The 57459-nt window shown below is 63.7% G+C and carries 53 protein-coding genes (1 of these 53 only partly in view); 20 read left to right on the forward strand and 33 right to left on the reverse strand.

The features are described from left to right. Positions 1-8: 8 nt before the first annotated feature. The 6 genes from IVB29_RS05895 to IVB29_RS05920 form a co-directional block, all read right to left on the reverse strand. On the reverse strand, positions 9-779 hold the full coding sequence (locus IVB29_RS05895) for an alpha/beta hydrolase (RefSeq protein ID WP_247502460.1): 771 nt from the start codon (positions 777-779) through the stop codon (positions 9-11). A 195-nt stretch (positions 780-974) separates the two neighbouring features. Beyond that, entirely contained in the window at positions 975-2261 is a 1287-nt protein-coding gene (locus IVB29_RS05900) for a DUF445 domain-containing protein (protein WP_247502461.1), read from the reverse strand. A 216-nt stretch (positions 2262-2477) separates the two neighbouring features. Then, on the reverse strand, positions 2478-2933 hold the full coding sequence (locus IVB29_RS05905; RefSeq protein WP_247502462.1) for a phasin: 456 nt from the start codon (positions 2931-2933) through the stop codon (positions 2478-2480). Positions 2934-3136: 203 nt separating this feature from the next. Next, the gene (locus IVB29_RS05910) at positions 3137-3730 is read right to left on the reverse strand and encodes a GNAT family N-acetyltransferase (RefSeq protein WP_247502463.1); all 594 of its coding nucleotides are present in this window, start codon (positions 3728-3730) and stop codon (positions 3137-3139) included. After that, the gene (locus IVB29_RS05915) at positions 3727-4809 is read right to left on the reverse strand and encodes an alpha/beta fold hydrolase (protein WP_247502464.1); all 1083 of its coding nucleotides are present in this window, start codon (positions 4807-4809) and stop codon (positions 3727-3729) included. Before IVB29_RS05915 ends, IVB29_RS05910 begins: the two co-directional genes overlap by 4 nt. Continuing rightward, positions 4806-5189: a hypothetical protein gene (locus IVB29_RS05920; protein ID WP_247502465.1), complete on the reverse strand. Its 384-nt coding sequence runs from the start codon at positions 5187-5189 to the stop codon at positions 4806-4808. Before IVB29_RS05920 ends, IVB29_RS05915 begins: the two co-directional genes overlap by 4 nt. Positions 5190-5353: 164 nt before the next feature. On the opposite strand from IVB29_RS05920, the gene IVB29_RS05925 reads away from it, so the two are divergent. Together IVB29_RS05925 and IVB29_RS05930 are read left to right on the forward strand one after the other, a co-directional pair. Continuing rightward, positions 5354-6268 carry an alpha/beta hydrolase gene (locus IVB29_RS05925; protein ID WP_247502466.1) on the forward strand — a complete coding sequence of 305 codons (915 nt, stop codon included), beginning with the start codon at positions 5354-5356 and terminating at the stop codon, positions 6266-6268. Positions 6269-6391: 123 nt separating this feature from the next. Next, the gene (locus tag IVB29_RS05930) at positions 6392-6856 is read left to right on the forward strand and encodes a nuclear transport factor 2 family protein (RefSeq protein ID WP_247502467.1); all 465 of its coding nucleotides are present in this window, start codon (positions 6392-6394) and stop codon (positions 6854-6856) included. A gap of 90 nt (positions 6857-6946) precedes the next feature. Here IVB29_RS05930 and IVB29_RS05935 read toward each other — a convergent pair whose 3' ends face one another. The 6 genes from IVB29_RS05935 to IVB29_RS05960 are packed head-to-tail and all read right to left on the reverse strand — an operon-like array spanning position 6947 to position 14603. Next, entirely contained in the window at positions 6947-7621 is a 675-nt protein-coding gene (locus IVB29_RS05935; RefSeq protein ID WP_247502468.1) for a spermidine synthase, read from the reverse strand. Positions 7622-7651: 30 nt separating this feature from the next. Further along, complete coding sequence (locus IVB29_RS05940; RefSeq protein ID WP_247502469.1) at positions 7652-10888, reverse strand: cytochrome P450; 3237 nt, start codon at positions 10886-10888, stop codon at positions 7652-7654. Between the two features lie 44 nt (positions 10889-10932). After that, entirely contained in the window at positions 10933-11928 is a 996-nt protein-coding gene (locus IVB29_RS05945; protein ID WP_247502953.1) for an alpha/beta hydrolase, read from the reverse strand. Between the two features lie 22 nt (positions 11929-11950). Beyond that, positions 11951-13501, reverse strand: coding sequence for a wax ester/triacylglycerol synthase family O-acyltransferase (locus IVB29_RS05950; RefSeq protein ID WP_247502470.1), 1551 nt, complete (start codon positions 13499-13501; stop codon positions 11951-11953). 44 nt (positions 13502-13545) lie between these two features. Next, positions 13546-14346: an alpha/beta hydrolase gene (locus IVB29_RS05955; RefSeq protein WP_247502471.1), complete on the reverse strand. Its 801-nt coding sequence runs from the start codon at positions 14344-14346 to the stop codon at positions 13546-13548. Then, on the reverse strand, positions 14346-14603 hold the full coding sequence (locus IVB29_RS05960; protein ID WP_247502472.1) for a DUF6489 family protein: 258 nt from the start codon (positions 14601-14603) through the stop codon (positions 14346-14348). The genes IVB29_RS05955 and IVB29_RS05960 overlap by 1 nt, the downstream gene beginning before the upstream one ends. Positions 14604-14970: 367 nt before the next feature. Here IVB29_RS05960 and IVB29_RS05965 point away from each other — a divergent pair, with 367 nt between their 5' ends. The 12 genes from IVB29_RS05965 (at position 14971) to IVB29_RS06020 (ending at position 28718) form a co-directional block, all read left to right on the forward strand. After that, a complete protein-coding gene (locus tag IVB29_RS05965) occupies positions 14971-16569 on the forward strand; it encodes an ABC transporter substrate-binding protein (RefSeq protein ID WP_247502473.1) in 1599 nt (532 codons plus the stop codon). A 115-nt stretch (positions 16570-16684) separates the two neighbouring features. After that, a complete protein-coding gene (locus IVB29_RS05970; RefSeq protein WP_247502474.1) occupies positions 16685-17665 on the forward strand; it encodes an ABC transporter permease in 981 nt (326 codons plus the stop codon). Position 17666: 1 nt separating this feature from the next. Next, positions 17667-18626: an ABC transporter permease gene (locus IVB29_RS05975; RefSeq protein WP_247502475.1), complete on the forward strand. Its 960-nt coding sequence runs from the start codon at positions 17667-17669 to the stop codon at positions 18624-18626. A gap of 13 nt (positions 18627-18639) precedes the next feature. Beyond that, positions 18640-19626 carry an ABC transporter ATP-binding protein gene (locus tag IVB29_RS05980; RefSeq protein WP_247502476.1) on the forward strand — a complete coding sequence of 329 codons (987 nt, stop codon included), beginning with the start codon at positions 18640-18642 and terminating at the stop codon, positions 19624-19626. Then, complete coding sequence (locus IVB29_RS05985; protein ID WP_247502477.1) at positions 19623-20612, forward strand: oligopeptide/dipeptide ABC transporter ATP-binding protein; 990 nt, start codon at positions 19623-19625, stop codon at positions 20610-20612. The genes IVB29_RS05980 and IVB29_RS05985 overlap by 4 nt, the downstream gene beginning before the upstream one ends. An 82-nt stretch (positions 20613-20694) precedes the next feature. Continuing rightward, the gene (locus IVB29_RS05990; protein ID WP_247502478.1) at positions 20695-22500 is read left to right on the forward strand and encodes a gamma-glutamyltransferase family protein; all 1806 of its coding nucleotides are present in this window, start codon (positions 20695-20697) and stop codon (positions 22498-22500) included. A 9-nt stretch (positions 22501-22509) separates the two neighbouring features. After that, on the forward strand, positions 22510-23220 hold the full coding sequence (locus tag IVB29_RS05995; RefSeq protein ID WP_247502479.1) for a DUF1028 domain-containing protein: 711 nt from the start codon (positions 22510-22512) through the stop codon (positions 23218-23220). Beyond that, positions 23217-24206 carry an ABC transporter ATP-binding protein gene (locus tag IVB29_RS06000; RefSeq protein ID WP_247502480.1) on the forward strand — a complete coding sequence of 330 codons (990 nt, stop codon included), beginning with the start codon at positions 23217-23219 and terminating at the stop codon, positions 24204-24206. Before IVB29_RS05995 ends, IVB29_RS06000 begins: the two co-directional genes overlap by 4 nt. Next, positions 24206-25306 carry a dipeptide ABC transporter ATP-binding protein gene (locus IVB29_RS06005; protein WP_247502481.1) on the forward strand — a complete coding sequence of 367 codons (1101 nt, stop codon included), beginning with the start codon at positions 24206-24208 and terminating at the stop codon, positions 25304-25306. The genes IVB29_RS06000 and IVB29_RS06005 overlap by 1 nt, the downstream gene beginning before the upstream one ends. Positions 25307-25330: 24 nt before the next feature. Further along, the gene (locus tag IVB29_RS06010; protein ID WP_247502482.1) at positions 25331-26854 is read left to right on the forward strand and encodes an ABC transporter substrate-binding protein; all 1524 of its coding nucleotides are present in this window, start codon (positions 25331-25333) and stop codon (positions 26852-26854) included. 31 nt (positions 26855-26885) lie between these two features. Continuing rightward, positions 26886-27827, forward strand: coding sequence for an ABC transporter permease (locus tag IVB29_RS06015; protein WP_247502483.1), 942 nt, complete (start codon positions 26886-26888; stop codon positions 27825-27827). A gap of 3 nt (positions 27828-27830) precedes the next feature. Then, the gene (locus IVB29_RS06020; protein WP_247502484.1) at positions 27831-28718 is read left to right on the forward strand and encodes an ABC transporter permease; all 888 of its coding nucleotides are present in this window, start codon (positions 27831-27833) and stop codon (positions 28716-28718) included. Between the two features lie 118 nt (positions 28719-28836). Here the strand turns inward: IVB29_RS06020 and IVB29_RS06025 are convergent, their stop codons facing one another. The 10 genes from IVB29_RS06025 to IVB29_RS06070 all read right to left on the reverse strand — a co-directional run bounded on the left by IVB29_RS06025 (position 28837) and on the right by IVB29_RS06070 (position 41351). Then, positions 28837-29583: a hypothetical protein gene (locus IVB29_RS06025; RefSeq protein ID WP_247502485.1), complete on the reverse strand. Its 747-nt coding sequence runs from the start codon at positions 29581-29583 to the stop codon at positions 28837-28839. A 9-nt stretch (positions 29584-29592) separates the two neighbouring features. Continuing rightward, positions 29593-30843 carry an adenylate/guanylate cyclase domain-containing protein gene (locus IVB29_RS06030; RefSeq protein WP_247502486.1) on the reverse strand — a complete coding sequence of 417 codons (1251 nt, stop codon included), beginning with the start codon at positions 30841-30843 and terminating at the stop codon, positions 29593-29595. Further along, a complete protein-coding gene (locus tag IVB29_RS06035; RefSeq protein WP_247502487.1) occupies positions 30840-31229 on the reverse strand; it encodes a response regulator in 390 nt (129 codons plus the stop codon). Before IVB29_RS06035 ends, IVB29_RS06030 begins: the two co-directional genes overlap by 4 nt. Then, the gene (locus IVB29_RS06040) at positions 31226-33823 is read right to left on the reverse strand and encodes an ATP-binding protein (protein ID WP_247502488.1); all 2598 of its coding nucleotides are present in this window, start codon (positions 33821-33823) and stop codon (positions 31226-31228) included. The genes IVB29_RS06035 and IVB29_RS06040 overlap by 4 nt, the downstream gene beginning before the upstream one ends. A gap of 52 nt (positions 33824-33875) precedes the next feature. After that, positions 33876-34859 carry an ABC transporter substrate-binding protein gene (locus IVB29_RS06045; protein ID WP_247502489.1) on the reverse strand — a complete coding sequence of 328 codons (984 nt, stop codon included), beginning with the start codon at positions 34857-34859 and terminating at the stop codon, positions 33876-33878. A 146-nt stretch (positions 34860-35005) separates the two neighbouring features. Next, positions 35006-38101, reverse strand: a complete 3096-nt coding sequence (locus tag IVB29_RS06050) for a MexW/MexI family multidrug efflux RND transporter permease subunit (protein WP_247502954.1) — start codon at positions 38099-38101, stop codon at positions 35006-35008. A 76-nt stretch (positions 38102-38177) separates the two neighbouring features. Next, the gene (locus IVB29_RS06055) at positions 38178-39371 is read right to left on the reverse strand and encodes an efflux RND transporter periplasmic adaptor subunit (RefSeq protein ID WP_247502490.1); all 1194 of its coding nucleotides are present in this window, start codon (positions 39369-39371) and stop codon (positions 38178-38180) included. A gap of 1 nt (position 39372) precedes the next feature. Continuing rightward, positions 39373-40074, reverse strand: coding sequence for a TetR/AcrR family transcriptional regulator (locus IVB29_RS06060; protein WP_247502955.1), 702 nt, complete (start codon positions 40072-40074; stop codon positions 39373-39375). Between the two features lie 144 nt (positions 40075-40218). Next, the gene (locus tag IVB29_RS06065; RefSeq protein WP_247502491.1) at positions 40219-40809 is read right to left on the reverse strand and encodes a thiamine pyrophosphate-dependent enzyme; all 591 of its coding nucleotides are present in this window, start codon (positions 40807-40809) and stop codon (positions 40219-40221) included. After that, positions 40806-41351: a thiamine pyrophosphate-binding protein gene (locus tag IVB29_RS06070; protein WP_247502492.1), complete on the reverse strand. Its 546-nt coding sequence runs from the start codon at positions 41349-41351 to the stop codon at positions 40806-40808. The genes IVB29_RS06065 and IVB29_RS06070 overlap by 4 nt, the downstream gene beginning before the upstream one ends. A 106-nt stretch (positions 41352-41457) precedes the next feature. Here IVB29_RS06070 and IVB29_RS06075 point away from each other — a divergent pair, with 106 nt between their 5' ends. After that, positions 41458-42678 (forward strand): cytochrome P450, encoded by a 1221-nt coding sequence (locus IVB29_RS06075; protein WP_247502493.1) that lies wholly within the window; start codon positions 41458-41460, stop codon positions 42676-42678. A 194-nt stretch (positions 42679-42872) separates the two neighbouring features. Beyond that, the gene (rocD, locus tag IVB29_RS06080; protein ID WP_247502494.1) at positions 42873-44087 is read left to right on the forward strand and encodes an ornithine--oxo-acid transaminase; all 1215 of its coding nucleotides are present in this window, start codon (positions 42873-42875) and stop codon (positions 44085-44087) included. A 261-nt stretch (positions 44088-44348) separates the two neighbouring features. On the opposite strand, the gene IVB29_RS06085 is transcribed toward rocD, so the two are convergent. Together IVB29_RS06085 and IVB29_RS38380 are read right to left on the reverse strand one after the other, a co-directional pair. Beyond that, the gene (locus tag IVB29_RS06085) at positions 44349-45506 is read right to left on the reverse strand and encodes a diphosphate--fructose-6-phosphate 1-phosphotransferase (protein WP_247502495.1); all 1158 of its coding nucleotides are present in this window, start codon (positions 45504-45506) and stop codon (positions 44349-44351) included. Positions 45507-45575: 69 nt separating this feature from the next. After that, the gene (locus tag IVB29_RS38380; protein WP_256466873.1) at positions 45576-45698 is read right to left on the reverse strand and encodes a hypothetical protein; all 123 of its coding nucleotides are present in this window, start codon (positions 45696-45698) and stop codon (positions 45576-45578) included. Between the two features lie 62 nt (positions 45699-45760). On the opposite strand from IVB29_RS38380, the gene IVB29_RS06090 reads away from it, so the two are divergent. Further along, positions 45761-46099: a type II toxin-antitoxin system RelE/ParE family toxin gene (locus tag IVB29_RS06090; RefSeq protein ID WP_247502496.1), complete on the forward strand. Its 339-nt coding sequence runs from the start codon at positions 45761-45763 to the stop codon at positions 46097-46099. Further along, positions 46096-46377 (forward strand): XRE family transcriptional regulator, encoded by a 282-nt coding sequence (locus IVB29_RS06095; protein ID WP_247502497.1) that lies wholly within the window; start codon positions 46096-46098, stop codon positions 46375-46377. The genes IVB29_RS06090 and IVB29_RS06095 overlap by 4 nt, the downstream gene beginning before the upstream one ends. 221 nt (positions 46378-46598) lie before the next feature. Here the strand turns inward: IVB29_RS06095 and IVB29_RS06100 are convergent, their stop codons facing one another. From IVB29_RS06100 to IVB29_RS06140, 9 genes are all read right to left on the reverse strand, one after another. Then, entirely contained in the window at positions 46599-47462 is an 864-nt protein-coding gene (locus tag IVB29_RS06100) for a sugar phosphate isomerase/epimerase family protein (RefSeq protein WP_247502498.1), read from the reverse strand. Further along, complete coding sequence (locus tag IVB29_RS06105; protein ID WP_247502499.1) at positions 47462-48652, reverse strand: dihydrodipicolinate synthase family protein; 1191 nt, start codon at positions 48650-48652, stop codon at positions 47462-47464. Before IVB29_RS06105 ends, IVB29_RS06100 begins: the two co-directional genes overlap by 1 nt. Positions 48653-48788: 136 nt before the next feature. Beyond that, positions 48789-49940: a Gfo/Idh/MocA family oxidoreductase gene (locus IVB29_RS06110; protein ID WP_247502500.1), complete on the reverse strand. Its 1152-nt coding sequence runs from the start codon at positions 49938-49940 to the stop codon at positions 48789-48791. 5 nt (positions 49941-49945) lie between these two features. Continuing rightward, a complete protein-coding gene (locus IVB29_RS06115; RefSeq protein ID WP_247502501.1) occupies positions 49946-51334 on the reverse strand; it encodes a hypothetical protein in 1389 nt (462 codons plus the stop codon). 5 nt (positions 51335-51339) lie between these two features. Beyond that, entirely contained in the window at positions 51340-52188 is an 849-nt protein-coding gene (locus IVB29_RS06120) for an ABC transporter ATP-binding protein (RefSeq protein ID WP_247502502.1), read from the reverse strand. Continuing rightward, positions 52185-53177 carry an ABC transporter substrate-binding protein gene (locus IVB29_RS06125; RefSeq protein WP_247502503.1) on the reverse strand — a complete coding sequence of 331 codons (993 nt, stop codon included), beginning with the start codon at positions 53175-53177 and terminating at the stop codon, positions 52185-52187. Before IVB29_RS06125 ends, IVB29_RS06120 begins: the two co-directional genes overlap by 4 nt. A gap of 51 nt (positions 53178-53228) precedes the next feature. Beyond that, positions 53229-54038 (reverse strand): ABC transporter permease, encoded by an 810-nt coding sequence (locus tag IVB29_RS06130; protein WP_247502504.1) that lies wholly within the window; start codon positions 54036-54038, stop codon positions 53229-53231. Positions 54039-54321: 283 nt separating this feature from the next. After that, positions 54322-54981, reverse strand: coding sequence for a TetR/AcrR family transcriptional regulator (locus tag IVB29_RS06135; RefSeq protein ID WP_247502505.1), 660 nt, complete (start codon positions 54979-54981; stop codon positions 54322-54324). Positions 54982-55175: 194 nt separating this feature from the next. Continuing rightward, positions 55176-56024, reverse strand: a complete 849-nt coding sequence (locus tag IVB29_RS06140; protein WP_247502506.1) for a VOC family protein — start codon at positions 56022-56024, stop codon at positions 55176-55178. A gap of 205 nt (positions 56025-56229) precedes the next feature. On the opposite strand from IVB29_RS06140, the gene IVB29_RS06145 reads away from it, so the two are divergent. Beyond that, entirely contained in the window at positions 56230-57123 is an 894-nt protein-coding gene (locus IVB29_RS06145; RefSeq protein WP_247502507.1) for a sugar kinase, read from the forward strand. A 75-nt stretch (positions 57124-57198) separates the two neighbouring features. Next, positions 57199-57459, forward strand: the 5' end (the start) of a protein-coding gene (rbsK, locus tag IVB29_RS06150; RefSeq protein WP_247502508.1) for a ribokinase. Its footprint extends 645 nt past the window's final position; the window shows 261 of its 906 coding nt (coding positions 1-261); the start codon lies at positions 57199-57201; its stop codon lies beyond the right edge, outside the window.

Here is a 57459-nt window from a genome sequence, read left to right on the forward strand (position 1 = left end):
CGAAGAGATCACCGATGCGGATCGGGATAGACCACGCTGCGCCAGCCGCTGCGATCGAACGGCCGCCACTGGCCTTCCTTCTGCGCGAGACGGTCGGCCACGGCATAGACCGCTGCCGGATGGTGGCCCATGCCGCAATGGCTGCTCTCGATCTCGATGCTCTCGGTCTGCGCGCCCGGCTTCTCCATGCAGCTCTGCCAGGCGCAGACGCCGTCGGTACGGCTGAAGATGGCGGTGGTCGGCACCGGCGGCGGGACGGCGAGCTCTCCGCCGAACTGCGGATCGACCTCGTCGGACTTCCGCCCGCTCGCCCATTCATAGACACGCCAGGCGTTGGTCGAATGGGGATCGCCGGCAAAGGGGCTGCCGAGCGTGATCACCTGGCGCACGCGCTCGGGCATCATCTTGGCGAGCTGGCGCGCATAGAGGCCGCCGAGGCTCCAGCCGACCAGGCTGATCTTGCGGTCGTGCTTGTCGCTGAGCTCCTCGACCAGATCGACCATGGCGTGCTGCACGCCTTCGCGCAGGCCGTAATTGCGGCCCTGGCGCCAGCCGCTCACCGCGTAGCCCTTGCTGGTCAGAAAGCTGCGCAGCGCGCGCGTGGACGCGTCCGAGGCCACGAGGCCCGGCAGCACCAGCACCGGTTGCCCGTCGCCGCGCGGCGCGAGGCTCAGCAGCGGCAGCGCGCCGAGGAATGCGCCGAACTCGTGGATCGCGCGCCCTTCCAAAAACATCAGGGTGCGGGACGGCGGACGCAGCGTCTGGGCAGTAGCGGTCATCAATGGTCCCCTCGGGAGAATTGCTGTCACCGGCTGAGATGCCGGCAAATAGGTATCAATTCCAACACGCCAGCTTTTCGAACGTTCCGCAGCGCAACATGAATCAGCTAGGACTCCGGTTCCCGACATTCAAGCGGGTGAAACCCGAGGCGACAATAGGCCCGCGCGTGAATGCCAACGTCCGTGACGCAAAAGTCACAACAATCGGAGCAGGGATTCTACGGAGTAGAGGACGAGACCCGCGAGCCCGCCGATCAGCGAACCGTTGAAGCGGATGTATTGCAGGTCACGCCCGATGTTGATTTCGATCAGCGAAATCAGCTGCGCCATGTCCCACGCCTTGACCTGGTCCGAGATGAAGGTCGAGACGCCGCTCTTCTGGTCGGCGACGAAGCTGCGCAGCACCGCTACCAGGCCCTGGTTGATCTCGCCGCGCAGCTCGGCGTCGCCGGCAAGCGCTTCGCCCGCGGCGACGCACATGCCGGCAAGATGATGCTGGAGCACCTGCGTCTCACCGCTCGCACTGCGCTCGATGAAGGAGCGCGTGTTGGCCCAGACGGTGCGCGCGAGATCAGCAAGCTCGGGCCGTGCGAGCAGATCACGCTTCAATCCGTCGATGCGATCGATATAGGCCTGGTCGGTGCCGAGCCGGTCGACGAAGCTCAGCACCATGCGATCGAATTCGCCACGGAACGGATGCCTGGGATCGCTGCGCACCTCGTTGAAGAAAGCCGTCGCCGACGACACGATCTTGTTCACCAGAAACTTGTCCGCGCGATAGAGCCGCAGCAGGGTCGGCAACTCCGCGCGTACTTTCTCGCGGATCATCGCCATCGTCTCCGTCTGGTTCAGCGTCTCGTGCATCACGCGCAGGAGATCATCGAACAGGATCTGATGCCGCCCCTCCGCCACGAAGCCGCGCAGCGTGCCGGCGGCGAGCGGAGCGAGGTCGATGGCCTGGAGCTGCGAGGACATGCGGCGGATGATGAAGGTCATCAGGCCGGAGGTCTCGGTCGCGGACACGGCCTCCGGCAGCAGGCGGAGTGCGAAGCGTGCGAGATCGTCGCTGCGCTTGCGATCGCGCAGCCAGTCGGCGACGAAGGAGCCGAAATCGATCTCCGTCAGCTTGGCCTCGACGGGACCTGCCTCGAGGAAATGCACCTGGATGAATTCGCCGAGCTTGTCGGCGATGCGGGCCTGGTTGCTCTGGATAATCGCGGTGTGCGGGATCGGCAGACCGAGCGGCCGCTTGAACAGCGCGACCACGGCGTACCAGTCGGCGAGCCCGCCGATGGTCGCGGCTTCCGCGAACGCGGCGATGAAGCCGAACACGGGATGCACGGGCAGAAGCCATTTCGCGACGACGAACAGAGCCAGCGTCGAGACGAGCACCAGCGTCGCCAGCGTCTTCACGCGGCGCAGTTCGGCGGCGCGTTCAGCGTCGCCGGGGCTGTCGAAGGAGAAGGTGGCAGGTGGAGTCATCAAAAGATACTTAGCGCGTCAATCACCGCGTGTCCCGGACGCGGTGCAGCGCGGAGCGATGCGCCGCAGAGCCGGGACCCAGCATGGACCCGGATCAGCAGTGCACCACGCCGCAAGCGCGGCGCGCTGCACAGCATCCGGGGAACGCAAGAGGCAGCAAAACAAAGGCCCGCCGAAGCGGGCCTCAAATTCAGTTTGTCGTCTCAGGGCGCCAGATCAGGCGGTCTTGTTGTAGACCTTGGCAAAGTTGTCCTGAGCGGACTTCGCACCGTTGGCGGCGAGCTTGCCGACATAGTCGGCGGTCGCCTTGGCACGCGAGACGAACACTTCGCCGCGGGCGCGGAGCAGGCTCGACTGGATCTCGACGGCTTCGCTGACCGACTTGGCGGACGCGAGCTTGTCGATACCGGCGAAGAACGCCTGGGCGTCGTCATAGATCGCCTGCTGGATGTTGCGGCTGATCTTGCCGGCTTCGGTGACGGACTCGGTCACCGCGTTTTCGACGGCGGCCGTCACGCGCTCGGAGCCAGCGAACACCTCGGCAGCACGGTCCTTGGCGGTGTTGGCGGACTTCTTCACGAACTCGCGGGCGGCCTCGGGAACTTCCAGGTTCTGGATGTTCTTGAATGCGTCCTTGAAGCCTTCGAAAGCGGTGGTGGTTTCGGTGGTCATTGGGGTCTCTCCATCCTCATTGGGTTGAGCTATGGGCTCACCCCGTCCGGTTGTGGCCCGGGGCACGGCTTATATGGCATAGTTAATTGTGCGATGCAACATTCGTATTGCACTGCGATATCACGAATCCGTGAATAGCCTTAATGGTAGGCAATCTGATGCCTCCCTACTCAGCCGGGCTCCCCGGAAGCCGGGCACTGCCTCTAATGCTGGACGGCGCCTGGCAACCCGTAGGCCTCCATCTGGGCCTGGACTTGCGCGATGTTGTGGCCGAGCACGACAATGTCGTGGGTCTTGCCGTCGACGTCCCGGACATGGTCCCGCAACAGCGCCTCGGCCTTGAAACCAAGGCTCTCGAACAGCGCGATCGCTGCCTGCTGGTCCACCGTCATCTGCACCGAGAGCTTTTCGAGGCCGGCGCCGAGCGCGAGTGCAAAGGTTTCCTGCGACAGCGCCCGCCCCATCCCCTTCCCGCGCACATCGACCGAGACCACCATGCGGATCTCGCCGACATGGGGCGACCAGGAATGCGGATCACGCACCAGCGTGCCGCAGCCGATGACTTTAGCATCCTTCACGGCAAGTAGGCTCGTGATCGCGCCGCGCTCGATCTCCTTGACCCACGCGGAGAGCACTTTCGGCTCGCTGATGTTACGCGGCAGGAAAAGGAGATCGTGAGGCGGCAGGCCCTTGCCGAAGGCGAGCACCGCGGCCTCGTCCGCGGGCGACATCACGCGGATCTCGATATCGCCAGCATCGGTCTTGACCTGACGCGGATAGGAACGCTGCTCACTCATGTCGATCTTGTCCCCAGCCAGGAGTCCAGTTTCGGCCACAGCCGCTTCACCGCGTTGGCGCCGGCGACCAGCGAGACGTGACCGCCTTTCAGCATCACCTCTTCCTTGTCCTCGGAGCCGATCTTTGCGATCAGATGTTTCGCAGCGTCATACGGCACGATGTGATCGTGCTCGGCAACGGCGTGCAGGAACGGCACCTTGATGTCTTCGAGCTTCGCCGCACGGCCGCCGACCGACATGGTGTCGTTGAACAGCTTGTTGTCCCACATCAGGTCCTTGGTGATGGTGCGGAAATATTCGCCCGCAAGCGGCAGCGTGTCGGTCGCCCAGCGGTCGAACATCCGGTACGACTTCACGAACTCGTCGTTCCAGATATTTTCCCAGAGCTGGATCTGGCTGACCGTGCGCGAGGCCGGGCGCAGCATCTCGAACGAGGACAGGATCATTTCCGGGGGCACGTTGCCGACACTGTCGACGAGGCGATCGACGTCGAAATAGCGGCGGTCGGAGAAGTTCGAGAACAGCTTCATCTCGCGGAAGTCGATCGGCGTGGTGAAGCAGATCAGATTCTTCATCGGCCCGTCCTTGTGGATCGAGCCGTAGAGCAACGACAGCACGCCGCCGAAGCAATAGCCGATGATGGAGACGTCCTGCTCACCGGAATCCTGCTGCACGCGGCGGACGCAATCCGGGATGAAGTCGAGGACGTAGTCCTCCATCCGCAAGCTCTTCTCCTCCGGCCGCGGCGCGCTCCAGTCGAGCATGTAGACGTCGTAGCCGCGCTTCAGCAGGAACTCGATGAAGCTCTGGCCGGGCACGAGATCGAGGATGTAACCGCGGTTGGTGGTGGCCATCACGATCAGCACCGGCACGCGGTAGATCTCGTCCGAGATGGCACGGTAGTGATAGAGGCTCATCGTGCCGCGCGAATGCAGCACATCCTTCGGCGTCGAGCCGAGCGTGGGTCCGGAGGTCGAGAAATACTCGACCCCCTTGATGCTGCGCTGGATCGCGCGCTGCACCTCGGACTGGATGCGCTCCGGGATAGATGCGAAATCAAGTCCCGTCGGCGCGTTCATTTTTGCTCTCCGCTTTCGGAGGGCGGACGCTTCGTCCGCGGCGGCTTCGGCGCCCCGTCAAAGCCTTGCGAAATGCCGGAACTTGCCGCCATCTGGCTCAGTATCGACTTCATCTCGCCGATCTGGGATTCGATCGACTGTAGCCGTTCCGCGAGGGCCGTGACTTGCTCCCGGCTCGGCAGGTTCATCGTGACAAGGTATTTCTCCATGAGCTCGCCGAGCTGCTTCTGAGCACCTGCAGCAACTCCTCCCGCGCGGTTCACAGCTTGCGAAAACTCGGGCGAGGACATGGCCTGGCTGGCGAAGGAGTTGAACCCCTTCTCCATGTCCCCCACCATCTTCTGCCACATGGCGACGGGGTCGTTGATCTTGTCGGTCATCGGCGTCCTCCTGATATCGAGAGCTGCGATGCCCTTCTTTTTTCGCCATACCACACCGTTGCGGGGGAGCGGTCAACCGGCAGGTGTTCGGTGCGGCGCACACGGCTTCTTTGCGGCATGAAACCGTGCGATACAGCATGAACCAGCAGCGAGGGAACGCATCCGTGACCGCTCATCAGCCACCCCAGACCGTTCGCGCCAACGGCATCGACATCTGCTACGAGATTTTTGGCGACGACAATGCCGAGCCGTTGCTGCTGATCATGGGGCTCGGGGCGCAGATGATCCATTGGGACGATGCATTCTGCGAGCAGCTCGCCGTGCACGGCTTTCGCGTGATCCGCTTCGACAATCGCGACATCGGCAAGTCGAGCCATCTCACGGGTGGCAAGCGCCTGACGCCGCTCGAGCTGTTGAAGCTGCGCTTCCTCAGGATTCCCGTGGCCGCAACCTACAAGCTGATCGACATGGCGAAAGACACAATCGCCCTGATGGATGCGCTCGGCATCAAGTCGGCGCATCTGGTCGGGGCGTCCATGGGCGGCATGATCGCACAGGAGGCGACGCTGTCGTTCCCCGACCGCGTGCGCTCGCTGACCTCGATCATGTCGACGACGGGCAATCCGCGCGTTCCGCCGCCGACCCGCGAGGCCGCCGCGATGCTGATGGCGCCGCCGCCGCAGAGCAAGGAAGAGTTCATCGTCCGCTTCGGCCAGACCTGGAAAGTGTTGCGCGGCGGGTCGTTTCCGGAAGAGGAAGCGCTCGATCTCGATCGTGCCGAGCGCGTGTTCGCGCGCGGGCTCAATCCGGCCGGCGTCGGGCGGCAGCTCCGCGCCGTGCTCGCCTCAGGCAGCCGCAAGGAGCGGCTGCATGGCGTGACAACGCCGACGCTGGTGATCCACGGCACCGTCGATCCGCTGGTCCGTCCCGAGGGCGGCAAGGACACGGCGGAGTCCATTCCGGGTGCAAAGCTGTTGATGATCGACGGCATGGGCCACGCGCTGCCGATGCGGTTCTGGCCCGAGATCATCGGCGCCATCGACAAGCACGCGCATGGGGCGGCGGCGCAGGCGGCGTAGGCTAGACCAGGTCTCCTCACGGTGACCATGTGAGCTTCCGGTTACTCTCTTAACGCGAGCCGGCGCGACAGCTATACGGGCCTACCTCGATCGCAAGACAGAGGCTGCAACCTCGGAGCTCACATGCATCTCGTCGTCCGGTCCGTCGCAATGATCGCCGCCTCAGTTCTTATGCTGTCCCTCGGCAACGGCGCCGCGATGGCCGGCAGTCCTCAAGAAGAAGCCAACCGCACCGCCGTACTTGCCTTCTATGAGAAGGGCCTCAATCAGAAGGACGTTGACGCAGCCCTCGCCTATGTCGGCGACCGCTACGTCCAGCACAATCCCAACGCCCCGGATGGCCCGGACGGTTTCCGAAAGTTCATCGGCTTTCTTCGTGAAAAGTTTCCGAACTCGCACAGCGAGATCAAGCGCAGCTTCGTGGATGGCGACTACGTCATCCTCCACGTTCATGCGGTTCGCGAGCCCGGCACCAGGGGGAATGCGATCGTCGACATCTTCAAGCTGGAGAACGGCAAGATCGTCGAGCACTGGGACGTCGTGCAGCCGATCCCGGAAAACCCGGCGAACAACAACACGATGTTCTAGCCCGTAGGGTGGGCAAGGCTCTTCGCGCGCCGTGCCCACCATCCAGCCGCAACGACACTGGAAATGGTGGCACGCTGCGCTTTGCCAACCCTACCGCTTCTTCGCCATCCAGATCACGTGGCGCGCGCCACCGCCTCTGCCGGTGGCCCGGACAGCGACTTCGTTCACCTCGAAGCCGGCACGTCCGAGGCGCTTGGTGAAGGCGGGGTTTGGTCCTGACGACCAGACGGCGAGCACGCCGCCCGGCCGCAGCGCCGTCTTGGCCGCCGTCAAGCCGATCGCACTGTAGAGTGCGTCATTGCCCTTCCGGGTCAGCCCTTCCGGTCCATTGTCGACATCGAGCAGGATGGCATCGAAGGCCGAGCGCTTCGCGCGGATGATTTCGCCGACGTCGGTTTCCCGGATGCTCACCCTGGCATCATCGAGACTATCGCCAAAAACCTCCGCCATCGGGCCTCGTGCCCAGGCGACCACCGCCGGCACGAGCTCGGAGACCACGATCTTCGCCTTGCTTCCGAGCACTGTGAGCGCCGCACGCAAGGTAAAGCCCATGCCGAGACCGCCGATGAGAACGACGGGCTTTGCGACCTTCTCGATCTGCTTCGCCGCGAGCGTTGCCAGTGCGGCCTCCGAGCCCGACAGGCGATTGTTCATCAGCTCGTTGGTACCGAGCTTGATGGAGAACTCCTTGCCCCGCTGCATCAGACGAAGCTCTTCGTCGGAGCCGGGGATTTTGGCGGTGTCGATCTTTTCCCAGGGAATCATGCGAGTGCTTTAGCACGATCGGACGAACAATCACCCACCCGCCCAAACATCCAGCACATAGCGGTTGTTCGCACCCATCTCCTCGATCCAGCGCGCAGCTGTAGCCGCATCGCTGCTGCTCTTGTCGCGGTGGATCGCGACGAGAGCTGCCTTCACGTCTGGCTCCATCTTGCTGCCGTCGCCGCAGACATAGATGATCGCGCCCTGCTCGACCAACGGCCAGACCTTGTCCTTCTGCGCGGCGAGCACGTGCTGCACATAGGTCTTCGGACCATCCGCGCGCGAGAACGCCGTGAACAGCTCGGTGATGCCGCTTGCCGCCAGTGCCTTCAATTCATCCGCGTAGAGAAAGTCCTGGTCGGGATGGCGACAGCCGAAAAACAGCATGGCCGGCCCGAGCGCGGCACCCTTGGCCTTGCACGCAGCGCGCTCCTGGAGGAAGCCCCGGAACGGCGCCAGTCCCGTGCCAGGGCCGATCATGACAACGGGCACGGACGGATCGTCAGGGAGTCGGAAGCCGGCCTTGGTCTCACGTACGGTGGCGTAGATCGCATCGCCTGCGCGGCGATTGGCGAGATAGTTCGAGCATATCCCCTTATAGGTGCCGCGCCCCGACGCCGCCGGCCCTTCGACCACGCCGACCGTGACGCTGCACCGCGCCGGGTCAACCGACGGCGAGGACGAGATCGAGTAATAACGCGGCGCCAGCAGCGAGAGCATTTCGAGGTAGACGTGGAACGGCAATTCGCAGGCCGGATGTTCGAGCAGCAGGTCGAACACCGATTTGCGCCCGACGAGAATCTCGCTGCGGTAGCGCTCAAGCGTTTCAGGCTCCTCGCCGACAAAGGCCAGCAGTTTTGGCTTGGTGACCGGGCAGCGGGTGTGCTCGGCCATGATCTGGATCTGCTTGCGGGTCGCGAGCTGTTGGAGCTCGACGAACTCGCTGAGCAGGCGGCCGACCGACACGGCATCGCCGACCGGCAATTGCGCGCGGCGGCCTTCAGCGACCTGAAGCCTGATCTGGTCGGCCGGCAGGAAGCCGAAGCGGCGGGCAACCGAATCCACCAGCGTCGGATCGTTGCGCGGAACGACGCTCAAATGATCTCCGACGCGGTAGGCGACGTTGGACGGCAGCTGCACCTCGATGTGACGCGTCGAGCGCTCCGACGGATTGCCGCCGGACTTGTTCTGAAGCTCGTCGTTGACCACCACCTTCATCGCGACAGCGCCGCCTTGCGCCACGATGGTGTTGACGGCGGTTACTGCCACTGGCTCGATCGCATAGAGCGGATCGTCCTCCGCGGTGCGGGTAAAGTTCCAGTCGATGCCGAATTCCTTGGTCGCGACCTGGGCAGCCGCCGGGAACCATTTCTGGAACTGGCCGTCGAGATCGCTGCGCGCATCGCCCTCGCCGCGGGGATAGATTGCGCGCGCACCATGCGCCGTCAACTTATCGTCGATGAAGCGCGGCACCGATTGATAGGTCGCCGCCCAATCGCTGTTGCCGCAGCCGAACACGGCATAGCGCACATTGGCGAAGGCATCCTTCGGCAGATCGTCGCCGAGCCATTTGACGAACTGCGTCGCATTATCGGGCGGCGCGCCGTTATAGGAGGCGCAGATGATCAGCACGCCGCCCTCCTGCGGCAGCTTGCCGACGTAATCGTCGAGCGGCCCGAGATGCACGGCAAAGCCGTTGATCTCCGCAAGGTCCGCCATGCGCGTCGCAAGCTCCTCGGCGGTGCCGAGATTGGAGCCGTACAGCACCAGCATCGGCGTGTTGTGGCCGAGACGCGCGGTCGGTTGACGCGGCGCCTTCGGCACTGAAGCCGCGGCCGCGACAGGCCCTCCATAGGCAGCCCGCTCGCGGTCGGCGCGCGGACGCACTTTGATCTTGAAGCCTTCCGGCTTCATCGTCAGGGTTTCCTTCAGATGCATCTGGTAGCGCCGATGGTCGATCAGCTTGAAGCGCTGGAGGATCATGCCCAGCGCGAGCGCGGCTTCGTGCATGGCGAAGCCGCGGCCGATGCAGGCGCGCTGGCCGTTGCCGAACGGCTTCCAGGCATTGACGGGGCGCTTGGCCTCCGCTTCGCGGCTGAAATTCTCGGGATCGAAAGCGTCCGGGTTCGGCCCCCAGACGCCGGGATCGCGATGCAGCGCCGTCACCAGGATGGTGGTGAACGTGCCCTTTCGGAGCTTGTACTTGCCGCCGCCGATGGTCTCGTCGTTGAGCGGCGAGATGCCGTAGGCCGGCGCCGGCGGCCACAGCCGCAGCGACTCCTTCAAAATCTGCGTGATGTAGGTGAGCTGCGTGACCTGTTGATAGGTCGGACGCGCATCGACATTGGGACCGAGGACCCGATCAACCTCGTCATAGGCCTTCTTCAGAATATCGGGATGTTTGAGCAGCGCATAGATCGTGCACGACAGCAGGCCGCTGGTGGTCTCGTGGCCGGCGATCAGGAACGTATTGATCTGGTAGCGGATGTTGACGTCGTCGAGCTGCTCGCCGGTCGAGCGGTCGACGCCGGTCATCATCGCGGCAAGCATGTCCTTCTTGTCGTCGATCGCATCCGCGTTCTTGCGCCGCTCGGCGATGATCTCGTCGACCATCTTGTTCATGAAGGCGACGTCTTCGCCCATGGTCTTGCGCCGCCTCTGCATCCATACCTGCTCGAACGGCAGGCCGCGCGTCATCATGATGGTTTCGAGCGAGCGCACCAGCGACTCGACGAAGGGATGGTAGTCGCGCCGGTAGAACGAATTGAAGCGGTATTCGAAGCCGCACAGGCCGATCGTATCGAGCGTCAGCGCGGTCATGTCGTGGACGACGTCGATCTCGTCGTCGGCGTTGAGCCGCTCCCATTTGCTGACGAGCTGTTCGGCGATATCGACCATGCTCGGATGGTAGGACTGCATGGCCCGGTTGCCGAACGGCTGGATCAGGATGTTGTGCGCCTTGCTCCAGTTCGGCTCGCGGGTATCGGCGGTGAACAGGCCGTCACCACCGACCGCGCGCACGCGCCGCAGCGCGCCGCGTACCGCCTTGTCGAAGCGCTTCTCGTCGGAGAGCTCGTCAACCAGATCGTGACCGGAGACGACGACGATCGGCGAGCCCATCATGTCGAGCCAGAAGATCGGACCCAGCTCCTTTGCAAGCCGCGTCAAATGCTGCACGGGAGCGGCCGAGTCCAGCGACAGCATGTTGCCGACCACCGGCTTGGTCGGCGGCTGCGGGATCGGGTCCAGACGGTTTTTCGATGACATTAAAAGTGCTTCCCCTGCCTCGTCTTCAACGCCGTCGTTGCGAATTAGCCAAATCGCCTTCTACGCCATTCGATCAGCTTGGCGCTGACCTCCTCCGGCTTCTCCTGTTGCGTCCAATGGCCGCTGTCCTTCACCAGATATTTCTCGAGATCAGCGATCAGCTTCTCCATGCCGTCCGCTCCCGACGGCGGCAGCACGGCATCGTTCTCCGCCATGATCATCAGTGACGGAACGTGCACGTGATGATCGAGCCCCTTCGACCGCTCCCAATTGCGCGTAAAGTTGCGATACCAGTTGATGCCGCCGGTGAAGCCGGTCTTCGTGAAGGTATCGACGAATACTTTCTTCTCGTCCGCCGACAGGATCGGCGTGCGCGGATCGTGTTTCGCATCGTAGCCCGCAATCATCTGCGGGAAGGCCAGATTGGTCTTCGACGAGGCGCCGACGCCCGCAATCGGTTCCTCCGCCGGCTTCGCCTCTGGCCGCGCCAGCGGCTTGCGCATGAACGCGTCGAACGTCTGCTCGACGCGGCTGCCAAAGATCCTGTCCGGCTCGCGTGCGGGGTCCTGGAACTGGACGATATACATCTGGTCGCCGAAGCGCTGGCGAAACAGCGCAATGGGATCGATCGGTGCGCGGTCCCAATGCGGGGTATTGACGCCGACCACACCAGCAACGCGCGTGGGATGCCGCAGCGGCATCTGCCAGACGACGAAGCCGCCCCAGTCGTGGCCGACGAAGATCGCCTTGTCGATGCCGAGATGATCGAGCAGCCCGACGAGATCGCCGGTCAAATGCTCCATGTCATAGGCCTCGACCGGCTCGGGCCGGTCGGTCGCGCCATAGCCGCGCTGATCCGGCGCAATCACGCGGATGCCGGCCTCGCTCAGCGCCTTGATCTGGTGGCGCCACGAGAAGGCGAGTTCGGGCCAGCCATGGCACAGCACGATCGGCGGCTTATCATCGGCCGGGCCCGCCTCGTAATAGCCCATCCGGATTCCGTTCGTCTGCGCGAACTTGAGCGGCGGCATTTCAATCATCATCAGATTCCTGGCAAACTTCCTATTCGGCCGCGCCCCTGATATCGGCCGTTGGCGGCGCATAGGCCGCTTCGAGTGCGGCAAACTCTTCCGGCAGCATGTCGCACATCACCTGCACATGCGGAATGATGTTGGCGCCGACGATGAAGCCGAAATCGAGCTGGTCGCGATAGCTCTGCACGGTGATATTGAGCGCCTGTCCATGCGTCGATATCGACACCGGGAAGATGTGCAGCAACTCGGCGCCCGCGGCGTAGAGCGTTTGCCGCGGCCCCGGCACGTTGGACACCGTGATGTTGGCGGCCGGCGGCAACACGTCCGAGAGGTTCGAGCGGCTGTAGACCAGTGCCAGAATCTGCATCATCATCGGCGCGCCCAGCATGGAGATGTTGGATATCTGCGGCATCAGGGCCCGCAGCGGATGCGACATCTCCTTGGACTTGGTCGATTGCGCGATAATGGCTTCCAGCCGCGCCTTGGGATCCTCGATGTTGGTCGCGATCGAGCAGATCATGCCGAACACCTGGTTGTTGGCCTCGGTGTTGCCCTCTTCGCGCAGGGAGATCGGCACGGCCGCGGTCAGCGATTTCGCCGGCAGCGTGCTGTGCTCCTTCAGGTAACGCCGGACCACGCCGGAGGCGAGCGCCAGCACGACGTCGTTGAGCTTGCCGCCGGCCTGCTTGGCCAGCGCCTTGGATCGCGACAACGAGATCGAGACGCCGGCGAAGCTGCGTTCTGACGAGATCGATTTGTTGAGCATGGTCGGCGGCGACACCATGCTCGCAAGGCTCTCGCGCGACTTCGGATCCGAAATCTTGCCGAGCACCTCGGAGACGCTCTTGACCATGGTCGGGATGTTGCCGGCAAAGCGCACCGCGCTCTCGATCTGATACATCGCATTGTCGAACAGGATCGAGCCGATGTCGCTCTTGCCGGTGCGCGGCAGTTGCAGGTTCTTCGCGGCCGCCGATGCATCGAGCGGCTGGGTGATGAGCTGCTGATAGGAGTCGAGCAGGTTCGCGGCGATGTCGCGCGGCTCCTGTCCGGGCTTCGCTCCTGCAGTCGGCGGATCGACCTTCCGGGGCGTCGGCGAGATGTCGTAGATCATGTTGGTCAGCGCCGCACCGGCGCCGCCGTCGATGGCGGCATGATGCATCTTGGAATAAAGCCCGACCTCGTTGTCCTTCATGCCCTCGAACACATAGAACTCCCAGAGCGGGCGGGCGCGGTTCAAGAGCTTGGCGTGCATCCAGCCGACGATGCGTTCGAGCGTGGCGCGATCGCGCGGCTGCGGCAGGCTGGCGCGGAAGATGTGGCGGTCGATGTCGAACTGATCGTCCTCGACCCAGGACGGATGATCGATGTCGAGCGGGGCCTTCTCCAGGCGTGCCTTGAGGATCGGCGCGATGTGCAGGCGTGAGACGATCATCGCCTTGAAGTCTTCGAAGAAGTCGCCCTTGTAGTCGTCAGGCAGGCGGAAGATCGCCATGCTACCGACATGCATCGGCATCTCAGGCGTTTCAAGATAGAGAAATGATGCGTCCAGCGACGACAGTTTCTTACCGTCAGCCATAGTTCCCTCCCGAAAATTCGACGGGCGCCTTCAGGCGCTTCTCGTCAGGCCGATACTGCCCGCTCCGGCGGGGCATATGCAATGGCAAACGGGCCCGCCCGGTCAAATGGCCAGAACTCCCCCTCCGGTTGCGCCAGGCGGTCCGCCACGGCCCACAGCGCCGCGGGGTTCACACCGAGCCCGATATGGCTCGCCAGATGCACCTCGATATTCTCTGCACGGTCGGAGGGACGCAACAGACAGGTCCGCCAGTTCACGACACCGTCGGCGCGCGAATAGATCGACGTCGCCGGCACCGGCAAATCGCCGGCAATCGCCTCGCGTAGTTCGGCAAAATCCTCGACCCGCTCGCCGGACAGCGCCTCGTAGAGTCGCGTGGCGTTGGTCGCCCGCACGTCATTGGCAAACGGACTGCCGAGCGTGACGACGTAACGGACCATCTGGGGCGCCTGGAGCGCGAGATCGCGCGCATAGACGCCGCCAAGGCTCCACCCGACCAGGCTGACCTTGCGCCCCGTCGCGGCGTGGATCTCGGTGAGACGGGCGAGCAAGGCTTCTCGCATCCGCCCGAGCCCGCCGAGATTACGGCCCATCCGCCAGGCATGCGCCTCATAGCCGAGCTCGCCGAGATAGCGCCGCATCGGCGCCATCGAGAGATCGCTGGCAAGAAAGCCCGGGAGCGCCAGCACCGGATGGCCGTCGCCCTTGGGCGCGCGCATCAGGACAGGCGATAGCAGCAAGCTCGCATTGAACTCTAGAAGTCCGCGGGCTTCGGCGAGCAGCAGACCAAGGCCCGGCGGACGAAGCCGGCCTGAATCCTGCGGCCCGGCCCGCTCCGACGGCACTATTTTTTCTTGTCGCTGCTGCGAGAGCCGCCGAGACCCGCCATGGTCACGAACATGTCCTGAAATCGCTCGGCGATCTTCGGATCGAAGGTGAACCAGCTCTGTATCAGCGATTCCGGCGAGACCTTGTCGATATTGGACATCATCTGCTGCTGCAGCTTGTCCATCACGGCGTTCTGCATCGGCATCACATCGGGCAGTCCGAAGAACTGGCGCGCTTCAAGAGGGGTGCAGTCGATTTCGATGTTAACTTTCATGTCCCCTCCAGATGAGATTCGAGCGGCGCCGCGTAGTATCGCCGCGACACGGCGTGCAACGCAAGCGACCTGAGGCTGGCGGCTGGGCTTCGGTTTCCACGATCGACAGGTATGGTCAACCAAATCGCTTCGCCGGGCAGCCTGCGAGGCCTTTCCGCGTTTATTCCCCGGGCCTGTCGAAAGTTGAATATCGCCCCCTGACCTTTCGCCCCCAAATTGTCGGTCAGCATTGCTGCACAGCGGTGCAACTTGGCGCGTTCCTTGCTGGAAAGGCGCTTGCACGGGTCAAGAACTCTGGGCAACATGGATCGATCAGCCTCGCCGAACAATCAAAAATGACGGCGGGGCAGTGTGGAGAGGGTCAAGAATGTCAGTCGGTCGAAGTCTGTTTGCGGCGACGCTCGCCGGTATGCTTGCGTTGGCAATCACGCCGGCGTCGAGCCAGACGCTGCGCTACGCCAACCAGGGTGAGCTGAAGTCGCTCGACCCGTACACGCTCAACGAATCGACCACCAGTGCGCATCTCGGCCACGTTTATGAAGGCCTGGTCGCCCGCGGCAAGGACCTGAAAATCATCCCGGCGCTCGCCGAAAGCTGGGAGACGCCGGAGCCGACGCGCTGGCGCTTTCACCTCCGCAAGGGCGTGAAATTCCATAACGGCGACCCTTTTACCGCCGACGACGTGGTGTTCTCGGCCGAGCGCGTGCGGGCGAAAGGCTCGAATTTCCAGAGCCGTGTTCCAGCGGATGCCAAGGCCGTCAAGGTCGACGATTACACCGTCGATTTCATCCTGACCTCGCCCAATCCCATCCTGACGGCGCTGTGGGCGACCTGGTACATCATGGACAAGAAATGGGCAGAGGCGAACGATGCGGTGGCACCGACGCCCGCCGCCGCGACGACGCCGAGCTACGCCGCGCTGCATGAAAACGGCACCGGCCCCTTCATGATCGAGAGCCATCAGCCGGGCGTGAAGACCGTCTTCAAGGCCAACCCGAACTGGTGGCGCAAACCGGAACATAACCTGAAGGAGATCGTCTTCACGCCGATCGCAAACCCGGCCACGCGTGTCGCGGCGCTGTTGTCGGGTGAGGTCGACGTGATCGAGCCGGTTCCGGTCCAGGACATCGAGCGCGTCAAGGCTAGCCCCAACGCCACCGTGCTGACGGGACCCGAGCTCCGCACCATCTTCGTCGGCATGGATCAGGCTCGCGACGAGCTCCTCTATTCAAACATCAAGGGCAAGAACCCGTTCAAGGACGTTCGCGTTCGTGAAGCGGTCTACCGGGCGATCGACGTCGACCTGATCAAGAATCGCGTCATGCGCGGCCTGTCCACGCCGTCCGCTTTGATGGTTGCCCCGGAAATCTTTGCCGCGAAGGACCTCATCCGGCCGAAGTTCGATCCCGACGCTGCCAAGAAGCTTCTGGCGGACGCCGGCTATGCCGACGGTTTCGAGGTGACGATGGACTGCCCGAATGATCGCTACGTCAACGACGCCGCGATCTGCCAGGCGATTGTCGGCATGCTCGCCCGCATCAACATCAAGGTGGACTTGCTGGCGCAACCGAAGGCTCAGTATTTCGCCAAGGTGCTGAAGCCCGGCGGCTACAAAACGTCGCTGTACATGCTGGGCTGGACTCCGGATACGCTCGACTCCCAGAACGTGCTGCACGACATCATGGGTTGCCGCGATGACCCGAAGGATCCCAACCGCGGCGAAGCCAATCTCGCCGGTTATTGCAACAGGCAGTTCGACGAGCTCGCCGACAAGGTTCTCGTGGAATCCGATACGGCCAAGCGCGATCAACTGATCAAGCAGGCTTTCGAGGTCTCGATGAAGGACTGGGCCTATATCCCGCTGCACCAGCAGGCCCTCGCCTGGGGCGTGTCGAAGAAGGTGAAGCTGACCCAGCGTGCGGACAACATGGTCATGCTCTACTGGGCGACCAAGCAGGACGAGTAGGTGTTGACAAGTTGTGATGTCCCGGAAGCCAATACTACCAAGACATGGCTTCCGGGACTTGCTGTTTCGGGCTAACGCGATGATGCGTGCCGCTGAAGAGATGTGAAAGGAACAGATGCTCGCTTTCACACTGCGCCGGGCCATCCAGGCCATTGGCGTCATGATCGCCGTCGGGGTTCTTTCGTTCTCGATGTTCCGTTTCGCGGGCGATCCCGTCAACCAGATGGTCGGGATGGATACCTCCGGCGCCGAACGCGCCGCGATCCGCAAATCGCTCGGCCTCGACGATCCCGTGATCGTGCAGTTCGGCCGCTATATCGGCAACGCCGCGCAGTTCAAGTTCGGCGTGTCCTACCAGTTCCGCCTGCCGGTCAGCAATCTGCTGATGGAGCGGATGCCGGCGACGTTGGAGCTGGCCATCGTTGCCACCATCTTCGCGATGGTGAGCGGAATCCTGATGGGAGTCTATTCGGCGCTGCGCCGTGACAGCTGGCTCGCGCATGTCTTCCAGGCCGTCTCGCTGATCGGCATCTCGCTGCCGACCTTCCTGATCGGCGTTCTCATGATCTATCTGTTCTCGGTGACGCTCGGCTGGCTGCCCTCGTTCGGGCGGGGCGATGTCGTGCATATCGGCTGGTGGACGACGGGCCTGCTAACGCTGTCCGGCTTGAAGGCGCTGATCATGCCGTCGATCACGCTCGGACTGTTCCAGATGACCTTGATCATGCGACTGGTGCGCGCCGAGATGCTCGAGGTCATGCGCACCGACTACATCCGCTTTGCCCGCGCCCGCGGGCTGACCACGCGCGCGATTCATTTCGGCCACGCGCTGCGCAACACGCTGGTTCCGGTCATCACCGTCGCGGGCCTGCAATTTGGCTCGGTCATTGCTTTTGCGATCATCACGGAGACCGTGTTCCAGTGGCCGGGCATGGGGCTCCTGTTCGTGCAGGCCGTTCAGAACGTCGATATCCCGATCATGGCGGCCTATCTGATGATGGTTTCACTGATCTTCGTCACCATCAATCTCGTGGTTGATATCCTCTACACCATTGTCGATCCGCGGCTGCGCTCGACAGTCAGCCGGGCGCATTGAAATGAGCGAAGCCGTCGTTCCGCACATTGCAGAGAAACGTGCCGCGGCGCCTGGCTGGTTCAGGCGCGCGCTCGACAGCGATTTGTTCTATTCATTCCGTCGCTCCAAGATCACCATGATCGCAGCGGCCGTAACGCTGCTGTTCTTCCTGATCTCGATCTTTGCCTCGGTGTTGTCGGTACAGAATCCGTTTGATCCGGCGCAGCTCCAGCTGATGAATTCCCGCATCTCGCCGCTCTGGACCGCCGACGGCCAGAGCCCGTTCCTGCTCGGCACCGACGAGCAGGGTCGCGACGTGCTGTCCGCGATCCTCTATGGCCTGCGCATCTCTCTGCTCGTCGGCGTGCTCGGCGTCGTCCTTTCCGGTGCAATCGGCATCCTGCTCGGGCTGACGGCCGGCTATTTCGGGGGCGCGGTCGACGGCCTGATCATGCGCATCGCCGACGTGCAGCTTTCGTTTCCGGCGATCCTGATCGCGCTCTTGATCAACGGCATCGCCAAATCCGTCTTTGGCAACAAGCTCGACGAGATGAGCATGTTGGCGGTCCTGGTGTTCGCGATTGGCCTTAGCTTTTGGGTACAGTACGCGCGCACGGTGCGCAGCTCGGTGATGGTCGAGAAGAACAAGGACTATGTCGCCGCCGCGCAGCTGATCGGCCTGCCTGCCCCCGTGATCATGCTTCGCCACGTGCTGCCGAACACGATGGGACCGATTCTCGTCATCGCCACCATCAATCTCGCGCTCGCCATCATCACCGAGGCAACGCTGTCCTTCCTCGGCTCGGGCATGCCCGAGACCATGCCGTCGCTCGGCACGCTGATCCGTATCGGCAACGGCTACCTGTTTGCCGGCGAATGGTGGATCGTCGCATTTCCCGGAATCGCACTCGCGGCGCTCATCCTGTCGATCAACCTGCTCGGCGACTGGCTGCGCGACGCCCTCAACCCAAAGCTTCGATGAGTATGCAGCGTTCATGACCGAACCCGTTCTCTCCGTACGCAATCTCCAGGTGGAGTTCGCCGCCCGCCGCGGCACACTGCGCGCCATCGACGGCGTCTCTTTCGATATCGCCAAGGGCGAGGTGCTCGGGGTGGTCGGCGAATCCGGCGCCGGCAAATCCGTCACGGGCCTCGCGGTGATCGGCCTGATCGATCCGCCCGGCCGCATTTCCGGCGGCGAGATTCATCTCGCCGGCCTGCGCATCGACAATCTGCCGCCGGAAGAGATGCGCCGCATCCGCGGAAAACGCATCGGCATGATCTTCCAGGATCCCCTCACCTCGCTCAATCCGCTGTACAAGGTCGGCGATCAGATCGTCGAGACGATCCGGACCCACCTCAATCTGTCCGAGACGGCCGCACGCCGCCGCGCCATCGACCTGCTCGCCGAGGTCGGCATTCCCGCCCCGGAGAAGCGCATCGACGGCTATCCGCACGAATTCTCCGGCGGCATGCGCCAGCGCGTCGTGATTGCGCTCGCGATCTGCGCCGAGCCTGAGCTGATCATCGCGGACGAGCCGACCACCGCGCTCGACGTCTCCGTGCAGGCGCAGATCATCTCGCTGATCAAGCGGCTCGGCCGCGACCACGGCACTGCCGTGATGCTGGTGACGCACGACATGGGCGTGATCGCCGAGACCTCGGACCGCGTGGCCGTCATGTATGCCGGCCGTGTCGCCGAGATCGGCCCGGTGCAGGACGTCGTGAAGAATCCGCTGCACCCCTACGCCAAGGGCCTGATGGGCGCGATCCCGACACTTGCCGGCGACGACAAGCGCCTGGTGCAGATCCCCGGCTCGATGCCGCGGCTGTCGGCGATCCCGCGCGGCTGCTCGTTCAACCCGCGTTGCGCATCCGCCTTCGATCGCTGCCGGATCGATAGGCCGGAGCCGCTGCCGCGCGGCACACAGTCGGTGGCCTGCCATCTCTACGACACCGTCCCGGCGGAGAGCGCGGCATGAGCACGCCCTTCGTTCAGGCCACAAATCTCCGCCGCGTCTTCGACGTCTCGAAGCCATGGCTCAACCGCGTGCTCGAAGGCGGGCAGCTTGAATATCTCAAGGCAGTCGATCACGTCACCTTCGACATCAGGAAGGGCGAGACCTTTGCGCTGGTCGGCGAATCCGGCTCGGGCAAGACCACGGTGGCGCGAATGGTCGTCGGCCTGTTGCCGCCGAGTGCCGGCGATGTCCTGATCGACGGCGTCTCGATGACCGATCCGCGGCAGGCCCAGGCGCGGCGCAAGCTGCGCCGCCGCATCCAGATGATCTTCCAGGATCCGTACGCCAGCCTGAACCCGCACTTCCGCGTCGATGCCATCATCTCCGAGCCGATCCGCGCCTTCGACCTGATCCAGGGCGAACGCGACATCCAGGCCCGCGTCGGCGAGCTGCTCAGCCTCGTCGGCCTGCATCCGGACGACCGGCTGAAATTTCCGCATGAATTCTCCGGCGGCCAGCGCCAGCGCATCGCGATCGCGCGGGCGCTCGCCTCCGACGCCGAGTTCATCGTCTGCGACGAGCCGACCTCGGCGCTCGACGTCTCCGTACAGGCCCAGATCCTGAACCTGATGCGCGACCTCCAGGACAAGTTCGGCCTGACCTACATGTTCATCAGCCACAACCTCGCCGTGGTCCGCCACATGGCGAGCCGCGTCGGCGTGATGTATCTCGGCCGCATCGTCGAGATCGCGGAAGGACGCGAGCTGTTCGCCCGTCCGCGCATGCCCTACACCAAGATGCTGTTGGGCGCCGTGCCCGATCTCGCCATGAGCGGCCGCCAGCGCATCCCGGTGCAGGGCGAGATCCCGAACCCGATCAATCCGCCGCCCGGCTGCGCCTTCAATCCGCGCTGTCCGCTGGCGTTCGATCTCTGCCGCAAGGAAGCACCTGACCTGATCGACGGCGTCGCCTGCCACGCAGTGAACACCGCACCGGTCCCAGCGTGACGCGCGCGTGCCATGCGGTCTGCGCATTTGGCATACCAGCATCGGCTGTGATCAATTGCGCGCGCCGCAAATGAGGTAGCCCATGGCCAGCATCGTCAATCCCGATCCCTTCACGACGCGCCCCGAGATCGAGGGCACGTTCGGGGTCGTCGCCACCACCCACTGGATCGCGACCGCCGTCGGCATGGCCATCCTCGAAAAGGGCGGCAACGCCTTCGATGCCGGCGTCGCCACCGCTTTCACCCTCCAGGTGGTCGAGCCGCATCTGAACGGCCCCGGCGGCGACGTGCCGATCATTGTCCATGACGTCAAGCGCGGCCGCACCGAGGTGATCTGCGGCCAGGGCCCGGCGCCCGCGCGCGCCACCATCGCGCATTACAAGAGCGAAGGCCTCGACATGGTGCCCGGCACCGGCCTGCTCGCCGCCTGCGTCCCCGGCACCTTCGAATCCTGGATGATGCTGCTGCGCGACTACGGCACGATGCGCGTGCGCGACGTGCTGGAGCCCGCGATCTCCTACGCGCGCGACGGCTATCCGCTGGTCGAGCGCGCCTGCGCCACGATCCAGACTGTCGAGCAATTGTTCCGCAAGCATTGGCCGACTTCGGCTGCGGTCTATCTGCCGAACGACGAAGTGCCGAAGCCCGGCACGCTCTTCACCAACAAGACACTGGCCGCGACCTACGCCCGCATTCTCAGCGAGGCCGAGAGCGGCGGTGGTGGCCGCGATGCCGAGATCGAACGGGCGCGAAAGTCCTGGTCGCAAGGCTTTGTCGCGGAAGCCATCGACAAATTCTGTCGAACCCAGGAAGTGATGGACGTCAGCGGCTCGCCACATCGCGGCGTGCTCTCGGCCGATGACATGGCGCGCTGGCAGCCGACCATCGAGGCCCCGCTCACCTACGATTACGGCCGCTACACCGTCTGCAAGGCCGGCGTCTGGAGCCAGGGACCGGTGACGCTGCAGCAGCTCGCGCTGCTCAAGGGCTTCGCGCTCGACGGGCTCGACCCGACCGGACCTGAATTCATCCATCTCCAGATCGAATGCGCAAAACTCGCCTTCGCCGACCGCGAAAAATTCTACGGCGATCCCAAGTTCAGCGAGATCCCGATCGGAACGCTGCTGTCGGACGCCTATAACGACGAGCGCCGCAAGCTCGTCACCGACAAGGCCTCGCTCGATCTCCGGCCCGGCACGATCGAGGGCTTTGGCGGCGTGGTCAAGCTGCGCCGCGCTGAAGGCCAACGCGAGGCCGTTGGCGCGCTCGGCGCCGGTGAACCAACCGTGGGGCGCTTCGGCGAGGTACGCGGCGACACCGTGCATTTCGACATCATCGACAAAGCCGGCAACATGGTGTCCTCGACGCCGTCGGGAGGCTGGCTGCAATCCTCGCCTGTCATTCCCGAGCTGGGCTTCTGCCTCGGCAGCCGCGCACAAATGTTCGATTTGGAGGAGAACCAACCCAGTTCGCTCGCGCCGGGCAAGCGCCCACGCACGACGCTGTCGCCGACCATGGCGCTACGCGACGGCGAGCCGTATCTCGCCTGGGGCTCGCCCGGTGGCGACCAGCAGGACCAGTGGATCACGCAATTCTTCCTGCGCCACGTCCATTGCAATCTCAATCTCCAGGAAGCCATCGACGCGCCGGCCTGGCATTCCGAGCACTTCCCGATCTCGTTCTGGCCGCGCACCGCCCGCCCCGGCGTGCTGGTGATCGAGAACCGGGTGCCGAAGGCAACGATCGATAATCTTCGCGAGCGCGGACATATCGTCGAGGTCGGCCCCGACTGGTCGGAAGGCCGCCTCACCGCAGCCTCACGCGTCGGGGTGCGCCGCCGCGCTGCCGCCAATCCGCGCGGCATGCAGGGCTACGCCGCAGGGCGCTGAAGGCAGCACATGACCTGGTCGATCATCGCGCGAGACCCTGCCACCGGCCAGTTCGGCATCGCGGTTGCGACGCGATTTTTCGCCGTCGGCGCGCGCGTGCCCTATGTCGCGGCCGGCCTCGGCGCCATCGCGACGCAGGCCTTCGTCAATCCCTATTACGGCATCGACGGCGTCAAGCTGCTGCATGAGGGCTTGAACGCCCATGACGTGCTTGCCGCCCTGCTCGCGACCGACGACGGCCGCGAGAGCCGGCAGATCCACATCATGGACGCCAGCGGCGCGATCGCTGCGCATACCGGCCGTGACTGCGTCGACTGGTGCGGCCACGTCGCCGGCAGCGGCTTCTCCATTGCCGGCAATATGCTCGCAGGCGCCGACGTACTCGACGAGACTGCAAAAACCTACATCGCCAATGACAGCCTGCCTTTCCCGCGCCGCCTGCTCGCCGCCATGCGCGCGGGCGAAGCCGCTGGCGGTGACAAGCGAGGTAAGCAATCCGCGGCCTTGTTGATCCATGGCGAGGAGGAATGGCCGGCGCTGGACATTCGCGCCGACGATCATCCCGATCCGCTCGGTGAGCTCGAGCGGCTCGAACGTGTCAGCCAGGAACTCTGGGTGCACTTCCGCGGCGCGATGCCCACGCGGCAGAATCCGGCCGGCAACACCGATCGCAGCATCATCGACGCCAGCATCGCTGCAGCGCGCGCAAGGCAAGCATGAGCGCCAGTCCCCTCATCGAGATCAAGGACCTCCGCATCCGCTTTCACGGTGACGATGGCCGCGCCACCCATGCGGTCGACAGCGTCGATCTCAGCGTCGCCAATGGCGCCACGCTCGGCCTCGTCGGCGAATCCGGCTGCGGCAAGAGCGTGACGTCGCTCGCGATCATGGGCCTGCTGCCGAAGCAAAGCGCGGAGATTACGGGCGCTATCCGCTTCGACGGTTTTGACCTGCTGAAGACTCCGGACCAGACGCTGCGCGACCTGCGTGGCAATCGGCTCGCGATGATTTTCCAGGAGCCGATGACCTCGCTCAATCCGAGTTTTACGATCGGCGACCAGATCATCGAGACGATTTTGCGCCACCGCGGCGGCTCGCGAAAAAGTGCACGTCAGCGGGCGATCGAGCTGTTGCGGCGCGTCCACATTCCTTCGCCCGAGCGTCGCATCGACGAATATCCGCACAAGCTCTCCGGCGGCATGCGCCAGCGCGTGATGATCGCGATGGCGCTGGCCTGTGATCCGCGCCTGCTGATCGCGGACGAGCCGACCACCGCGCTCGACGTCACCCTGCAGGCGCAAATTTTGGAGCTGATGCGGGAATTGAAGGCGGCGAGCGGCGCCGCGATCATCCTGATCACCCACGATCTCGGCGTGGTCGCCGAAGTCTGCGACGAAGTCGCGGTGATGTATGCCGGCGAGATCGTCGAGCGCGCGCCGGTCGACGAGCTGTTCTCCACGCCGCAGCATCCCTACACGGTCGGCCTGCTCGGCTCGATCCCGCGGCTCGACCATCGTGCCGAGCAGCTTGCGACAATCGAAGGCATGGTCCCGAACATGGCGCAGCCGCCCGCCGGCTGCCGCTTCGCCGCGCGCTGTCCGTTCGTGCTGGACGCCTGCACCAGGGCGCCGCCGCCGCTGGTCGAAATCAGCCCCGGCCATCTCTCGCGCTGCATCCGCGCGCCGCTCGAACTGTTGGTGTCGTGATGGCGCTGCTCGAGGTAGAAGGCCTGGTCAAGCATTTCGTCGCCGAGCGCTCGCTGTTCGGCCGGGCACTGGCCCACGTCAAGGCGGTCGATGGCGTCAGCTTCTCGCTCGAAGCCGGCAAGACGCTGGCGCTGGTCGGCGAATCCGGTTGCGGCAAATCCACCGTCAGCCGTCTGGTGCTGCGGCTGATCGAGCCGGATGCGGGTGCGATCCGCTTCGAGGGCCGCGATCTGCTCTCGCTCGATGCCAACACGCTGCGTGCCTTCCGCCGCGAGGCGCAGATCATTTTTCAGGACCCTTACGCCTCGCTCAATCCGCGCATGACGGTCGGCCAGATCCTGACCGAGCCACTGGCGCTGCACAATCTCCTGCCGCCGGCACAGCGGCGCGAGCGTGTCGCGGAAATCCTGCGGCTGGTCGGGCTGGAGCCGCGGCTCGAGCGGCGCTATCCGCACGAATTCTCCGGCGGCCAGCGCCAGCGCATCGCCATTGCCCGCGCGCTCGCGGTCGAGCCGAAACTGATCATCTGCGACGAGCCGGTTTCGGCGCTCGACGTCTCGATCCGCTCGCAGATCCTCAATCTGCTGCGGGAGCTCCAGGACCGGCTTGGGTTGGCGTACATTTTCGTCTCGCACGACCTCGCCGTGGTCAAGCACATCGCCGACCATGTCGCGGTGATGAATCTCGGCCAGATCGTCGAAACGGCGGAGGCGGACGCACTGTTCGCAGCACCCAGCCATCCCTATAGCCGGGCGCTGTTGTCCGCGATCCCCGTGCCTAAACCGCGGGCAAAGCGCAGCCGGATTGTGCTGCAAGGCGAGATCCCCAGCGCACTCAATCCGCCGCCGGGATGCCGCTTCCACACCCGCTGCCCCTACGTTGTGGACCGCTGCCGCAGCGAAATGCCACAGCTCGTGCCGGATGGCACCGGACATGCAACGGCCTGCCATCGAACGTCGGAACTGCCGTCCTCCGCGGCGATCGTCCCGTCCGACGGCGGCTTTTCGCCGGTCCTTGAAAAATTGGTCGCCGCCTTCAGCGGCGGCCCGGAAGCAGTCCGCGGCGGCGGGGTTAGTTCATTGGGGACGGATCCGGCCTAGCCCGCGAAACAGAGGTTGAGAGCGATGAGCTTTGTGCGTTTGACAATCCTGGCATCGGCCTTGCTGACGTCGCTCGTGGGCGCAGCCCAAACCCAAGTCCAAGCCCAGACCACGCTTCGCATCGGCATCGCCGAAGACCCCGACATCCTCGATCCCAGCATCGGCCGCACCTATGTCGGCCGCATCGTGTTCTCCGCCTTCTGCGACAAGCTGTTCGACATCGACGAAAAACTCAACATCGTCCCGCAGCTCGCGCTGTCCCACGAGACCTCGGCCGACGGCAAGGAGATGACGATCAAGCTCCGGCCTGGCGTCAAATTCCACGATGGCGAGCCGCTCGACGCGGAGGCCGCAAAGTTCTCGATCGAACGTCACATGACGCTGCCGACCTCGTTCCGGAAGTCGGAACTCGCCAGCGTCGACCATGTCGAGGTGGTCGATCCCCTGACCATCAAGCTGGTGCTCAAGACGGCCTACTCGCCGCTGATCGCCCAGCTCACCGACCGCTCCGGCATGATGGTGTCGCCCAAGGCGGCGAAGGAAGCCGGCGACAAGTTCGGCCTGCATCCGGTCTGCGCCGGCCCCTACAAATTCGTCGAGCGCGTCCAGCAGGACCGCATGGTGTTCGAGAAGTTCGCCGACTACTGGAACAAGGACAACATCCATATCGACCGTGTCGTGTTCCTGCCGATCGTCGACGCCACCGTGCGCCTCGCCAACCTCAAGTCCGGCGGGCTCGATCTGATCGAGCGCGTGCTGGCCACCGACATCAAGGACGTGCGCGCCGATCCCAAGCTGGTGCTGTCGACGGCGCCCGAGCTCGGTTATCAGGGCCTGACGATCAACATCGGCAACGACAAGACCAAGGGGCCACTCAGCCAATCCGCGAAGGTACGCCAGGCACTCAGCCTGTCGATCGATCGCGAGGCCATCAACCAGGTCGTATTCAACGGCGAGTTCACGCCGGGCAATCAATGGGTCAGCCCGACGCATCCATACTATCAGAAGGCTTTCCCCATTCCGGGTCGCGACATCGGCAAGGCCAAGGCGCTGTTGAAGGAAGCCGGTGTCAGCCTGCCCGTCACCGTCGACTACATGGTACCAAAGGGCACCGAGTACGAGGCCGTCGCCCAGGTCGTGCAGTCCATGGCCGCCGAAGCAGGCTTCGACATCAAGGTCCGCGTCGTCGAATTCGCGACCACCTTCAAGCAGGCGCAGGCCGGCGAGTTCCAGGTGTTCCAGATCAACTGGAGCGGACGCATCGACCCGGACGGCAACTCCTACATCTTCATGCGCAGCAAGGCGCCGCAGAACGACGGCGTGTATTCGAACCCCGAAGCCGACAAACTGATGGAAGACGGACGGGCGACGTCCAACGTCGAGGAGCGCAAGGCGATCTACGGGAAGCTGACCAAGGTCCTGCTCGACGACCTGCCGATCATCTACATCTATCATCGTACGCTCCTGATCGCGCATACAAAGAAGCTCGAGGGTTACCGGCAGATGCCTGATGGCCTCGTGCGCGTGGTCGGGCTGAAGTTCAAGTGATCGCGGCATCACTCGGGAAACACGTGGAGCCATGCTGAACTTCCTCGCCCGCCGCATCGCGCAGATCGTGCCGACACTGTTCTTCGTGTCGGTGCTGATCTTTTCGCTCCAGCAATTGCTGCCGGGCGATCCCGCGCTGGTGATGGCGGGCGAGGAGCGCGATCCCGCCGCAATCGAGCAGATCCGGCAGCAGTACAAGCTCGATCAGCCGATCCCCGTGCAATATGTCTACTGGCTCAAGGGAGTCCTCACCGGCAATTTCGGCGAGTCGCTGCGCAACAAGATGCCGGTGCGCGAGCTGATCGCACAGAAACTGCCGGTGACGCTCCAGCTCGGCTCGATGGCGATCCTGATCGCATTCCTCATCGGCATTCCCGCCGGCATCGTCTCCGCGGTGAAGAAGGGCACGGTTTGGGACTATGGCGCCAACCTGTTCGCGCTGTGGGGCATCTCGACGCCGAATTTCTGGCTCGGAATCCTCATGATCTTCCTGTTCTCGATTCACCTGGGCTGGCTGCCGGCCTCGGGCTACGTGCCGCTCACGGAGGACTGGCGCGCGAGCCTGGCAGCCACCATCATGCCGGCCTTCGTGCTCGGCAATGCGATTTCGGCGGTCCTGATGCGGCACACGCGCAGCGCCATGCTCCAGGTTCTGGAGAGCGACTATGTCCGCACCGCGCGCGCGAAAGGTCTCTCCGAGCGCTCGGTGATCCTCAAGCACGCGATGCGCAACGCGCTGACACCGATCATCACGCTCGGCGCGCTCGAGCTCGGCACGCTGCTGTCGGGCGCGGTGCTGACCGAACAGATCTTCTCCATTCCCGGCTTCGGCAAGCTGATCGTGGACGCCGTGTTCAACCGCGACTACGCGGTCGTGCAGGGCGTGGTGCTGGTGACGGCCACCGTCTACATCACGCTGAATCTCGTGGCCGACGTCGCCTACATCCTCGTAAATCCGCGGCTGAGGGGCTAGGCGATGACCGACACTGCGCTGCCCGCCAGCCCCGCCGTCCAAGCCTACGAGCTGGACAGCCCGGCCCGTCGCGCCCGGCGGCGGCTGTTCAAGCGCAAGGCGGCCGTGTTCGGGCTCGTCGTGATCACGGCGTTCATCCTGCTTGCGGCGCTCGCCCCACTGGTCGTGCCCTATGACCCCATCGCAACGAGCTGGAGCCTGGTGCGCAAGCCGCCGACTGCGGCGCACTGGTTCGGCACCGACGATCTCGGCCGCGACATCTTCAGCCGCGTCATTTACGGCGCGCGTGCCTCCCTGCTCGCCGGCCTGATCTCGGTCGCGATCGCGCTCGGCGTCGGCGTGCCGCTCGGCCTGCTCGCAGGCTATCGCGGCGGATTTGTCGACGCGCTGATCAGCCGGATCACGGATGCGATGCTGGCCTGCCCGTTCCTGATCCTGGCAATCGCGCTTGCCGCGTTCCTTGGTCCGAGTCTCGGCAATGCCATGATCGCGATCGGCATCTCGGCCACCCCGATCTTCATCCGCCTGACCCGCGGTCAGGTGCTGGTCGTCAAGGCCGAGGATTATGTCGAGGCCGCACGCGCGCTAGGCAACCCCGACTGGCGGATCGCGTTCTCGCATATCCTGCCGAACATCCTGCCGGCGCTGCTGGTGCAGGCGACGCTGTCGATCGCCGCCGCCATCATCGCCGAAGCCGCGCTCTCGTTCCTCGGCCTCGGCCAGCAGCCGCCGGCGCCGTCCTGGGGCAGCATGCTCAACGCGGCGCAGCGCTTCCTGACCCAGGCGCCGTGGATGGCGATCTGGCCGGGCCTCGCGATCTTCCTCGTGGTGCTATCGCTGAACCTGCTCGGCGACGGCCTGCGCGACGCACTCGATCCGCGCCAGCGCTAGCTGTTCCTCATGGTGAGGAGCGCGCACTTCGCGCGTGTCTCGAACCATGAAGGCCCGACTATCGCCTGTGGCCATCCTTCGAGACGCCCGCCTATGGCGGGCCCTCAGGACGAGGACTTCAGATCACCATCTCCCGCAATACCCTCCGGCAATCCATCTCGTATTCGAGATCGACCACCGGCGGCCGGGCGAAATGCCAGGTCAGGCCGGAGCGCAGCGCGCCGCGGCGGACCAGCTCGTCGACCAGCGCGTGGTGAAAGTCGTGCACGGAATAGGCCTGCACGCCGGTCGTGTCTTTCCAGCCGAAGCCGAACGCCGTCATCCGGTTCTCCATCTGCGACGTCGTGGTGAAGCGCACCTTCTCGCGAAGCCCCTCCGGACTGAGGTCGCGGTAGCGCACCGTGCGCTCGACATAGGTCCCGCCGCCCTCGCGCGCCTCGGCGCCGCCTGATATCACGAAGCTCGGCGCCTTGGAGCTTGTCGGTCGCGTGAAGGAGAAGGCATAGAACGACGGCTCGGACGGCGGATCGATCTCGGGACAGACATTGCTGCGCGCCACGGGATTGGTGGTGCCGTCGAAGATGCGCCATTCGGACAGCGTCTTCACATAATGCAGGTTGAACGCGCGAAAGCCGTCTTCGCTGAAGGCCGCCGGCGAGCGCAGCTCGCAGGCGCAGAACGCCGTCAGCGGACGTCCTGCCTCCTGGATGAATTTTGCCGCCAGTGCAAATCCCTCGGCCAGCGGCACCAGGCGGTCGAACCGGACGCGCTCGATCTCGTAGCCGTCATCAGCAGCAGCACCCGCCGAATACTGGAACACGGACGGAATGAAACGATAATTGCCGGCGGAGAATTCACGAACCATCTCGAACTCCTATTCCAATTGTATGCGGACGCCCTTGGCGCCGTTGAGCAGGCGCTTCAGATGAAAGCCGGCCAGGGAATCGTCGGCGTGCATGCCGACCAGCGCGGCAAAGGCCGGCATGGCGGCGGCGTCGCCGGCCTCCATCTTGGCGAAAGCCCCGGAATAGAGCGCCGTCTCCGGCGCGTCGAATCTGGCCTGCGCCAGCGGCTCGAACGCGCGCAGCGGCTCGCTGCGGCCGCGCAGCATCAGCTCCCCCACGGGTCGTCCCTGAAAATTCTCGGCCGCCTTGGCGACGTTGGCGCTGACGCAGATGCGCGTTCCCAGCTGCTTGTTGGCGGCTTCCAGCCGCGCCGCGATGTTGATGGAGTCGCCATACGCGGTGTAATCGAAGAAGCGGTTGCCGCCGAAATTTCCGACCAGTGCGGGCCCGGCGTGAATGCCGATGCGCGTGGCGCCGAAAATCACGCCTTTGGCCTGCTGGCGCGCGCAAAAATCCTGCGCCCAGGCATCGAGATCATGGGCGCAGGCGACCGCACGCGTCGCATAATCGGGCTGGTCGCCGGGCGCGTTGAACAGCACCTGGAGGGCGTCGCCAATGATCTTTGCGACCGTCCCTTCATGCGCGAACACCACCTCGGTCATTCCGCCGACATACTCGCTGAGGAGCGCGCCCAGCGTCTCCGGCGGCGCGGTCTCGACCAGCGAGGTGAAGCCGGTGATGTCTGTGAAGATGGTCGCGACATCGCGCCACTGTACCTCGATCCCCTCACCCTCGCCGCCCGCCGCCAGACGCTTGGCGAGCTCGGGCGAGAAATGACGCGACAGCGCCGCGTGGGCCCGCTCCGCCTCCATCTGGCGCCGCCGCACCTCGCGCAGCATCTCGATGTGGCGCATGGTCTTCGAGATCGTGGCTTCCAGATCCGCGAAGTCGATCGGCTTGGTCAGGAAGTCGAACGCGCCGCGGTTCATGGCGGTGCGGATGTTGCTCATGTCGCCATAGGCCGAGACGATGATGGTCGACTTCTTGTCCTCGGCCTCCTGAAGCTTTTCCAGCAGCGACAGCCCGTCCATCCGCGGCATGTTGATGTCGGAAACCACCATGTCGACGTGCGGATTCTGCTCGAGCGACTGCAGCGCTTCGAGGCCGTCGCGCGCGAACATGATGGCGACGAGCCCGTCCCGGATCTGCCTGCGGAATTTTTGCAGGATCAGCGCCTCGAGGTCCGGCTCGTCATCGACGAAGAGGATGGTCGAAGTCATGCGGCTTGCTCGAGCCTCGTGTCGATCTCCTGCCGCAGCAGTGCAAAATCGATCGGCTTGGTCAGGAGCCCGATCGCGCCGCGCTCGATCGCCTTGCGGCGCGTCTCGGCATCACCATAGGCCGTGATCATGATGACAGGGACGTCCGGATGTTCGGCGCGCACCTTGGGCAGCATGTCGAGCCCGCTCATGCCGGGCATGTTGATGTCAGACAGGATCAGGATCAGCGCGGGATCACGCACCTCAGCGGCAAGCTTGAGCGCATCGGGCGCCGACGGTGCGAATTGCATCTGGAAGCGGCCGGCGCGCAGTTCGCGCCGGAACTGCTGCCGGAACAGCGCCTCGACGTCGGGTTCGTCATCGACGACCAGGATGTAAACGTTCAACTCTTGCCTCCGGGAGTGCCGCCTGCAGCCATTACGCGCGGCAGGGTGATGATGAATTCGGTGAATATACCTTGTGTGGTGTTCACGTCGATCGTGCCACCATGCTGTTTTACGACGATGTCGTGGCTCATGGACAGGCCGAGCCCGGTGCCCTCGCCGGCCGGCTTGGTGGTGAAGAAGGGATTGAACATCTTCTCCTTCACCTCCGGCGGAATTCCCGTGCCGTTGTCGCGTATCCGGATCTCGACCCTGTTACCCAGGTTTTTGGTCGTTGCACTTAGCGTGGGCTCGAACCCATCCGTCGCACTCTCCTTGCGCTTGGCGGAAGCATAGAAGCCGTTCGAGATCAGGTTGAGGAAGACGCGGGTGATCTCCTGCGGATAGATATCGACCACGCCGGCGGCAGGGTCGAAGTCGCGCTCGAGCGTGACGTTGAAGGCGGGTCGTTCGGCACGCGCGCCGTGATAGGCGAGATTGAGGCTCTCCTCCACGACCGCGTTGATGTCGCTGGGACGGTGCTCGCCGGAGCCCTCGCGGGAATGCAGCAGCATATTCCTGACGATGGAATCGGCGCGCTTGCCGTGCTGCACCACCTTTTCCAGATTGCTCCTGAGCATGCCGGTCAGTTCGTCGACCTCCTCCTTCGTCTTGCCGTCGAGCGAAGCCGATTGCAGGGCCTCGTTGAGTTCGTCGATCAATTCCGTCGACACCGAGGAGAAATTGTTGATGAAGTTGAGCGGGTTCTTGATCTCGTGGGCGATGCCCGCAGTGAGCTGGCCGAGCGAGGCCAGCTTCTCGGTCTGGATCAGACGATCCTGGGCGGCGCGCAACTCATCGAGGGACCGAGAGAGCTCCATCGTGCGTTTGCGCAACTCATTCAGCAGCCGTGCATTCTCGATGGCGATGACGGCTTGCTTTGTGAAATTCTCGACCACGGAAATCTGTTTATCAGTGAACGGACGGACTTCCTTGCGATAGACTGCAATCGTGCCGATCAGTTCGCTCTCCCTCAGCATCGGCACGACGACGATCGTGCGGGCACCGGCCACATCGGAGATTCCACGAATGCTTGGTCCTCCCGCAATATAGGCGGGTGTGTCTTGCACATCGTGAACATGAACAACCTGACGTGTCCTGACGACGGCAGCAAGTGCGCTCTCCGGGTGGGGACGAATCGCCAAATCTCTTCGCGAAGCAGCGAACGCAGGCGGCACGTTGTAATCAGCCGCGATGGTGAAGCCTTCGCCGTTCCACAGATTCATGATCCCGAAACTCGCGCCGCAGACCCGCGTGGCATTCTCGAGCAATTTGTGGAACACTGGAGTGAGTTCGCCCGGAGACGAACTAATCACCTGTAGCACCTCCGAAGTCGCCGTCTGCTGCTCCAGCGACTCCCTCAATTCAGCCGTACGTACCTCGACCTTCTTTTCCAAATCGGCATAGGATTCCTGCAAGCGCGCGCCCATGTCGTTGAACTGGTCGGCGAGCCCCTCGAGCTCGTCACCGGTTTTGATCGAGATCCGCTGCGCGAAATCGCCGCTGCCGATCCGCTCGGCGCCACTCCGTAACGCCTGGATCGGCCCGACCATGCGGCGCGCGAGGAATATTCCGGCGAGGACCGCGAAGATCGATGCCGCGAGCAGCACGATCGCAAGCCGCTGCAACGATGCGTAGAGCGCCGCATAGGCTTCCTCGACCGGCAGCTCGACGAACATCGTCCAATGCATCGGCGCGATCGGGGCCGATGCGGTCAGCACCGTCTGCCCCTGGATGTTGCGCGCTTCAGGAAGCACGTCGGAGATGGTGCCGCCGCCGGCCTGCGCGGCGCGCACCTGTGCGAGGCCGGACATGTCGGTGTTGCGCAGCACCAGGCTGATATCGGGATGCGCGATCAGGCGTCCCTCCGGGCCGACCACGTAGGCATGTCCGCGTTCGCCGACCTTGATCTGGGACACGACGTCCCAGATCAGCTTGAGATTGACCTCCGCGATGCTGACGCCGGCATCCTTGCGCGCCCCCGCCAGCGCCAGCGTCATGTAGGGCTCCGACTCCCTGCGGAAATAGACCGGCCCGTAATAGACCTTGTGCGCGACCGCCTCGGTGAACTTCGGGTCGGCCGACAGGTCGATCCCGCTGTCGATCGCGTCCATGGCGAGCCGCGAGACGCGCAGCCGCTCCTTGCCGGTGGAATCGACCTGGGCGAGCTCGGTGATCGCGGGCACCTGACGCAACAGCCGCAGCGCGTCGAACCGGCGCTGCTCGATCGAGCCCCCCGACCAGGGCAGCTGCGTGGTCCAGCCGAGCTGGCTCTCGATCTCCTTGACGAACTGGCCGATCTTCGCCGCAGCGGCCTCGGCCTGCTCGTGCTGGACCCGGATCAGCGCGGCCTTGTGCTCGCGATAATAGAAGAAGACCTCGAACAGGCCATTGGCCAACAGCGCGATGGCGACGACGGCCACGAACAGCGCGACATATTTGGTGAACAGCCGCGTCCTGATCCCCCGCCTCGCCGCTTTGCCGGACGAGGCCCCATCGCGGGCCGCGCTCGGCAAATTCCTGGCTTGCGGGGTGTCGGGATTGAGGGACAGGCTCATTCCGGGAACCTAGCAAGAAGCCCGGACCTTGTCTCTTGCCGCAGCATACAGGCTACTCGATCACCTCGTCCGCCAGCGCAAGCAAGGTGGGCGGAATTTCAAGTCCGGTCGCCTTCGCCGTCTTGAGATTAAGCACCAGGGGATAGCGGGTCGGCAGCTCGAACGGCAGATCACCGGGGTTTGCCCCGTTGAAAATACGAGCGACCAGCGCGGCCGCCCGCTCGAAGGATTCCGAGGAGTCCGCTCCGTAGGACATCAGACCGCCATCGCGCGCGAAATCGTCAAATTCGTAGATGGCGGGCAGCTTTCGGACGGCCGCGAACTCGAACACCCGTTCGCGGTTGAGGATGGTAAGCGCATCCGCCACCATCAGGATGCCGTGAGGCAAATCGTCATTCATCGCCGAAAAGGCTTCGTTGAAATCATCGGGTTCGCTGACGCCCAATGCCTGCACGGTCAGTCCAAGCGCCTGGGCAGCCTTTGCGGACGCCTGGTAGCGCGTGGTCATGCCGAGGTCGTCCTTGTTCCAGAGCATTGCGACCTTGGTCAGCTTCGGCGACATCTCCTTGAGCAGCGACAGCCGTTTGGCGCTGAGGGTCGCTGCGACGTCCGAAATCCCGGTGATCTTGCCGCCCGGATGCGCCAGGCTCTCGATCAGCCCGGTTTCGACGGGATCGCCGATCCCGCTGGCCGCAACGGTGGGAATGCCGGCCGCCTTGGCGGCTATGGCCGTCGGATAGCCGATGATCACGATGGCATCGACGTTCTTGGCCTTCAGCTCCGCGATCAGCGCAGGGAGCATCGCCACATCGCCGAGGGCGCCGCGCGCTTCAAAGGTCAGATTCTGGCCGAGCTTGAAACCATGCTCACCAAGCACCTTGGTCAGGATTTTTCCGCCACGGCTCTCCACCGTAACCGGCGCGATCGGCGTTACCGTGCCAAGGCGATAGACGCGGCCCTGCGCACCGGCCGGAGCCGTGTTCGACCCGGCCAGCGCAGCCCCGCCCAGGACCGCCAGAAATTCGCGCCTCTTCATCGGACGACCTGCCTTGAGCGCGCACCCACGGCGCTCCGGCCGTCATATTACGAGATGTCGCGTGGCAAAAAAAAGCGGCAACAGCCATGGCTGTTGCCGCATCGCACGTAAATTGACCTTTTGATCGATTTACAATCGATCCTGGCTCAAGTCGGCCGTAGCGCCTTGTTGTTAAGGTCGACATCGTTGACCTGCTTGTTCCGCTCCGAATCGGCCGCCGCGCGATGGTCGGTCGCCAGCACGACGTAGACCGCCGGCAGCACGAACAGCGTGAACAGCGTGCCGATCGACATGCCGGCGACGACCACGAGGCCGATCGAGAAGCGGCTGGCCGCGCCCGCGCCGGTCGCGGTCAGGAGCGGGATCAGGCCGGTCACCATCGCTGCCGTGGTCATCAGGATCGGCCGCAGACGAATGCGGGCCGACATTTCGATCGCCGAGCGACGATCGAGCCGCTCGTTGACCTGGAGCTCGTTGGCGAACTCCACCATCAGAATGCCGTGCTTGGTGATCAGGCCGACCAGGGTGAGCAGACCGACCTGGGTGTAGATGTTCATGGTCGCCACGCCGAAGAACAGCGGGATCAGCGCGCCGACGATCGCCATCGGCACCGAGATCATGATCACCAGCGGATCGCGAAGACTCTCGAACTGCGCAGCCAGCACCAGGAAGATGATGATCAGCGCGAAGCCGAAGGTAACCGCGAGCTGGTTGCCTTCCTGCACATATTGCCTGCTATCGGCGAGATAGTCGTGGCTGAAGCCTGCGGGTAGCTTCTTGGCCTCGCCTTCGAGGAAGTCGACTGCCGCGCCGACGGTCACGCCCGGCATCGGCACGGCCGAGAAGGTCGCCGAATTCAGCTGATTGTAGTGCGTCAGCGAGTTCGGATCGGTCTTGGTCTGGATCGACACCACTGTCGACAGCGGAAGCTGCTGTCCGGTGTTGGTCGTCACGTAGTAACCGCCGAGCGATTCCGGCGAGAGTCGCTGTCCGCGCGGCACTTGCGGAATGACCTGGTAGGAACGGCCCTCGAGGTTGAAGCGGTTGATGTAGTTGCCGCCGAGCAGCACCGCGAGCGTGCTGCCGAGGTTCTGCATGTTGATGCCGAGATCCTGCGCCTTGGTGCGGTCGATCGTCACCTTCACGTTGGGCTGGTTGTAGGCCAGGTCGCTGTCGGAGACGATGAACATGCCGCTCTTGCGGGCTGCGGCCTTCAGCTTCTCCATTTGCTCATAGACCGTCTGGAAACCGGCGGTGGAGTTGATCACCATCTGCACGGGCAGGCCGCCCGGGCCACCCGGCAGCGGCGGCAAGTTGAACGCGAACGCTTGCACGCCCTCGATCTTGGAGAGTTCGGCCTGCACCAGCGACTTCAACTGGATCGACGAGCGTTTGCGCTCCTCCCAGGACTTCAGCAGCATGCCGGCAATGCCGCCCTGCGGGCCGTTGATGCCGTTCAGCACGAAGCGGAGATCAGTCTCGGGGAATTTCTGGAATTCCTTGTCGAGCTTCTCGCCGTAGAAATCGACGTAATCGATGTTGGCGTATTTCGGCGCCTTGGTCACCGCGAACACGATGCCCTGGTCTTCCTCAGGCGCCAGTTCCTTCGAGGTGTGCATATAGAGGAAGCCGACGAGCCCGAGGATGGTCACCGCGAACAGGCCGGTGATGGCCTTGTAATCGAGCGAGCGGTCGAGCCTGCGGCCATACCAGCGGGTTAGCGCGCCGAACACCTTGTTGACCAGCTTGGCGAAGCGGCCCTCTTCGGTATTCTTCAGAAGCACCGAGCACATCATTGGTGACAGCGTCAGCGCGATTACGCCGGATACGATCACCGAACCCGCAAGCGTGAAGGCGAATTCGCGGAACAGCGAACCGGTGAGGCCACCGAGGAAGCCGATCGGCGCGTACACGGCAGCGAGCGTGATGGTCATCGAGATGATGGGACCGACGATTTCGCGCGCGCCTTCCAGCGACGCCTGGACCGGCGTTTTCCCTTCCTCCAGATGTCGATGAATATTCTCCACCACCACGATGGCGTCGTCGACCACGAGGCCGATCGCGAGCACCATCGCCAGCAGCGTCAACAGATTGAAGCTGAAGCCCAGCGCCAGCATCAGCGTGCAGACGCCGATCATCGACAAGGGAATCGTGACGACCGGAATGATGACCGAGCGGAACGAGGCCAGGAACAGGAAGATGACCACGATCACGATGATCACGGCTTCGCCCAGCGTCTTCTCCACCTCGTCGATCGAGGATTGGATGAATTTGGTCGAGTCGTAGGCGACCTTCATCTTCATCGACGGCGGCAGGTTGCGTTCAAGTTCGGGGAACAGCGCGCGCACACCCTTGACCAGCGTCAGCGGGTTGCCTTGCGGCGTCGCGGTCACACCAATGAAGATCGCGTGCTCGCCGTTGAAGGCGACGCTCGCGTCCGTGCTTTGGGCTGCCAGCTCGACGGTTGCGATGTCTTCCATCCGCACGAAGCCGCCGTCCTTGGCCTTCACGATCATCTTCCTGAACTGGTTGACGTCGGTCAGGCTGGTGTTCGTCGAGACGTTGGAAACGATGAGATAGCCCTTGGTCTGTCCCGCCGCGGACTGGAAGTTGTTGGTCGCGATCGCGGTCGAGACATCGGCGGGCGACACGTTGCGGCCGGCCATCTTGACGGGGTCAAGCCAGAGCCGCATCGCAAAGGTCTGGCCGCCCAGAATGTCCGCCGAGGCCACGCCATCGACGGTCGACAGCACCGGCTGCACCACGCGCGTCAGATAATCGGAGATCGCCGAGCCCGACAGCTCCTCGGAGGAGAAGCCGAGATACATCACGGCCGTGGTCTGGCCCGTGGTCTTGGTGACGATCGGGTCGTTGGATTCCTTCGGGATCAAATATTTGACCGAATTCGTCTTGGCCAGCACTTCGGTCAGCGCCTGGTTCGGATCGAAGTTCAGCTTGATGTAGACTTGGATCGTCGAGGTGCCGAGCACCGAGGACGAGGTCATGTAGTCGACGCCTTCGGCGGAAGCGACCGCCTGCTCGATCGGCGTGGTGATGAAGCCCTGGATCAGGTCCGCGGACGCGCCGGGATAGACGGTCGTGATGTTGATGACCGTGTTCGACAGCTTCGGATACTGCCGGATCGGCAGCACCATCGCCGCGCGCAGGCCGATCAGCAGGATCAGCAGGCTGACGACGACCGACAGAACCGGGCGTTTGATGAAAATATCAGTAAAGCGCATCGCGGCGATCTCGATTTCGTTGACTTGCAATGCGCATGACCCGGCCGTGCCGGATCATGCTGCGACGTATGCGGTGTCAGTAACGCGGCGGCTGCGCCGGGATCTGCGGGGCCGGGTCGGTCGAAATCGACACCGCCGCACCCGATTGCAGCTTGAGTTGGCCGACGGCGACGACCTTGTCGCCTGCCTTCACGCCCTTGATGATTTCGACGCGACCGTCGACCCGGCTGCCGGTCTGCACGAAGGTGCGGACCGCGCTCAGGCTGGTCTTGCCGTCCTCTTCCTTCTTCTCGGTGATCACGAACACCGAGTCGCCGTACAGCGTGTAGTCGACCGAGGTCTCCGGCACGGTGATCACGGCCGGCTTGTCCGGCAGCACCACCGTGGTGGTCACGAACATGCCGGGCTTCAGGATCTTCTCGGGATTGGCGATCGTTGCCTGCACGCGGATGTTGCGAGTGTCGGTGGCGATCTGCGGCTCGATCGTGGTGATCTTGCCCTCGAAGGTACGGCCCGGATAGGCGTCGACCTTCAGCCGGACGGTCTGGCCAACCTTGAGGTTGCCCGAGTCCTTTTCCGTCACCGTGAAGTTCGCCCACAGCTCCGACAGATCGGTCAGCGAGACGATTGCCGTACCGGCCGTCAGATATTGGCCGACCTCGACCTTGCGGACGCCGAGATCGCCGGCGAACGGCGCGCGCACCAGCTTCTGCGAGATCAGCGCCTCGGTCTTGGCGATGCCTGCCTGCGCCTGGTCGTAGGCGGCCTGCGCGGTATCGACGGTCGCCTGCGGACCGAACTGGCGCGAGGCGAGTTGTTTGGCACGGTCGAGCGAAAGCTGCGCGACGGTCGCCTGCGCCTTGTAGTTGGCGAGGTCGCCCTGCTCCGGCGCGTCGAACATCTGCACCAGCGGCGTGCCAGCCTCGATATGCGCACCCGGCTCGAACTTGATCTCGGTAACACGGCCGTTGACGTCGGCGCTGACGTCGACCTGATGCACGGCGAACAGCCCGCCGACCGCCGTCAAGAGGTTCGGCACCACCTCGGACTTCGCCTCGGCCGCGCTGACTGCGGTCGGCGGCGGCTTGTTGTTGGCGAAGAACTGCTTGATCATCTGGCCGCGGAAATAGTTGAACCAGACCAGACCACCGACGAGCACGCCCAGCAGCGTGCCGACGATGATGAACCAGAGCACCGGCCGGACCGGACGCTTGGGAGCCTTGTTGTCGATCGGTTCGCCCGAAATCTTGTGTTCGGTGACGATGTTCATGTCATGCACTCTCTGCAATCGCCGTCTTGCCTGCACCCGGCGCCAATTCGTGGCTCAAATGCGAAGCAATTGCGGCGTCGTTAAGTCCGATACCCCTCAGGAGAAACTCACACAGCTGCCGCTCGAGGTCATTCGCCTTGCCGTAAGCGAGGCAAGGCGTGGCCGGCAGCCTGGTCAGCGCAGCCGTCATCAGCGTGTGATGCGCAAACCAGAACAGGTTGAGCGGATCGCCGCTGAATGGCCGCGCGTCCCCCGCGGTCACCGCGCGCTCGAGCGAGGCGACGAAGACCGCCCCGATCAGCTTCTCGATCTTGGCATATAGCAGACGGGCGAATTCGCCATCATCCAAATGACTCGTGGCCATCAGTCGCAGGCGCTGCGCTTCTTCCTGGTCGGGACCGTCAGCGATGTGGAGGAAGTGCTGAACCATGCCGCGGATCAGCTCGACCAGGGCAGCCGTCGACGGCTCCCGCTCGAGCAGCTCCATCAAGGCCGGGTCCGCCTCGCACTCGTCGCTGAGGATTTCGGCGTAGAGCGCCGCCTTGGACGGGAAATGCTTGAACAGCAGCGCCTCGGAAATGGCAGCAGCGGCCGCCACGCTCTTCGTCGTGGTGCCGGTATAGCCGTGCCGGGCAAAGCAGCGTTTCGCGGCTCCGAGGATCAATTGACGCCTCAGGTCGCTCGTCATACGCAATGAGCTCATGCTAGTGAGTAAGCACTCACCCACGCAAAAGTCAAGCATTATGCTGCATCGCAACCTGAAAGCGTTGTAAAATCAGTGGAAATTGGCCGCGCCTGCACGGCCCACGAGCAGGACTACGCCGGCAGGGGAAGCGGACCGAGCCGCCTAGATCGGCTGGAAGCCGAGGTCGCCGCGGATCCGGTTGACGATGTAGGTCCCGTCCCGGGTGGGCAGGATCCGCTCAAGGCTGGCGCTGTCGATCTTCACATTGGCGAAGCGCGGCCCCGCCGACACGTCGTGGACGGCTTTGGCGAACGCCTCGACCTCAGCCATCGTCGAGATCGCCCGGCTGTCCTTGATCCCACAGGCCCTGGCTATGTCGACGAGGTCGGCGGCGGCCGAGGTGTGGCTGGTCTGGCCGCCAGTCTCGCCATAGGCCTCGTTGTCGAGCACGACGATCGAGAGGTTGGAGGGCTTCTGCAGGCCGATGGTGGCAAGGCTGCCCATGCCCATCAGCATCTCGCCGTCGCCGGTGATGACCAGCACCGGCAGCGTCGGCTGCGCCAAAGCGAGCCCTAACCCGATCATGGCGGCGCCGCCCATGCCGCCCCAGAGATAGAAGTTTCGCGCGTGGTCGCCGGCCGCGCAGATGTCGTTGGTGGAGGCCCCGAGGCCGCCGATCGCAACGACGTCCTTGCGATCAGCAAGCAGCGTCGAGACCACCTGGCGGCGGTCGAGGAGATTGGCCTTGCTCATTTGGTGAAAACCTTGGCGCCGATCAGGCGCTGCGACAGCAGGACGGCGGTGGGGGTGAGCGCGTTGTAGGCCTGGGCTGCGGCCGCCTCCAGCACGGCCGGCACCTCGGCCGCGTTCGAAGCGCGCAGCACCTTGACGCCCGAGAGTTCGAACACGCCTTGCGTGGTTGATCCCATCGGCACCTGCCACGGATTGAACTCGCCCCACTCGCCGCGCATGGTCACGAGTGTGAGGAACGGAAAGCGCAGGACCGGGATCAGCGACAGCATGTTGATGCAATTGCCGACGCCGCTCGACTGCATCAGCAAGACACCGCGCTGTCCGCCGGTCCAGGCGCCGGCCAGCAGCGCTACACCTTCCTCCTCCGTCGTCAGCGGAATGCCGCGCATCGTCGACGAGCCCAGCACGCGCTCGATCAGTTTTGAATGGCCGGCATCAGGCACGTAAGGCACCTGCCGGACATCGAAGCGTTGCAATGTTGCGAAAATATCGTCGGGCCAGTTCGGCTCCGTCGTCTCGGCAGCATCAGCGCAGGCGTGCATTTTCCTGTCCGGTCGGCTTGCAAATCACGACATGACTGTAGACGGTGACCCGCGCGGCTCGAAAGAGCGAAAACAGCATATCGGTCTCAACCGGCGAGTATGACGGATGAACGCAAGTGCGAAAGAACTGGCGGCCCATTTCGATCTGGAGAAGCTGACGCCGGAGTTTTACGCCGATCCCTACCCGACCTATCGTGCACTGCGGGAGAACGAGCCGGTCAAGCGCCTGCGCAACGGCACCGTGTTCCTGACCCGCTATGACGACCTCGTCGCCGCCTACAAGAACACAAGGTCGTTCAGCTCGGACAAGAAGCGCGAGTTCGCGCCGAAATACGGCGACACGCCGCTCTACGAGCACCACACCACGAGCCTCGTCTTCAACGACCCACCCGCGCACACCCGCGTGCGGCGCCTGATCATGGGCGCACTGTCGCCGCGCGCAATCGCGGGCATGGAGCCTGATATCGCCAAGCTCGTCGATGGCCTGCTCGATGGCATCGCCGCCAAGGGCCAATGCGAGCTGATCGAGGATTTCGCCGCCTCCATTCCCATCGAGGTAATCGGCAATCTGCTCGACGTGCCCCATGACGAGCGTACGCCACTGCGCGACTGGTCGCTGGCGATCCTGGGTGCGCTCGAGCCGGTGGTGTCGCCTGACGTGGCCGCACGCGGCAACAAGGCGGTGTCGGACTTCCTCGCCTATCTCGAAACGCTGGTCGCGCGCCGGCGCGCGAAGCCCGGCAATCCCGAGCGCGACGTGCTCACGCGTCTCATTCAGGGCGAAGAGAACGGCGAGCGGCTGACCGAGAAGGAGTTGCTGCACAATTGCATCTTCCTGCTCAATGCCGGTCACGAGACCACCACCAATCTGATCGGCAACGGTCTGGTCGCGCTCGACCGGAACCCGGATCAGAAGCAGCGGCTGATCGACAACCCCGACATGATCAAGACCACCGTCGAGGAGATGCTGCGCTACGAGAGCTCGAACCAGCTCGGCAACCGCATGACGACGGAGAAGGTCGATCTCGGCGGCGTCATGCTCGACGCCGGCACATCGGTGACGTTGTGCATTGGTGCTGCCAACCGCGACCCCGCGCAGTTTCCGGATCCCGAAAACTTCGACGTCGCGCGCACGCCGAACCGGCATCTCGCCTTCGCCACCGGCGCGCATCAATGCGCCGGCATGGCGCTGGCGCGGCTGGAGGGCGCGATTGCGATCTCGCGCTTCCTGGCGCGCTTCCCGAACTATGCCGTCAGGGACAAGCCGGTGCGCGGCGGACGGGTACGGTTTCGCGGCTTTTTGAGCGTGCCCTGCGCGATCGGCTGAGGCCCGACAACAAAAAAGTCGAAAACAACCCCATGCACAGTAGCGGAGGCCGGCGGAAGATTGCCCCTGTGGATCCGCATAACCATTTGACGAGGGGAGGCAAATCGGCGGCATCGCGCACCTCGCCGAGGCCTGACCAATTTGAGCGCGGTGCAGCCGGTTGACGCCGGCACGCAACAATGGAGTGACGAAAGATGAGCTCGTCCGTCATTGATTACCTCGCAACGGAAGCGCGCCTTGGCGCCCAGAATTACGCGCCGATCGGGGTCGTGCTGTCGCGTGGCGAAGGTGTCTGGGTCTGGGATACCGACGGCAACCGTTATCTCGATTGCCTCTCTGCTTACTCGGCTCTCAACCAGGGCCACTGCCACCCGAAAATTCTGGCTGCGATGGTCGAGCAGGCAAGCCGGCTGACCCTGACTTCGCGCGCCTTCCACAACGACCAGCTCGCCCTGTTCTACGAAGAGATCGCGGCGCTGACCGGTTCCCACAAGGTGCTGCCGATGAACAGCGGCGCCGAGGCGGTCGAAAGCGCGATCAAGTCGGTGCGCAAATGGGGCTATGAGGTGAAGGGCGTGCCGGACGGCCAAGCCGAGATCATCGTCTGCGCCGACAATTTCCATGGACGCACGCTGGGTATCGTCGGCTTTTCAACCGACCCTGAGACGCGCACCCACTTTGGACCGTTCGCGCCGGGCTTCAGGATCATCCCGTTCGGCGACGTCAAGGCGCTGGAACGAGCGATCACGCAAAACACCGTCGCCTTCCTGGTCGAGCCGATCCAGGGCGAAGCCGGTGTCATCATTCCACCGGTCGGCTATTTCACGGAGGTCCGCCAGCTCTGCACCGCCCACAACGTCATGCTGGTGCTCGACGAGATCCAGACCGGGCTCGGCCGCACCGGCAAGCTGCTCGCCGAACAGCACGAGGGCATCGAGGCGGACGTGACGCTGCTCGGCAAGGCCTTGTCCGGCGGCTTCTATCCCGTGTCGGCCGTGCTCTCGAACAACGACGTGCTCGGGACACTCCGACCCGGGCAGCATGGCTCGACCTTCGGCGGCAACCCGCTGGCCTGCGCAGTGGCGCGCGCGGCGATGCGCGTGCTGGTCGAGGAAGGCATGATCGAGAACGCGGCCACGCAGGGCGCGCGTTTTCTGCAAGGCTTGAAAGACATCCGCGCCAATACGATCCGCGACGTGCGCGGGCGCGGCCTGATGCTGGCGGTCGAGCTGCACCCCGAGGCCGGCCGCGCGCGCCGCTACTGCGAGGCGCTCCAGGCCAAGGGCATCCTCGCCAAGGACACCCATGAGCACACCATCCGCATCGCCCCGCCGCTGGTGATCACCAGCGACCAGGTCGACTGGGCGCTGGAGCAGTTCGCCACGACGCTGACGCTGGATTTCTCTTGAGGTGGCCTGCAGGCTTGCCCAATGCCCGCTATGAGCCAGCAGCAAGTCCAACCAACGTCCGTTCTGCCGCCGAAAGCGGAAGTAGATTCAGCTCGTAGGATGGGTTGAGCTCTTGCGAAACCCATCAAACTTCATCCTAGCAGTTGGGTCGGACAAGAGGGACTAGACACTGCATTGGTTGTCAGGACGATGGGTTTCGCAAGAGCTCAACCCATCCTACGGGCTAAGAGCCTCATGTTGAGAATGCTCTCTCCGGCAATTTCACACGAACGGCGGGAAGATATCGGGCCGCTTGGGTAGAAGCCGCCGAAAATAGCGCCGTCCTTCTTCCGAAACGGTATTGCTGCCGACAAGGAAATCATCGGGCATATGGCGGGTTTTGCCAGCGACGCGATCGAGCGGCACGAGCAGAGGTTCGATACGCTCGCCGTCATAATGCAGCACCACCGAGCCGCTGCCGGTCAAGGCGCTTTGCGCGGCAAATGCGCCGGCGTCGAAAGCCTCCTTGCGGTCGGTTTCGTCGATCACGCCGATATATCCGCGCGGCAGATAGCCCAGTGTGTCGACACGCGCCCGCGCTTTAGGAAAACGCGATTTCAGCGCTTTCTGGATCTCGATGCCGAGATCACCGCCGGTCAATTGCAGATTGCCATGGGCGTCGCGCTCGATCGCCTCGCCCGCCAGCGCCTCGGCGAGAGGCCGGCCGGCTTCGTCCTGCACGCCCTCGGACATCGAGACGATGCAGCGGCCGAGCCGCGTGTAAACCGCATCGACGTCGTCGAGGAACTGGGCCACCGAGAATGGCTTTTCCGGTGTGTAGATCAGATGCGGAGCATCGTCGGGCGATTGCTGCCAGCCTGCGGCCGCAGCGGAGAGGAAGCCGGCATGGCGGCCCATGACGATGGCCACATAGATGCCGGGCATGGCGCGAAAATCGAGATCGACGCTGACAAGAGCATTGGCGACAAAGGCGGCTGCCGAGATGAAGCCGGGGACGTGATCGTTCTCCATCAGATCATTATCGATGGTCTTGGGGGCATGCACGAAATGGCAGGGGCCGCTTGATTGCTGCCGCAGCAGTTCGAGCGTTCCGGCGGTGTCGTTGCCGCCAATATAGACAAAGGCGCGGGCGCCCAGCCGGTCCAGAGCCGCGAGGATATCAGAGCATGCACCGGAATCCGGTTTGTCGCGGGTCGATCCGAGAGCCGAATTGGGCGTGTTGCCGAGGCGGCGGAGTTCGGCCTCGGGCATGGTGGTCAGGTCGACGACGTTCCCCGCCATGAGGCCTCGCACACCATAGCGCGCGCCCAGAATGCGCAACGACGGATCATGCCTGCGCGCGGCAAGGATGGCGCCACACAGGGTCTGGTTGATCACGGCGGTGGGGCCGCCGCCCTGGGCGATGACGATTGATGGCATGGATCCTCTATGACTTGTTTCCGGCTATGCCCCCCTTGGAGTGTGAGAGACGATTGAAGCGAAGATTGGTCAATGCTGCAACGGGCGGCCCGTCCGCAGTATCGTATCGTGACGCGGGAAAGCTACAGCGAACCCCTGCGCCTCGACGGCGGCGCGCACGGATTTGATGTCGATCACGCCGTCGCCCATCATGCCGCAGTCGCCAGTGGTAGAAAGCAGTTGCCGCCCATACAAAATTTTGTATATTGCGCCCGATGGTCGATTCGAAGCCCGTTGAATTCCGAGGCAGCGCACTTGACGATCTGCGTGCGTTTCCGGCCGCAGCCCGGCGCGAGGCGGGACATCAGCTCGACCAAATCCAGCATGGGCGCGAGCCGGACGACTGGAAGCCCATGAATACCGTGGGCCGAGGGGTGCGGGAAATTCGAATTCGCGATACCGCTGGCGTTTTCAGAGTTTTGTATGTGGCGAAGTTCGACGACGCGGTCTACGTGCTGCACTGCTTCCAGAAGAAGACGCAGAAAACGAGCAAAGCGGATCTGAACTTGGCTGCGCAGCGCTACCGGGACTTGTTGAAGGAGCTAGGTCAATGAGCAAGAAACGCTTCGACAATGTGTGGGATGCAATTGAGGATACACCTGCGCAGGCTGAGAACATGAAGCTCCGTTCGACGTTGATCATGGCATTGAAGAATCATATCGCCCGAACAGGGCTAAGCCAGTCGGAGGCGGCTAAGCTGCTTGGTGTTACGCAGCCGCGCATCTCTGACCTCATGCGCGGCAAGATCGAGCTATTTAGTCTCGATACCTTGGTCAATATGATCGGAGCTGCCGGCTTGCACGTTGAAATGCGCATCTCGGACGCAGCCTGATCAACGACCAGCCCCTTGCTCTGTTTTCTAATCCCGTCTGCGCCCGGGGAAGAATTCGATTCCCATGCGTTTTGCCAACGCTATTTCGACGCAATCGAAAATAACATCCTAGAATGCAGCCAGATGCCCGTGCGTTGGGTCATTCGCGACCGGGGCAGCGGGAGAAAGCGCGCTTCAACGCGCAGCAATAGGTCGCAAGCCCATGAGGGTAGCGCGCGCACCTAAACCACCGTCCTGTGCCGCGCGATGCAGGTCTTCAGCACCTCGTCCATCGGCTTGCCCCACCAGTCGTTGGAGAAAATCTCGATTTCCGAATAGCCGGCAAAGCCCTGCGCTTCGACGGCGGCACGTGCCGATTTGATGTCGATGACGCCATCGCCCATCATGCCGCGGTCGTTGAGGATGTCTTTTGTCGGCACCAGCCAGTCGCAGACATGGAACGCGAGCAGGCGATCCTTGCCAGCACGTGCGATCTGGCCCGACAACTCCGGGTCCCACCAGATGTGATAGACGTCGAGCGCGACGCCGAGCATGCCGCTACGATCAGGGTCGAGCCGGTCGCAGATGTCGAGCGCCTGCTTTGTGGTGTTCACGCAGGCGCGGTCGGCCGCGTAGGCCGGATGCAAGGGCTCGATGGCCAGCGGCAGCTTTGCCTGCCTCGCGTAGTCGAGCATCTCGCTCAGTGCTTCCTCGACCTGCCCGCGCGCCGCCACGATGTCCCTCGATGCCTCGCTGCCCGGCCTCGAATATTGCGGCAGGCCGCCGACGACCAGCACGATGCAGGGCGCGCCAAGTGCCTTGGCTTCATCGACACAACGCCGGTTGTCGTCACGTACCTCGTCCCGGCGCGACGCGTCCGAGGTGAACATGCCACCGCGGCAATAGCCGGAGAGATCGAGGCCGGCATCGCGCACCGCACGCGCGGCGCGATCGAGACCGACGGCGGCAATTTGGTCGCGCCAGGGATCGATGGCGCGGATGCCGTGCCTGGCACAGGCATCGATGATCTCGATGAGGTCACCCTGCTTGCGGACTGTCGCCGTGTTGAGCGACAGCCAGCGATGGTCGGACGAGAAATCGCGCATCAGGATTCGATACCGTGGGTGGCGAGCACCGTCTTCATCCGCTGCGTCGCGAGTTCAGGACTGGCGAGCAGGCCGGCCTTGTCCGCCAGACGGAACAGCTCGGCCAGATGCAACATCGAGCGTGTGCTCTCCTGACCGCCGACCATGGTGAAATGGTCCTGGTGGCCGTTGAGATACGCCATGAACACGACGCCGGTCTTGTAGAAGCGCGTCGGCGCCTTGAAGATGTGGCGCGAGAGCGGCACCGTCGGGCCTAGCACATCGTGGAAGCCGGCCTCGTCCCCAGCAGCCAGCCGCGACAGCGCGTAGGACGCCGCCGGTGCGATCGCGTCAAAAATGCCAAGCAGCGCATGCGAAAAGCCCTGCTCGTCGCCTGCGATCAGCTCCGCATAATTGAAATCGTCGCCGGTGTACATTTTGATACGCTTGTCCAGGCGGCGGCGCATGTCGATCTCGCGCTGCTTGTCGAGCAGCGAAACTTTTACGCCATCGACCTTGGCCGCATTATTGTTGATGATGGCTACCGCGATATCCATCGCCTTGCCGAGATCCTTGGTGCCCCAATATCCCGTGAGGGCAGGATCGAACATGTCGCCGAGCCAGTGGATGATCACGGGCTCACGCACCTGCGACAGCACACGGTTATAGACCTTCGCGTAGTCGTCGGCGCTACGACCGAGTTTTGCCAGCGCGCGCGATGCCATCAGGATGATGCGACCGCCAACCTTTTCCACCGCAGAGATTTGCTCCTCATAGGCGCGGATCACGTCGTCGAGGCTCCTGGCGTCCTCGACCGCGAGATGATCGGTGCCGGCACCGGAGAACACCAGCGCGTTGCGCCGCTTGGCCGCGGACACCGAACGCGTGATCAGCTCCAGCGACGTCCGCCAGTCCAGCCCCATGCCGCGCTGCGCGGTGTCCATGGCTTCGGCGACGCCGAGGCCGAGGTCCCAGACGTGCTCGCGAAAGGCGATGGTCTTGTCCCAGTCGACCGCAGCGGAGAGCCAGGGATCGTTGTCCGCGAAGGGATCGACGACCGTGTGCACGGCGGAGAACGCGATGCGGTTCAGCGGGCCCTCGAGCTTCGCGGGAAAACTTCGCGAGGCCGCGAGCCGATAAGTCTCGATCGAGCGATCGGCCTTCGGCAGCTTGAGCGACAATGACGACATGGGCAGGACGGGCTTGTTCATGATTTCAGACCTCTCCCCGTCATTGCGAGGAGCGAAGCGACGAAGCAATCCAGACTGCCACCGCAGAGGGGCTCTGGATTGCTTCGCTTCGCTCGCAATGACGGCTCAACAAACATCGAGACTTATCCAATAAACCTCAAACCTTGATCGGGGCGACGTCGATCCAGCGCCGCTCCTTCCAGCTCTTCAGCGCGCATTCGGCGAGCTGCACGCCCTTGACGCCTTCGAGCAGCGTGAACTTGTACGGCGCATCCTCGTAGACGTGGCGGATGAACATCTCCCATTGCTCCTTGAAGCCGTTGTCGTAGCTGACATTGTCGGGCAGCTTCTGCCAGTCGCCGTAGAAATCGTGCAGCCGCTTCTCGTCGGGATTCCACACCGGCCGGGGCGTCGCCTGCCGCGCCTGGATCATGCAGTCGGTCAGGCCCGCGACCGCCGAGCCATGGGTGCCGTCGACCTGGAAGGTGACGAGGTCGTCGCGATAAACGCGCGTCACCCAGGACATGTTGATATGGGCGATGACGCCGCCCTCGAGCTGAAAGGTCGCGTAGGCGGAATCGTCCGCGGTCGCCTTGTACTTCTTGCCTTGCTCGTCGAAGCGCTCGGGAATGTCGGTGTTGCCGATGCAGACCACGCTCTTGACGTTGCCGAAGAGGTTGTCGAGCACGTAGCGCCAGTGGCACACCATATCCAGAATGATGCCACCGCCGTCCTCGTCGCGGTAGTTCCAGGACGGCCGCTGCGCCTCCTGCCAACCGCCTTCGAATACCCAATAGCCGAACTCGCCGCGCACCGAGAGGATGCGGCCGAAGAAACCGGAATCGCGCAGGAAGGCGATCTTCTTCAGGCCGGGCAGGAACAGCTTGTCCTGCACCGTGCCGTGCTTGACGCCCTTGGCGTTGGCGAGCTTGACGACTTCGAGAGCTTCCTCGAAGTTGGTCGCGATCGGCTTCTCGCAATAGACGTGCTTGCCGGCATTGATGGCCTGGGTCAGCAGGCTCGGGCGCGCCTGCGTGGTCGCGGCGTCGAAGAACATGGTGTCGTTCTTGTCGGCAAGCGCGGCATCGAGGTCGGTGGTCCAGCGCGTGATGTTGTACTGCTTCGCAAGCGCCTCGATCTTTTCGGCGCTGCGACCGACCAGGATCGGATCGGGCATGATGCGATCGCCGTTCTTCAAGCGGACGCCGCCCTGCTCGCGGATCGCGACGATCGAGCGGATCAGATGCTGGTTGAGCCCCATGCGGCCGGTGACGCCGTTCATGATGAGGCCGAGGCGTTGGGTGGTCATGCCAATTACTCCCAAAGTGATGTTGGCTGTTGGAGCGGACGAAGCGCCGACCAATCCGGATGGACCGAGGTGGCGAAGCCCACTGTGTTGAGCGATCCCGTCAGGAGATCGCCGTCGTGGATGGACAGCCGGATGCCCTGTCCGGCATCGGCGTAGAGATCGGGATGCGCGGCAGCGAAGGCCTGAGCCTCAGAGGTGGGCGTGTCGCCAAAGCCGTCGACATAGTGATGGCCGTTGCGCTCGGCGTGGGCGATGCCGATGAAGGCGCCGAGCGCCAGATCCTGCTGCACGGCGAGGCCGGCCTGGCAGGTCAGATCCTCGCCGGTCACGAAGAACGTTTCGGCACCGGAGGTCCATTTCGCCGCGCGTGTCGCGTTGATGATGGACTTGTAAAGGCCCTTGCAGGACTTTGAGGAGATGCCGCGATAGCCGAGTGGCCTCATTTTGAGGAAGGCATCATAAGAATCATCGGCTTCGTCGATGATGAAAGCCCGCTCAGCAAGCAAGCCAAGCGCGGTCTGCCAAGTGACGTCGCGCGGCATTGGCTGCTCGATATAGAGCAGCCTGGCCGCGATCGGCCGTAATGCTGCGTCGGCATCAAGCCGATTCATCAGCGTGCGCAAGGCAGCGAAGTCGGCGTATTGTTCGTTGGCGTCCAGCGAGACCTTGTAGTCGTGCTTCAGCGTGCCGAGCTCCTTGCCGATACACACCAGCCGAGACGCGTCTGCTTCCGGATCGCCCGACAGTTTTAGCTTGAAATAGCGTGCGCCGGCATTTTCGCGCGCATCGGCCACGCCGCCCTCTCCCTCGATCTTGTCATCGAGGCCAACAGTGTGCCGGATCGCGACGCACGGCAAAGGCGTTCGTTCCTTCAGAAACCCTGCGATGTCGGCGCCGGTCAGATCAATCGACATCCGCCCATCGATGCCAGCAATGTTGTTCGCCATCCCGTCGAAAAAACTCGTGCCGACTGCGCGCAACAGCGCGTCGAGAATCGCCTTGTCGATCTCCGCCGGACCATAGCTCGCGGCAAGCGGCGGAATATTCTCCTCCGCGCACGCTTTGACCTGAGCGCCGATGCACAATGCATGCAATCCAAATGCGGTTCGAAACTCAGCCTGCGCCAGATAAAGCCCGCGCGCGATTTCAAGCGAGCGGCGCAACTCGTCCACTGTCTGCTCAGGCGACAACTCCGGTCGCTTGTCGAACCATTTCGGCACCAGCAGTTCGGCGCTGGCGCCGACTGCGCTGCCCCTGCCCTCGACCTCGATCTCGACCCGCACGAACAGCTGCGGCGTCGCGTTGATCGTGATCGCGCCAAAGCGGAACGGCCGCGCGAATTGCACGGGACGTTCGAAGAAGGCGATGTCTCGCAGCTTCAGGCGGGGGGCCATGGTCGTTAGTCCAGTGCACCTTGCGAGAAGAAATGCTTGCGGATGCGCTGCACGAGCTCGGTGAAGACGGGGTCGGCCATCACGTCGAGCGAGCGCGGACGCGGCAGCGGCACGTCGTAGATCGCGGCGACCGCGCCGGGCCGCTCGGTCATGACCAGCACGCGGTCGGCGAGAAACACAGCCTCCGGAATCGAATGCGTGATCAGCAGCACCGTCTTCCTGGTCTCGCGCTGGATCCGCATCAATTCGACATTCATGCGTTCGCGCGTCAGCGCATCGAGCGCGCCGAACGGCTCGTCCATCAGCATGATTTTGGGATCATGCACCAGCGCGCGGCAGATCGAGGCGCGCTGCTGCATGCCGCCGGAGAGCTGCCAGGGCAACTTCTTCTCGAAACCTTCGAGGCCGACCATCTTCAACAGCGCCTTGGCGCGTTCGAGATAGGTTTGCCGCGGCAACCTCTTCATGTCGATCGGCAGCATCACGTTGGAGAGGATGTTGCGCCATGGCAGCAGCAGCGCGTTCTGGAATACGATGCCGACATTGCCGTGCGGCTTCGTCACCTTCTCGCCTTCGACCAGGACCTCGCCCGCGGTCGGCGGCAGCAATCCCGAGATCAACTTGAGCAACGTGGACTTGCCGCAGCCGCTTGGGCCGACCACGACAAAGAACTCGCCCTCGTTGATGTGAAAATCGAGCGGCCGCAGCGACGGCACATCGCCGTCGCGCGTCCGGTAGGTTTTCGACACGCCGGACAGCTTGATGCCCGACGCATCGCCCGCAGCCCGGTCGCTCACCAGTCTCAGATGCGCGGCCGGCTGCACGGTGTCACTCACGACTGTCGCAGGTTTCACGAGCCACTCTTCGGCAGGTAGTCGTTGGTGTAGAAGGCCTTCGGATTCTCCTTGGCCTTGGCATCGAGGCCGCCATATTCGACCATCAGATTGACGCTGTCCGTCATGTTCTGGTCGGTGACCTGGAACGGCCGCTTGCTCTTGGTCTCCGCGGTCCGGTAGAGCGGAATGGTCAGCTCAAAGCCCTGCGTCAGCGTATCGATCTTGCCGCCCTTGGGATTGGCATCGAGGATCGACTGCGCAGCCGCCTTCGGCTCCTTCTCGGCAGCCTCGACCGCCTTGGTCGTCGCCGACATGAAGCGGCGGACGAGATCGGCATTGGCCTTCACATAGTCGGTGTTGGCGATGATGCCTGACGAAACCATGTTGATACCGTAGTCGGCGAACTTGATCGGATAGACATCCTTGCCGGTGGCGTCCTTGATCTTCATCGACTGGTCCATGACGTAGCCGAGCAAGAGATCAGCCTGGCCGTTGATGACGGCGTTGAGTTTTGTCTGGCCGTCGCCGGCAACCGTGGTGAAGTCGCTCTCCTTCAGGCCGGTCTTCTTCAGGAACAGCGGCCATATCTGCGTCATGGAGTCCGCCGGCGTGATCGCCACCGTCTTGCCCTTGATGTCTTCGGGCTTCCTGATGTTCTTGTCGGCAAAGCCCATGGCGGACATCGGGCTGGTCTGGAGCAGCACGCCGGTCGCAACCACGGGCGCGCCCTTGATCGCGGCGCGCATCATGGTGGGAACGTCGACATAGCCGAAGTCGGCCGTCTTGGCGGCGACGGCCTGCGTGGTTGCAGCCGAGCCGCGGCCTTCCTGGATCTCGAGGTCGATGCCTTCGGCGGCGTAAATGCCCTTGGCCTTGCCGTAATAGAACGGCGCATGCTCGCCATAGACGTACCAGTTCAGCATCAGCACGACCTTGTCCGCCGCCTGCGCCGGCATCGCCGCGAATACCATCAGCGCCGCCGAGACAGCTCCTATCCACCGCTTCATCGTCACTCTCCCTTGTCTTTATGTTTCGGCCGTTGGTGGCCGTTGCTTGAGTTAAGAGGCGAAAATCACGTCCTCGCGCTGGCTGACATGCCAGGGAATGACCAGCTTCTCGATCCGGTCCACGATCCAGAACAGGATCACGCCGAGCAGAGCGAGAATGACGAGCGCCGCGAACATCGTCGGCAGGTCGAACGTGCCGATCGAGCGCTGCATCACGTAGCCGATGCCGGAATTGGAGCCGACGAACTCACCGACGACGGCGCCGACCACGGCGAGCGTCACCGACACTTTGAGCCCGGAGAAGATCGCGGGCAGCGCATGCGGCAGGTTCACCGCGAGGAAAACCCGGAACCGACTGCCCTGCATGGCGCGGGCGAGATCGACCATGTCGGGGTCGACGGACTTGAAACCCTGCACGGCCGAGACCACCACCGGGAAGAAGCCGAGCAGGAACGCCGAGATCACCTTTGGGATGATGCCGAAGCCGAACCAGACCACGAACAGCGGCGCGATCGCAATCTTCGGCACGGACTGGGAGAACACCAGCAGCGGATAGACGTAGCTCTCCACCGTCTTCGAGCCCGCGATCAGCATCGCCACGGGGATGCCGAACAGCGCCGAGAGCATAAAGCCGCAGACGGTCGCATAGGTGGTCGGCCAGGACTGGCGCAGCAGTTCCGGCCAGTCGGTGCGCAGCACAGCAAGGACATCGCCCGGCGACGGGATCTGGTAGGCGGGAATTTTGAACAGCCGGATCGCGAGATCCCAGGCCACGACAATGAAGACGAGGAACAGAAACGGCCGCACCCAGGCCGCGTTCAGCACCTTTGACACCGCACTCTGCGGCTTCAATTCAGCCACGTCTCACTCCCGGTATTCTTGTTCGTTCGGGGAGAAATTAACCGATTGGATAAATACTGTCCAGAGGATTCCCTGTGACGTTTTGTGCAGGTTCCGGGGCTTTTTGGCGACCGGCGGAATCGACGCTCTCGTGTCCCGGACGCGCTGCAACGCCCTATAGCGTTGCTGCGCTGAGCCGGGACCCAGAGACGTCGTACTCCGCAGTTGCATGGGGCCCCGGCTCTGCAGCGCACCGCAAGAGCGCTGCGCTGCGTCCGGGGCACGAGACCACCCGGGCTAAGGGCTAAACCGTCTGCGCCACGGCCGCGCGCGACTTCGGCGCCTTGGCGATCTCGAACAGCGCCACCGATCGCCCCGTCAGCGCGGCCAGCACCAGTCCCGACATATGCGAAAGCCGCTCGTCCTTGGCTTTCGTGTCCAAGAGATCGCGCCCGAAGATCACGCTCAGCGTGGCCGAATTCGAGAGATAGAAGAAGCTGAGCGCCGCGATCGAGATATAGAGCTGCACCGGATCGACCGCGACCTGGAAGTCGCCGCTGTCAACGCCGCGCCGCACCACGGTGCGGATCATCTCGACGAAGGGCGAGTGCATCGACTTCACCTTGGTCGATTTCTTCAGGTGTTTTGCGCGCGCGAGGTTCTCGGTCTGCAGCAGCGACAGGAACTCGGGGTTGCGCAGGAAGTAGCTCCAGGTGAACTCGATCAGGCGGCGGATGGCCTCGGGCGGATCGAGATGCTCGAGATCGAGCCCGCGCTCCTCGCTGCGGATCTGGTCATAGGCGCCTTCGAGCACCGCCAGATACAGCTCGTCCTTGTTGCCGACGTGGTAGTACAGCATGCGCTTGTTGGCGCCGGCCTTGGCCGCGATGCGGTCGACGCGGGCGCCGGCGAGCCCATGGGTGGAGAATTCCTGCTTCGCGGCTTCGAGAATGCGCAGCCGCATCCCCTCGGGATCGCGCTGCCATTTCAGAGTTCGCTTTGCCTGTGCCTTCGCCAAACCGGGTGCTCGCTGAGTGCTCACTAAACGCGTGTAACACGCGGGCGGGCGTTTGAGAACGATCTCGTGCCCCGGACGCAGCGCGGCGCTTCTTCAGCGGTGCGCTGCAGAGCGTCCGGGACACGATACCGTACGTTTCCTCAGTCCACCGGCTTCGGCGAGCGCTCCAGCAGCACGGTCTGGATGCCGCAGGTGCCGTTGCGCACCGTCATGATGCGCGTACCCGGCTTGCGGCCGTTGCGCACTTCGGTGACGTCGAGGCCGCTAGCGATCAGGCGGGCGCGGGTGGCGTCGATGTCGGCGACGCGCCAACTCAGGCCCCAGAGACGGTCATGCGCGACGTCGCCGCCCGCCACGGGACGGCGCACCACCTCGACGATCAGGTCGCCGCAGCGGAAGAACATCAGTTGGCCCCAATCCTGGTGCGAGCGGTCGAGCGCGAGATCAAGCCCGAGCCGCGCACCATAGAGTGCGGCAGCGCGCTCGGAATCCTCGGTGGTGATCACGACATGGTCGAGCGCGTCGATCGGCGCGATGTCGGTCGCGACCGATATGGGTCGCTCCTCCGCAAGCTCGAGGAAGAACATGCGCACCCCCCGCGTCAATTCGGTCGCGGCGCGTGTGCGTTTCCAGTGCAGGGCCGCGCCGCTCGCGGCGTCGCCGCTCTCGACCTCGGCGACGGGATCCGGCTTCAGCGCCACCCGATCCAGCCGCCGGTGCATCTTGCCCATGTCTGCGACACGAAAACACAGGCTGGCGAGCACGCCCTCGCGGTCATCGAGCAGCACCCGCATCCGGTCAGCGGCCACGCTGAAGCCGTTCGGCGCCATCAGCTCGATCGTCATGTTCGCAAGCGTGAACAGCACGCGGTCGGCGCCCTCGCCGGAATTCTGCCAGGCCGGCGCGCGCCCCAACAGCGTCTGATAGGCCGCCTTCGCGGCGCCGATGTCCTGAACCAGGGCGACGATGTGATCGAGGCCGGTGATCATATTCCCCCCTTTTTATGGACCTGGAACACCGGCCAAAAACGGCATTTGTCCGGGCTTGGCATTGCCCTGTCATCGTCGTATTCCGGCCCCATGCCGACCTCAAGCACCTCGTGACGGTTTTACGAATAATTTCCGCGTTCTCTGCGCGGAACCGGTGTTAGAGTAGGCCGCCGGCCGGGACCACCCAGCGCATCACGGACAACCAATGCAGGCTCTCTTTATCGGACAGACCTATATCGACGTCGTCTTCATCACCGACCACATGCCGACCGGCGACGAGAAGCACGTGGCTACCGACTACGCGGTCTCTTTCGGCGGCAATGCGGTGACGGCGGCGTTCTGCTGCGCCAAGCTCGGCATCGTGCCCGATCTCGTCGCCACCGCGGCCAACGACTGGCTCGGCCGCATGTTCATGGACATGTGCGCGAAATACGCCATCTCGCTGCACGGGCGGAAGGTGAACCAGTCGTCGCTCTCCTTCATCATGCCCAAGGACGGCAAGCGCGCCATCGTCCGCTGCCGCGACGACGAGCACATTCATCCGTTCCCGATGCTCAATCTCGGCGGCTGCCGCGCACTGCATATCGACGGCCACCAGCCCGATGCCGCGATCCACTATGCAAAAGTCTGCCGCGAGGCCGGCATTCTGACCTCGCTCGACGGCGGCGGCCTGCGCACCAACACGCATGAGCTGCTGGAATATATCGACGTCGCGATCGTCGCCGAGCGGCTGTGCGAGCAGATGGATCTCACGCCGGAAAAGATGCTCGATTACCTCAAGGGCCGAGGCTGCAAGATCGGCGGCATCACCATGGGTGAGAAGGGCCTGCTCTGGTACAACGAGACGGGCACCGTCGAGACCATGCCGGCAATGCCGATCCCGCGCGAGCGCGTGATCGATACCAACGGCGCCGGCGACGTCTTCCACGGCGCTTACATCTATTCGTATCTGGCCCATCCCGGCAAAAGCTGGCGCGAGCATTTTGATTTTGCCCGCGCGGCCTCGACCTTCAAGATCCAGCGGCTCGGCAACGAGGCCGGGCTGCCGACCCTTGTGGACATCGCCAAAGTCAGGCACGAGTTCGAGGTCAGGGTCTAGGGATTCTTTGTTTGAGCATGATCTTTTCGGAGAACCGCTTCACACTTTTCCGGATCATGCTCTAGAGGGCATATTATGGGGCGCGTCTTCGTCGCCGGCAGCATCAACATGGATGTGGTGGCGACCGCCGATCGCCACCCCAGAGTCGGCGAGACCGTCTCGGGTAAGCAGGTGCTGTATTTTCCGGGCGGCAAGGGCGCGAACCAGGCGGTCGCGGCCGCGCGGCTGGGCGCGAGGACCACGCTGATCGGGCGGCTTGGCAAGGATTCCTTTGGGGCTGAGCTGAGGACATTCCTCGGCGCGCAGGGCGTTGGTCTCGACTCCGTCCGTGAGGCC

Source organism: Bradyrhizobium sp. 1, from assembly GCF_023073315.1.
Taxonomy (GTDB): domain Bacteria; phylum Pseudomonadota; class Alphaproteobacteria; order Rhizobiales; family Xanthobacteraceae; genus Bradyrhizobium.

Coding starts and splice junctions, on each gene's coding strand:
- IVB29_RS05990 (WP_247502478.1), top strand. CDS start 20,695: ATGGCCAGCATCGTCAATCCCGATCCCTTCACGACGCGCCCCGAGATC.
- IVB29_RS06125 (WP_247502503.1), bottom strand. CDS start 53,177: ATGAAGCGGTGGATAGGAGCTGTCTCGGCGGCGCTGATGGTATTCGCG.
- IVB29_RS05930 (WP_247502467.1), top strand. CDS start 6,392: ATGCATCTCGTCGTCCGGTCCGTCGCAATGATCGCCGCCTCAGTTCTT.
- IVB29_RS06135 (WP_247502505.1), bottom strand. CDS start 54,981: ATGCGGCTGCGCATTCTCGAAGCCGCGAAGCAGGAATTCTCCACCCAT.
- rocD (WP_247502494.1), top strand. CDS start 42,873: ATGAGCTCGTCCGTCATTGATTACCTCGCAACGGAAGCGCGCCTTGGC.
- IVB29_RS05905 (WP_247502462.1), bottom strand. CDS start 2,933: ATGACCACCGAAACCACCACCGCTTTCGAAGGCTTCAAGGACGCATTC.
- IVB29_RS06040 (WP_247502488.1), bottom strand. CDS start 33,823: ATGAGCCTGTCCCTCAATCCCGACACCCCGCAAGCCAGGAATTTGCCG.
- IVB29_RS06005 (WP_247502481.1), top strand. CDS start 24,206: ATGGCGCTGCTCGAGGTAGAAGGCCTGGTCAAGCATTTCGTCGCCGAG.
- IVB29_RS06105 (WP_247502499.1), bottom strand. CDS start 48,652: ATGAACAAGCCCGTCCTGCCCATGTCGTCATTGTCGCTCAAGCTGCCG.
- IVB29_RS05940 (WP_247502469.1), bottom strand. CDS start 10,888: ATGTCATCGAAAAACCGTCTGGACCCGATCCCGCAGCCGCCGACCAAG.
- IVB29_RS06090 (WP_247502496.1), top strand. CDS start 45,761: ATGGTCGATTCGAAGCCCGTTGAATTCCGAGGCAGCGCACTTGACGAT.
- IVB29_RS06070 (WP_247502492.1), bottom strand. CDS start 41,351: ATGCACGCCTGCGCTGATGCTGCCGAGACGACGGAGCCGAACTGGCCC.
- IVB29_RS05945 (WP_247502953.1), bottom strand. CDS start 11,928: ATGATTGAAATGCCGCCGCTCAAGTTCGCGCAGACGAACGGAATCCGG.
- IVB29_RS05895 (WP_247502460.1), bottom strand. CDS start 779: ATGACCGCTACTGCCCAGACGCTGCGTCCGCCGTCCCGCACCCTGATG.
- IVB29_RS38380 (WP_256466873.1), bottom strand. CDS start 45,698: ATGATGGGCGACGGCGTGATCGACATCAAATCCGTGCGCGCCGCCGTC.
- IVB29_RS06000 (WP_247502480.1), top strand. CDS start 23,217: ATGAGCGCCAGTCCCCTCATCGAGATCAAGGACCTCCGCATCCGCTTT.
- IVB29_RS05960 (WP_247502472.1), bottom strand. CDS start 14,603: ATGAAAGTTAACATCGAAATCGACTGCACCCCTCTTGAAGCGCGCCAG.
- IVB29_RS05975 (WP_247502475.1), top strand. CDS start 17,667: ATGAGCGAAGCCGTCGTTCCGCACATTGCAGAGAAACGTGCCGCGGCG.
- IVB29_RS05900 (WP_247502461.1), bottom strand. CDS start 2,261: ATGACTCCACCTGCCACCTTCTCCTTCGACAGCCCCGGCGACGCTGAA.
- IVB29_RS05995 (WP_247502479.1), top strand. CDS start 22,510: ATGACCTGGTCGATCATCGCGCGAGACCCTGCCACCGGCCAGTTCGGC.
- IVB29_RS06075 (WP_247502493.1), top strand. CDS start 41,458: ATGAACGCAAGTGCGAAAGAACTGGCGGCCCATTTCGATCTGGAGAAG.
- IVB29_RS05970 (WP_247502474.1), top strand. CDS start 16,685: ATGCTCGCTTTCACACTGCGCCGGGCCATCCAGGCCATTGGCGTCATG.
- IVB29_RS05920 (WP_247502465.1), bottom strand. CDS start 5,189: ATGACCGACAAGATCAACGACCCCGTCGCCATGTGGCAGAAGATGGTG.
- IVB29_RS05915 (WP_247502464.1), bottom strand. CDS start 4,809: ATGAACGCGCCGACGGGACTTGATTTCGCATCTATCCCGGAGCGCATC.
- IVB29_RS06145 (WP_247502507.1), top strand. CDS start 56,230: ATGCAGGCTCTCTTTATCGGACAGACCTATATCGACGTCGTCTTCATC.
- IVB29_RS06050 (WP_247502954.1), bottom strand. CDS start 38,101: ATGCGCTTTACTGATATTTTCATCAAACGCCCGGTTCTGTCGGTCGTC.
- IVB29_RS06025 (WP_247502485.1), bottom strand. CDS start 29,583: ATGGTTCGTGAATTCTCCGCCGGCAATTATCGTTTCATTCCGTCCGTG.
- IVB29_RS06100 (WP_247502498.1), bottom strand. CDS start 47,462: ATGCGCGATTTCTCGTCCGACCATCGCTGGCTGTCGCTCAACACGGCG.
- IVB29_RS05965 (WP_247502473.1), top strand. CDS start 14,971: ATGTCAGTCGGTCGAAGTCTGTTTGCGGCGACGCTCGCCGGTATGCTT.
- IVB29_RS06115 (WP_247502501.1), bottom strand. CDS start 51,334: ATGGCCCCCCGCCTGAAGCTGCGAGACATCGCCTTCTTCGAACGTCCC.
- IVB29_RS06140 (WP_247502506.1), bottom strand. CDS start 56,024: ATGATCACCGGCCTCGATCACATCGTCGCCCTGGTTCAGGACATCGGC.
- IVB29_RS06010 (WP_247502482.1), top strand. CDS start 25,331: ATGAGCTTTGTGCGTTTGACAATCCTGGCATCGGCCTTGCTGACGTCG.
- IVB29_RS05985 (WP_247502477.1), top strand. CDS start 19,623: ATGAGCACGCCCTTCGTTCAGGCCACAAATCTCCGCCGCGTCTTCGAC.
- IVB29_RS06060 (WP_247502955.1), bottom strand. CDS start 40,074: ATGAGCTCATTGCGTATGACGAGCGACCTGAGGCGTCAATTGATCCTC.
- IVB29_RS06030 (WP_247502486.1), bottom strand. CDS start 30,843: ATGACTTCGACCATCCTCTTCGTCGATGACGAGCCGGACCTCGAGGCG.
- IVB29_RS06065 (WP_247502491.1), bottom strand. CDS start 40,809: ATGAGCAAGGCCAATCTCCTCGACCGCCGCCAGGTGGTCTCGACGCTG.
- IVB29_RS06020 (WP_247502484.1), top strand. CDS start 27,831: ATGACCGACACTGCGCTGCCCGCCAGCCCCGCCGTCCAAGCCTACGAG.
- IVB29_RS06110 (WP_247502500.1), bottom strand. CDS start 49,940: ATGACCACCCAACGCCTCGGCCTCATCATGAACGGCGTCACCGGCCGC.
- IVB29_RS05980 (WP_247502476.1), top strand. CDS start 18,640: ATGACCGAACCCGTTCTCTCCGTACGCAATCTCCAGGTGGAGTTCGCC.
- IVB29_RS06045 (WP_247502489.1), bottom strand. CDS start 34,859: ATGAAGAGGCGCGAATTTCTGGCGGTCCTGGGCGGGGCTGCGCTGGCC.
- IVB29_RS06085 (WP_247502495.1), bottom strand. CDS start 45,506: ATGCCATCAATCGTCATCGCCCAGGGCGGCGGCCCCACCGCCGTGATC.
- IVB29_RS06095 (WP_247502497.1), top strand. CDS start 46,096: ATGAGCAAGAAACGCTTCGACAATGTGTGGGATGCAATTGAGGATACA.
- IVB29_RS05935 (WP_247502468.1), bottom strand. CDS start 7,621: ATGATTCCCTGGGAAAAGATCGACACCGCCAAAATCCCCGGCTCCGAC.
- IVB29_RS06015 (WP_247502483.1), top strand. CDS start 26,886: ATGCTGAACTTCCTCGCCCGCCGCATCGCGCAGATCGTGCCGACACTG.
- IVB29_RS05910 (WP_247502463.1), bottom strand. CDS start 3,730: ATGAGTGAGCAGCGTTCCTATCCGCGTCAGGTCAAGACCGATGCTGGC.
- IVB29_RS05950 (WP_247502470.1), bottom strand. CDS start 13,501: ATGGCTGACGGTAAGAAACTGTCGTCGCTGGACGCATCATTTCTCTAT.
- IVB29_RS06055 (WP_247502490.1), bottom strand. CDS start 39,371: ATGAACATCGTCACCGAACACAAGATTTCGGGCGAACCGATCGACAAC.